Genomic DNA, 57671 nt, shown 5'->3' with positions numbered 1-57671 from the left:
CAGGATGCGAGATTTAGAGTTGGTAAAGAAGTCTACGTTAAACTCAACGGTCTTTCAATTGGTGACATATCCGGTGAATTACAATTAGGCCAGCCTTTCAACGGTAATGTAGGAAGAATTGTAGAGACTGATGTTTACAAATATTTCTTCGATTCAAACCTGCCTGCAACACCAGTTGTAGCCACCGAAAGAACTATCACACAGCTAACAACAGCTGATGTCGGAAGATGGATTAAAATTAAAGATCTTCAGTTTATCGATGGTGATGTAGGAAAACCGTATGCTTCTGGTGGAGTAACCAACAGAACTTTGGAAGACTGCGCAGGAAATAAAATTACGCTTAGAACCAGCAATTTCGCATCATTTGCGGGTGCTGAAGTTGACGGCGGTAAAGGTGATGTATATGCGATTTTAAGTTATTTCGTTAATCCTCAGAATGTAGGAGTTTATCAGCTTTGGATTCCGAAACAGGTACATGCTGATCTTGATAATCCTAGATGCGATGGTACTGTTCCTCCAGTGTACGATGCAATCTATCAGGATGGTTTCGACAGTTTAGAGAATTGGACTGCCGTGAGTGTAAGCGGAGCTCAGGCTTGGGGACTTGCCACTTTCGGAAACCCAAGACCGAGTGCGCTTATGGATGGTAACAGACAGGTAAACGAAGACTGGCTGATTTCTAAAAAGATTTCTCTGGCAGGTCAAAAAGAGGCGTTCTTCTCCTTCGAAACCGATGCACGTTTCAACGGTAACCCGTTAGAAGTTTATGTAACCGATAACTATACAGGAAACGTTGCAACCACAACTTGGGTTAAAATGAATCCAACACTTGATACTGACCTTAATGCCTTTGCAGGTTTTGTAGGTTCAGGAAGAGTAAATCTGAAAGATTTCCTTAACAAAGAAGTTGTTGTGGCATTTAAATATACTTCTGTAGTAGGAGCATCTACTACTTGGGAAGTTGATAACTTTGCTGTGAAGGGTTCTAAATAATTCGTAATAAGATTAATAAAAAGGCCGCAGAAATGCGGCCTTTTTTTGATTTCATACAGAAAGGTAACCTTTCCAGAGATAAATTCATTCGCTACCTAATTCAGCTTTAAAATATGCTTATAAAGACAGCATGATTTCTAATCTCAGGCTATAGAAGAGACCTACAAATAAATAGGATTAAATAATAAAGCTGCCTCTAATTAGAGACAGCTATTTATTTAATGTTTAAGTTTATTCACTTAAAAACTTACTTCATTCACTTCTTTTCCTCTTTGGAAATTCATGGTTTTTTGGTTGCCTTTGTAAGCGATATTAACCAAATTAATCTGTCGTGGAAAAGTGCTGAGCATAATGGTATTTTTAATCCTTAACGTGTTAACCTCACTCACACCGCCAGCTTCGAAATAAACCCAGACGGATTCACCGTTAACCTGGCTCCCTGTGAAAGTAAGCGTCTTTGCACTGCCATTCACAAATAAATCGAAATTGTTGTTCACATATTTTTTAACTTCTGCTTCAAAACCTGCTGTATTGGGGTTTATTTTAACTGCGTCAGAGATATGTTGAGTATTCATTTTCGTTGTAAACTTCAGGGTCTTGCTTCCTTCCACATAATCTACCTTTGTCATCGAGGAATAAAAATCTGCTTCCGCAAAACTTGTTATCACCATCATAGCAAAGATTCCGATAATATATAAATAATTTTTCATCTGTATAACTTGTTTCAGTATATTCTCAAATATAATGCCAATTAAAAGTTCACGTTTACGGTGTATTTATCGTAAAATGCTTTAATATGGGCCACGGCATCATCGGCAGTGTCAACCACCCGGTACAGGCTCAGATCCGCCTCAGAAATCATTCCGTTTTCCAGTAAAGTATCTTTAAACCAATCCAACAGACCTTTCCAATATTTAGAACCCACCAATACAATCGGGAACTTCCCTATTTTATTGGTCTGGATCAATGTCATCGCTTCCAGAAGTTCATCTAAAGTACCGAAACCTCCCGGCATCACAATGAATCCCTGAGAATATTTTACAAACATCACTTTTCTTACAAAGAAGTAATCGAAATCCATACTGTAACCCTTATCAATGAAAGGGTTGAAATGCTGCTCGAAAGGAAGTTCAATATTCAGACCGATGGATTTTCCGCCGCCTTTATTGGCACCTTTATTACCGGCTTCCATAATTCCGGGGCCACCTCCGGTGATAACACCGAAACCGATTTCTGTAATTTTCTCAGCAATATCAACCGCAAGTTCATAATATTCGCTCCCCGGCTGTAGCCTGGCCGAACCGAAAATAGAAACACATGGACCAATTTTGGCAAGCCTTTCATAACCGTCTACGAATTCGGCCATTATTTTGAAGACCATCCAACTGTCTTTGGTTATGGTTTCGTCCCAGGTTTTTTCTGTAAAAGAACGCTGAATTTTCTGATCAATTTCAAATTCAGTTCCTGCCGCAGCACGAGTTGTCCCTTTTCCCCTCTTTATTTTGCTCATCTTCGTCTTATTTAAAATGGTGCTCTGCTTCCAGAACAGATTCCGGCCTTCCTACATCTATGAGTTTAGCCTGATGCTCGTAACCATGTATTGTTTCTGTATGCATCAAATCCAGATATTCTTCCATAATAGAAAATTTTCCGGTACGCTTAATTTTATCAAAAATTCTCGGATTGATACAGTGTATTCCGCTAAAAGCCAATGGTTTGAATCCTTTGTTGAATTCTGCCAGCCGTTGTTCACCCGTTTCTACATTTACCCAACCGCGCAAAATCATTTCAGGATTGAAAAGAAGTTTTCGGGAGCTTTTTCTGTCGGAAACCGCTAAAGTAGCAAAATCTTTCTTTTCCTGATGGTATTTTACGAATTCTGTGATGTTTAAGTCGGTGAGAATGTCTGCATTAAGAATTAAGAAGTCATCGCCAAAATCCAGAAATTTTCTTGCAAAAACCAAGCCGCCTCCAGTTTCCAAGAGCTGATCTTTTTCATCTGATATTTCGATATGGGCACCAAAATTCTGGTTGACTTTCAGAAATTCAATGATCTGATTCCCAAAATGGTGCACATTGATTACAAAATCATTAATCCCATAACTTTGTAAATATTTGATATTTCTTTCCAACAGAGGTATGCCGTTAACCTTTGCCAAAGCTTTCGGGTGATGGTCTGTAAACGGTTTCAGCCGGGTCCCTTTGCCTGCTGCGAAGATGAGTGCCTTCATTTTTCTAGTGATTATTCAGTTGTGGCTGCTCATCATGTTGAATGGTGACTGTAGCCTGCGGATATTTTTCACGGATGAATGCTGCAGTTTTTTCAGCACAATATACCGATCGGTGCTGTCCGCCCGTGCATCCAAAATTAATCTGAAGATGCTCGAAATTTCTCCCAAGATAATTATCGATATTGATGGATACGATGTTTTTTACCAGCTCCAGGAACTTTGGCATTTCCGTTTTTGTTTCCAGAAATTCCTGCACACCTATATCGCAGCCAGTCTGTGCTTTATATTCTTCAATTCTTCCTGGATTTAAAATTCCGCGGCAGTCGAACGCAAATCCGCCCCCGTTTCCGGTTTCATCTTTGGGTATTCCTCCTTTTTTGTACGAAAAACTGTGTATATCGATCTTAAGACTCATCATGTTGTTTATTTGAACCGTTAAATTTCTTAATGGTTTCTGATTATTGATTCGATTTTATCCTTAACTGAATTTGATTTCAGCGTTTTGATTAATTTTTTCATTTCCGGATACTGTTGCATTCCGTCCCAGGAATTCGCCAGCTGTTCCAGATTTTCAATTCCTTTGTCGATGCTGGATATAAAATGCTGTTTTCTCTGGATAAGTCCGCGGAATCCGTAGGCCCCTAAAACCTGCATAAAACGGATCAGCTGAATAGGTTTTAATGAACTTTTGAGTTGTTTCACGATATGTTCATCATTCCACAGTGAAAAATAATAACCGAGAATTTCTTCTCTGAAATCATCAGGAAAATTAGCTTTAGCCTGGTAAAGAAACGAAATCACATCGTACATCAGAGGACCTTTCATTGCCGACTGGTAATCGATGAAGAAAACATCACCCTGATCATCCACCATAATGTTCCTTGCCTGAAAATCCCGGATCATTAGGCCTGTGGAACCACAGTTCTCGATTTCTGAAGTAAACTTTTTAAATTCTTTCAGCAAAGCAGCTTTGTGGTACGCAATCTCGAGTACATCCGCAATAAAACTTTTGAAATAGAACAGATCGTTGGTCACCGGTAATTCATCATAAATTTCATACTCGAAAGTTTTAGAATAATCGATTGTATTGACTGTTTGGGTTTGAAGCTGAAATAATTTTCCGATGGTTTGTTTCACTAAAGATTTCGTTCTTTCGTTCAAACCTTCCTTTTCAATAATTTCCGAGAGTGTATTTTTTCCTAAAAATTCCTGAATGTAAATTTTTCGGTCTTCAGAAATTTTAAAAATTTTGGGCGTATTGAGATTAAGTTCAGAAAAAACTTCAGAGAAATAGAAAAAACTCTCGTTTTCGGCAATATTTTCGTTTTCGGTGATGATGTATTGATGATTTGGTGTGGAACCCACGAAATTCTTTCTTGCAGAACCGCTTTGGGCTAATGAATAAAAGACCTGCGATTTTTCCCCAATAAATTCTTCGAAAAAGAGTTTTGCGTTTTCCATACTCATACTTTTACAAATATAGGAATTTAGAATTTTTGAAAAGATTATATTTGCAATATGTTCAATGATTTCAAGCCTGTTCTGAAAATCCTGCTTCGCTTCGTCATTCTGTATGTGGTGATGGTTTTGGCTTACCAGTTTTACCTGAACCAGTTCAAAAATTCAGGTCTGGATCCGGTCTCGGAATGGGTTGCGGATCAGGCAGCGTTTGTACAGAATTTTTTTGGTTATCACACTCAGATCGTGCCAGGAAAACCCGAGCAGGAAACGGATTGGTTTTACGTTAGCGGCAGATATGTTTCGCGCATGGTAGAAGGCTGTAACGCGATTTCGGTGATGGTCCTTTTTCTCGCTTTCATTTTCGCTTTTTATCAGGGAATCAGGACTTTTTTATTTGCGGGATCGGGATTTATATTTCTTCACATCATCAATGTTTTAAGGATAGCAGGACTCAATATTCTTTTGGTTGAATGGCCGCAATATTCAAAAATTGGGCACGATTATCTGTTCCCTGCGATTATTTACGGCAGCGTTGTGTTACTCTGGCTGATTTGGATTAAGTTTTTTGCGCTAAAAGATACTGAACATGAGACTTCTTAGTATTTTACTCGTCATTCTCGGAATTTTTGGATTAATTGGAGTGAGAATGGTAGAGGAATCTCTTTTCTATGATCCTTTTCTGAATTATTTTCAGACAGCAGATAAAAATGCACAGTTTCCTGATTTTGCGTGGGCGAAACTGATTATTAATTATATTTTCAGGTTTTCCCTTAATTTAATCCTGTCGGCATTTGTTGTTCATTTGGTATTCAAAAATAAAGAATGGACGATGCAGGCGGTTGTTTTAATGCTGCTGGTTTTTGCGATTACTTTTCCGATTTACCTTTACTGCATTCATACAAAATTCGAAATCGGCTATCTTTTCTCGTTCTACATGAGGAGATTCGTGATTCAGCCTTTAACTCTACTGCTCATTATTCCTTTATTTTATTACAGAAAACAGCTGTTGAAGAAGGCGAGGAATTAGGTATTCACGTCGTGTTTACCGACCTGCGAAATATTGTTTTCGTCCCACTCAATTTTCTTCACAAAAGGTCTCTGACGAACCTTACATTCGGAAAGCTGGCAGATTTCGCACGAAAAGGTCTTGCAGTCATCCAAATGGAAATTGAATTCAATCGCACGGTTGGAGTTTTCTGCAATTAATTTATAGGTTTCTTCCATTTCTTCATGAGCTTTTCTCAACTCAAAATACCACGGCAATGTTAAATGTGCATCGATATGAAGCCCGCTACCGTGCTGTTGAATTCGGGTATTATGAATGTCGATCCATTCCCGTTTCCTGTTGTCATTCATGATTTTTGCCAGTCTGGCCAGCATGTCCTGATCAGCCTCATCCATGATTCCGCTCAAAGCTTTTCTGATGATTTTGTAACCGATGAAGATGATATAACCGCCGAATATCAGCGCTACAACAGCATCGATCCAGTAAATCTTGGTAAAATACACAAGAACCAAACTTATCACCACGCCCAAAGTTGTAATCGTATCGCTTTGAAGATGTTTCCCCGAACTTTGCAGAACTAACGAATTTTGCTGGATTCCCTTTTTAACCGAAATATAGCCCATCAGATAATTAACGGCTGCCGTAGCCGCAATGATGAGCATTCCCCAATCAAGTTTTTTCGGGATATTGCCGTGGAGAAGTGAATCTACCGCCTGAATGATGATGATCACTCCGGCAAAGATGATAAGAGCACCTTCAATTCCGGAAGTAACGAATTCAACTTTTCCATGGCCGTATGGATGATCAATATCTTTAGGTTTTGCGGCGAGATAGAGAGAATAAAGTCCCATGAAACCCGCTATAATATTCACGATACTTTCCATAGCGTCGGAAAATACCGCATCAGAATTGGTAAGATGCCACGCAATTAATTTTCCGATAAAAAGAGCGATTCCTACAATGGCAACAGTTTTCTGAAATGTAAAATTAGTCTGTGATGAATTTTGAGTTTCCACTGCAATGTTCGATTAAATTAATTAATAATGTTTCAGGCATCTAATAATAAAAAAATGCTCACTTACTGTGAGCATTCAGATTAAATTAATTGATTTTTTAAGAGATATTCTGCAATCTGTACCGCGTTAGTGGCGGCGCCTTTTCGAAGGTTATCTGCCACAATCCACATGTTGAGGGTGTTGGGTTGCGAACGGTCCCGGCGGATTCTTCCGACAAAAACCTCATCTTTCCCCTCTGAATACAGCGGCATAGGATAAATTTTGTTCGATACATCATCCATCACTACAATTCCAGGTGTTTCTGATAAGATTTTACGTACTTCATCCAAATCGAATTCATTTTCGAACTCCATGTTTACACTTTCAGAATGCCCGCCCTGAACGGGAACCCGAACCGCGGTCGCTGAAAGATTAAAACTGTCATCGCCCATTATTTTCTTGGGCTCTGTCATGAGTTTTAATTCTTCTTTCGTGTAGTCGTCATCAGCAAAAACATCACACTGCGGAAGCGCATTTTTGAAGATTTCATAAGGGTAAACTTTAGCGACATCGCTCTCTCCGGCAATTTCTGCATTCAGCTGATCAACAGCATTTTTCCCGGTTCCGGTAACAGACTGATACGTTGAAACAATTACTCGTTTCAAATCATATTTAAGATTCAGAGGATGTAGAACCATCACCAACTGAATTGTTGAGCAATTGGGATTCGCAATGATTTTATCCTCTTTCGTAAGTTCAGTTGCGTTAATTTCGGGAACGACCAGTTTTTTATCCTCCATCATTCTGAAAGCAGATGAATTGTCGATTACCGTCGTTCCGGCTTCGGCAAATTTCGGGGCAAACTCGAGAGAGGTAGTGCCGCCGGCTGAAAACAGAGCGATTTCCGGCTTCATATCGATGGCGGTCTGCATTGATACGATGGCGTATTCTTTCCCTTTGAAACTGATTTTTTTTCCGACGGATTTTTCTGATGCAACAGGAATTAATTCTGTTACAGGGAAGTTTCTTTCTTCCAAAACCTTCAACATTACCTGACCTACCATTCCGGTAGCGCCTACAACTGCTATTTTCATTTTTTTATCTGATGAATGGTAATTGATAATAAATTATGCCCCGAAAAGTCGGTGCCACTGGAATGCCCAAAGCATAAATGCAAGTGCTACAAACCCCATGATCAGCCAACTCATCTTCATTGTGTCATTGGTTTTGAATTTTTTATTGAGGATGGTTAAAAGCACCGCTGCTACAATCATAGCAAAAGGGTGTTCAACATAAGTATTTCTTGCGGTAGAATCGCTCATCAGCGTTCCCGCTTCTGTAGCGGCTTTGAATCCTGGCGAGAAAAAGAACAACATGATCAGTCCGATAAGTGCCTGAAGATGGAAAAAGATCATCGTGAACAGCGTAGATTTTCTTAAAAGTTTGGAGATTTTACCTGAATATCCGAACATGGTCACAAGCAGTGCCACAACAAAAACAGCTGCCAAAAGCAGGATTAAATAAGCAAAACCACGGTGTGCCTGAAGCATGATGTTGAAATCCATAATATTTTTTTATAAGTTAACTGCAAATATAAAAAAATCCCGACGATAAAGTCGGGATTAATATCAAATCTAAAGTTGATACTCTAGGTTTCTTAGAATGAATACTTCATACCGAACATTGCAGACCAAGTTGTAAATCTTGAACTTGCCGGTCTGTTAGGAGAAGTAACTAAGTCGTTACCGCTTCTTAACATCTGGAATGTTGGATTTGGAGATAATGCTCCGGAACGGCCAAGGATTGCAGCACCGTAAGAACTTACGTTCTGATCCTGGATTCCCCAATCAGAGTTCAGCATGTTGCCAAAGTTCAGGATATCTAAAGAAAGTTGAATTTTATCTCCTTTCTGAACCATATCGCTAAACAAATTCTGAGTCAAACGGATATCAACACGGTTTAACCAAGGCATAAGGAATTCGTTTCTTGGTAAGATCTGTCCTCTGTATCCTTCCAAATCATTGTCTTTAATGAATTTGTCGAATGCTGCTCTTTGCTGATCTGCCGTGAACAGAACGGTAGTATTTGCACCACTTCCTGTAGTAATATTGGCAAAGTTCATATCAGCGGTAGAATTTGGAAGGTATAACAAGTCATTTGCGATTCCGTCTCCGTTTACATCATTCGAGTAATAATAAGAATATCTTCCCTGGTGAGCTCCTGAATAGTAAGCACCAATTGTTGTACCTGTTTGCTTAATCTCGTAAGTTACATTAGCAACAACTCTGTGTGGAACTGCGTAATTAGAGATACTTAAGAAATCCTGGTTCGGAGAATCCACTGTTGGAGAACCTAACCAAGATGAAGATGCGTTTGATCCAGAGTTAGACGAAACTTCCTCAGCTTTGGAATAGGTGTAGAACGCGGATCCTGAAAGCCCTTTCCAAGGTCTCATCTGAGCTCCGAAAGTTGCAGAAAACGCATATCCTTTGGTATCTGTATTCGTAAGAATCGTTGCACTGTTTGCTCCGATCGCAGAGTTGTACGTGTAAGATCCAGCATTTGGATAGTAAACACGGTCTGCATAAGTCATTTTTTCCGTTGATGCTTTTCTGTTCGCTCCAAACTGGAATACCGCGTTGATATCTTTAGTATAAAGAATATCCGTAGTAAGTGTTAAAGGCGAGTTTGGTACTTTATAATCAATACCTAAACTTGATCTCCATACAGACGGCATTTTGAAATCCTGATCAACAAGAGAGAAAGAAGATGGCGCACCTGCTTTTGGACTCGTGATGAAAACATTCTCAGCTCCTGCAGGAACATTGTTCAGGTGATAATAAATATCCTGTGGCTGGAAGGTAACATTGTTAATCCATCCTGCAACCTGTGCGTAAGATCCCGGTTCAATCGTATTCTGAAGTACACCTGCGTTGGTTGGCATGTTAGTTAACCAAACAAAAGGTACACGTCCCGAAAATACACCGCTTCCTCCACGGATCGTTAATGAACGGTCTCCCATTACATCATAATTGAATCCTAAACGTGGTGAAATCATTACGCGGGATTTTGGCCAGCTTCCTGATGAATATTTCGTCACGTTACCGTTTTTGTCAAGCAAATCCAGTGCGTCGATAGATGGGTTTGCAGTAAGGTCGTTAAGATAGAACGGAAGCTCTGCTCTTACCCCTACTGTAAAGTTGAATTTATCGTTAACTGCTACTCTGTCCTGTACATAAGCAGATCCTAAACCGAAGTTTACTCTTGCGTAAGTGTCCTGATTAGCATATGGATAAGTAAGACCAAACATGATTGGTGCAACTTCGTTTGCAGTACCTGTTGTAAGGAAGTCTGCTACCGAAGCGTATCGGTAGTAACCGGTTCCCATACGGGTGTATGAGTTACCAAACTTCTGCATTTCGTATGCAACACCACCTGTTAAAGTGTGTTTCCCAGCATTATAAGTCAGGTTATTTGTGATTGAGAAGTTGTCGTTAACTACATCGTTTAGGTAAGAGAAAAGCTCAGTTCCGAAACTGATATAGTTACCGCCGTTTGCAGAACCATCCCAGATATCAACAAAAGGGAAAAGAGTATCTGAAGGCGTAGATCTTAAATCCTGAATTTTCGAGTAAGTAAATAATAATTTATTCGAAAGGTTAGAATTAAAAGTAGAGTTTAATTCAGCAGTTAGTGAAGATACTTTGTTTTCGAAACCATAGTTTCCGTTTTCGAAAGTCATTGCTCTGTCACTTACACGGTTCCATGTTGAACGTGGTGAAGGTCCAGAATTTCCGTTTGCAACCTGCATCGATGTTCCGTTAAGAATGTTGTAACGGATCGCAAATTTATGCTGATCACTGATATTCCAGTCTAAACGCGCAAGAAATTTATCGCCCTGCTGTTCAGCTTCGTTTGCATATCCCTGATATCTTCCCGGATCGTAACCCCATCTGTTGATAAGGTGATTTCTTACCGCGATAAGATCAGATTCCTTAACTCTTGAAATATTGTTTGCAGGATCAGATACTCCATTCTGAGAAGCCTTCCAAAGGTTAGCTCCAGATGCGTTCGCACCGGTTGATGTTTCTCTTTCAGCACTGATAAAGAAGAACAATTTATTTTGAACGATAGGTCCACCTACTGTGAAACCATTGGTAACCTGTGCTCCCGAAACTTTTTCAATGTCATTCCCGTTAATTTTCCATCCGTTAAGTTCTTTACCATTATAATAACCGTAAAGTGATCCGTGGAATTTGTTGGTTCCTGATTTGGTAACCGCGTTAATTCCAGCTCCGGTAAAACCAGACTGTGTAACATCAAAAGGAGCGATATTTACGCTGATTTCCTGAATTGCATCCAAAGAAATTGGCTGTGAATTACCTCCCGGGATAGGGCTTGAACTTAATCCGAAACCATTGTTGAAGTTTGCACCATCAATTTGAAGGTTGTTGTAACGTGCGTCACGGCCTGCAAATGAGTTGCCGTTTGCCTGAGGAGTAAGTCTTGTAAACTCAGTGATACTTCTGTTTGCTTGCGGCAAATCCTGAATTTGCTTCTGGCCTACGTTTGTCGCAGCTCCAGTTTTGTTCACGTTGGCTCTTCCCGCACCAGTGATCAATACTTCTGCAATGTCAGTTGTTTTGGTTTCACCTACAATAGGGTTCAGCACGAAAGGCTGGCCCAATTCCAGATACAGATCCTCATACACTTGCGGAGCTTGGCCTGCATAAGTAATTTCTACTCTGTAAGGACCACCAACACGCATGTTTGGTAAGTTAAAGTTGCCTGCAGCATTTGCGTTGGCTGAGTACACAGTACCCGACGGCATGTGCGTTGCTTTAATAGTTGCGCCCGAGCTTGCCTTACCATCAGCGGTAGTTACAACTCCGGTCATGTTACTTGTGGTAACCTGTGCATGCACAGTTCCGTAGCCGCAAAATGCGATAGCAGCGATTAACACGGTCTTCTTTAAAGTGTTACTTCTCATAGATAAAATTTATACTTTTTTTAAATTTAGATGGCGCAAAAATCGTTAAAAAAATTGGAACTTTTATTACGGATGTGTTAAATTTTAAAATTTTGTTAAAAAACGCTGTATCCAACAGGGATACAGCGTCTTAAATTTTTTAAGCGGTATGTTTTTAAAATATTATTCTTTGCGTACTATGTGTAATAATTCCTATAAAACCATTAATTTGACAATTATTTTACCGCCTTCAGGCTCAGGTCGATATTTGCTGCAGAGTGAGTTAAAGCGCCAGCAGATATAAAATCTACACCTGTAGCAGCAACTTCTTTCAACATGTCGCGCGTGATTCCGCCTGAAGCTTCACTCTCGCATTTACTGCCAATCAGCTTTACTGCTTTTTTCATGGTCTGGCTATCCATATTATCCAGCATAATACGATCAGCACCTGATTCCAGAGCTTCCTCCACTTCCTGCAGGTTTCGTGTTTCAACTTCTATTTTCAGCTTCTTTTTGTTGGCTTTAATGTACTCTTTGGCCATTTTCACCGCATTCGTAATGCTGCCATTATAATCAATATGATTATCTTTCAACATTATCATATCGTACAAACCATATCTGTGATTGGTTCCGCCGCCAATAGCCACAGCCCATTTCTCACAAATCCGGAAGTTGGGAGTTGTTTTTCGGGTATCTAGCAGTTTGGTTTTGGTTCCCAATAATCTGGAGTCCCAATCGTGAGTAAGAGTCGCAATCCCGCTCATTCGCTGCATACAGTTCAAAACTAATCTTTCCGTTGAAAGAATTGACCGTGCACTTCCTGTTACATAAAAAGCGATGTCGCCGGCTTTTGCGGATTCTCCATCTTTGATTAGTACCTCGATTTTTAGATTTTTATCAAACTGCTTGAAGATGATTTCTGCCAGTTCCACTCCCGCAAGAATACAGTTTTCTTTGACTAAAAGTTTCGCTTTCTGCTCCAGATTTCCGGGAATGGTTGAAAGAGTGGAGTGGTCTCCGTCTTGAATATCTTCCTCCAGGGCAGATTTTATGAATTGTTTTAGCACTTTATCAGTTACGTACGCAGGTCTTTTCATGTTTTATTTTTTAAGGCTAATGAGCCGAATTTTAAAGTTTTATACCAAATCTTTGTTGAAAAATGCGCCTTTATTCTCCTTCATCGCGATAGAATGCTTGATGATGAGATAAGAAATATTCACCAGATTTCGAAGTTCTGAAAGTTGCGGCGACATGATAGAATAGTTGTAAAGTTCAGTTACCGCTTCATAAATTTCGCGCTGTTTCTTTTTGGCAAGCTGCAGCCTTTCGTTGCTACGGACAATACTTACAAGATCGCTCATCATTTCCTGAAGCTGGCGGCGCAGATAAGAAACTAGAACCATTTCGTCCATCATTTTCATACCTTCCTCGTTCCATTCTGGAATGGCTTTTAAATCATCAAAATTAAAATCGTTAATGTTTAAAAGTTCTACCGTTTGCAGCGCGGCATTGTGACCGAAAACCATTCCTTCCAGTAAAGAATTTGATGCTAAACGGTTTGCGCCGTGAAGACCGGAATTGGTACATTCGCCTACGGCAAAAAGATTTTTAATAGAACTTTGGCCGTTCATGTCTGTTTCTATTCCGCCCATCAGATAGTGGCAGGCCGGAACAACCGGAATCAATTGCTTGAACGGATCAATACCTTCGTTGAGGCATTTCTGATAAATATTAGGGAAATGTTCTTTGAATTTTTCCTGATCCATTTGGCGGCAATCTAAACCGACATACTCGTCTCCAGAGATTTTTAACTCATTGTCAATGGCTCTGGCAACAATGTCACGGGAGGCCAATTCTTCGCGCTCATCATATTTCTGCATGAATTTTTCTCCGTTTTTAGTCCGGAGTTTCGCACCGTCGCCGCGCACGGCTTCCGAAATCAGAAACAGCATTCCGTCTCGCTTTGAATATAGAGCAGTGGGATGAAACTGGTAATACTGCATGTTTGAAACTTTACCGCGGGCTCGGTGTACGAAGGCAATTCCGTCGCCTGTAGCAATTACGGGATTGGTGGTGTTTTTATAAACATGACCTGCTCCTCCGGTAGCCACGAGTGTTATTTTTGCGGTAATTTTCTTGATTTTCTTTTCTTTCTCATCCAAAATATAAGCGCCGTAACAGGAAATATTTTGTGTGTTGAGTTCTTTTCCGGGAACGTGATGCTGCGTGATTAAATCTACCACATAATGGTGCGCCAGCATTTCGATGTTAGGAGATTTTTTAATGGTTTCCAGAAGGGCGCGTTCTATTTCGGCGCCGGTGATATCTTTGTGATGCACAATTCGGTTCTCGGTATGTCCGCCTTCACGGCCGAGTTTGAAGTCGCCGCCTGTTTCCATATCGAAGTTCGTACCCCAATTCACCAGTTCCTGGAATCTCGCGGGACCTTCTTTGATGACCATTTCAACCACATCTCTTTTATTTTCACCATCGCCGGCTCGCATGGTATCATCAATATGTTTCTGGAAATTGTCGTTGTCAAAATCGGTTACCACGGCAAGTCCACCCTGTGCGTACTTGGTATTGCTTTCGTCTTCATCGGCCTTGGTAACGATGATGATTTTGGCTTCAGGCATTTTTTCAGAGACTTTTATCGCGTAGGAAAGCCCCGAAATTCCGGAGCCAATGACCAGTACATCGGTTTTAATCATAGATTTTTAAATGAATTTAAATAATTTCTCGTCCGGTTTCCTTACTTTTTTCATCTTCTGAAAATCATCATCCGGCGAACGGTAACCTAATGCCAACGTAACGGCGACACTTTCTTTTTGAATGTCGATACTCAGCGTTTTTTCGATCTTTTCTTTAATGAAACCTTCCATGGGACAAGAATCGACCTGCTCCAGTGCTGCCGCAAACATAAGGTTTCCTAAAACGATGTACGTCTGCTTTTCTGCCCAAAGATGAACGTTTTCATTAGTTTCGGTATAATTATCAATGTTTTTTCGGAACATTCCGAGATTTTCCACAGGAATTTCGCGTATTTCCGAGATGTGCCTGAAATAACCGTCCACGTAACTTGCCTCAATATTTTTTTTAGAAACAATTACGATTAAATGCGAGCAGGTAGAAATCTGGGAGGGATTATGAAATGAAGGAACAAGATTTTTAAGCATTTCATCAGATTCAACTACAAAAATTTTATACGGCTGAAGGCCTAGTGAGCTTGCAGAAAGTTTTCCGGCTTCCAGAATATTCCGAAGAACTTCAGGAGAAACCTTTTTCGCAGGGTCAAATTTCTTTACCGAATATCTTTTTTGAAGCGCCTGTAAGTAATCCATTTAACAAAGATAGGAAAAGTCGGAAAACAGAGGACTGAAGTGACGGTAAAGTTGAGCAGTAAAGAACAATAATTGGTGAAATTAGAAAAGACCGCCGTCCTTTTGATTTTCGAAATACGTATCTATTTCAGGGTGATCAGATTGAGCAGCTTTTACTGCGAGCTGGTCGCAGATTTCGTTTTCGGGATGGCCTGCGTGGCCTTTAATCCAATGAAAAGTGGTTTTGTGGGTTTTGAGTAGCGGAACCATGCGCTTCCATAAATCAGGATTTTTCACATTTTTAAACCCTTTTTTAATCCATCCGAAAATCCATTTCTGATTAATGGCATCAGAAACATACTTGCTGTCGGTATAAATATGGATGTCGTTTTCGGTAGATTTCAATTTTTCCAGCGCTACAATCACAGCGAGAAGTTCCATACGATTGTTCGTAGTAAGACGGAATCCTTTGGAAAACTGTTTCTGGTAGTTTTTTTCAGGTACTTTCATCACAATTCCGTAGCCGCCTTTTCCCGGATTTCCGCTGCAGGCTCCGTCGGTGAAGATTTCAATTCTAAGACTCATATTTAATATTCGAAATCGTCATCATCATCCAAATCATTCATCGAAGAGCCGGAGAGATTCTGGCTGCTCGGTAAATCGAAAGCTGCACCCGGATCGATGGTAGCTTTTATCTTTTCGAAACCGCTCGGTTCATCCTGCTGACCAAAGTTCGAAGGCTGATAACCGTAACCGCTTCCGAACAGATCGAGGTCGGCAAATTTTGCGATATTTTTGTGGAAAGACATTCTTACATCGGCAGTGGCACCATTACGGTGTTTTGCAATGATGAGTTCTGCCTGATTTTCTGTGGAAGATTCTGCGCCGTCTTCATCGTTATCCCACGTCGTAATTTTATAATATTCCGGACGGAAAATGAATGAGACAATATCTGCATCCTGCTCAATCGCTCCGGATTCCCTAAGGTCAGAAAGCATCGGCCGTTTACCCGGACGAGTTTCCACACTTCTTGAAAGCTGTGAAAGTGCGATTACAGGAACATTCAGTTCTTTTGCAATGGCTTTTAATGATCTCGAAATCGTTGCGATTTCCTGCTCGCGGTTTCCTGCGCCGCCTTTTCCGGAGTTGGCCGTCATCAGCTGAAGATAATCGACCATAATAATTCTTACCCCATGCTGCATAACGAGTCTACGGCATTTCGCTCTGAAATCGAAGACGGAAAGCGAAGGTGTTTCGTCAATAAACAAAGGTGCATTTTCAAGTTCTGATACGTTGGAAAATAGCCTTTGCCATTCTTCATCACTCATCTGTCCTTTACGTAGTTTTTCTGAGGAAATTCCGGTCTCGGAAGCAATCATTCTGGTGATCAACTGTACCGAGGCCATTTCCAGGGAAAATAAGGCCAAAGGAATTTTGTGTTCAACGGCTATATTTCTCGCCATCGAAAGCAGGAACGCGGTTTTACCCATTGCCGGACGTGCTGCAATAATAATTAAATCGGAATTCTGCCAGCCGCCGGTTTCTTTATCGATATCTCTGAATCCTGACGGAATTCCGGAGATTCCTTCTTTATCTTTTAAGGCTTTTATGGTGTCAATGGCCTGTTTTACTAACGTATTTGCAGTGTCGAAACCTTTTTTGATGGTTCCGTTGGTGATTTCAAAAAATGACTGTTCTGCTTTGTCAAGCAATTCGAAAACGTCGGTGGATTCTTTGTAAGAACTGTCGATGACGTTCGCGGAAACATTGATAAGGCTTCTTAAAATAAATTTCTCAAGAATGACCCGAACATGATATTCAATATGCGCGCTGGATGAAACCCCCATTGTTAGATCAATGATATAATGATCTCCACCTGCAAAACCGAGTTTTTCAGTTTTTTTAAGCTCCTGAATTACTGTCATTAAATCGACAGGATGGTTTCCTTCAAACAGTTTCAGGATCGCACGGAAGATTTCCTGATGTCTTGGATCGTAAAAAACTTCCGGCGTCAGTAAATCGATGGAATAATCGAGCCCTTTTTTATCGATAAGAAAAGTACCAATAACAAGTTTCTCGAAATCTACTGCATTAGGCGGCATTTTGCCATCGGAAATTGAGAGTTCTTTTGCGAAATTACCGTGAATGAGGGACGATAATGTTTCCTTCTGTGTCATGGGACAAAGATAGAATATTAATCTTTTCGGGACCGTGATTGTGCAGAAGAAAAGCTAAAAATTCAGAAAACTTTGCCCTCATCACCTTTAGGCAATGGTTTGAATCTGTTGATAAATCTGGATAACTTTTTAACAGAATTTTAATAATTCATTTTCCTGAGTTTGGGAACGGTTGTGCCTACCAATAAGGCGATTAATACCGTCATGCTTCCGCCAAAAACTACAGAGCGCACCACACCCAGCAACTTTGCTGCTACACCACTTTCGAACTGTCCCATTTCATTACTCGACATGATGAAAATTGAATTCACGCTTAAAACCCGCCCCCGTAAATGATCCGGAGTTTTCAGCTGAACTATAGTACCGCGGATGACGACAGAAATCCCATCCAGCATTCCGCTGCAGACCAGAAGGAAAAACGAAAGCCAGTACAATTCCGAAAGCCCAAATCCGATAATGCATACTCCGAAGCCTGCAACAGCAACCAGCAGTATTTTGCCCTGGTTTTTCTTTAAAGGAACAAATGCAAGGAATGCTATAATACACATGGAACCGATATCTGAGGCAGCATTCAGCAGCCCGAAACCTTCAGAGCCGACCTTAAGAATATCGGTTGCAAATACTGGAATCATCGCGACCGCGCCCCCAAAAAGTACCGCAAACATGTCGAGGCAGAGCGCTCCCAAAATTTCTTTGGTTTTGTAGATGTAGGAAATTCCTTCGCGCATACTTTGTACTACGCCGATTTCTCTTGCGGAATTTTGCGAAGGATGCCGATTGAGGGTCCAAAAGAATATCGAAGCAAAAATCATTAATCCCACAACAACCAAAATGGTCCCGGAAATATCGATCCAGTGAATCAGAAACCCGCCGAGCGCGTGACCTGCTACGGAAGCCGTAAGAAATGTTCCCTGATTAAGGGTAATTGCATTGGGTAAAGTTTCTTTTGAAACGATTTTCGGAATCATTGAAGGGATGATGGGTCCCAAAAATGCGCGGCAGAATCCGGTGAAGAATATCACCATATAAATAAAATACGAAATTTCCTCATCGCTGAAATGCAGAAGTTGATGTCCGAAAAATGCGGGAATCAACAGTAAACTGATGAGCATTACATAAGCGTAGTTACAGATGAGAAGTAGTTTTTTCTTTTCGGAATTATCGATAACGTGTCCGGCGTAAAGCGCTGTAGAAACTGCAGGAATTACTTCTGAAAGTCCAATTAACCCAATAGCGAAGGGATCCTTTGTTAATTGGTAAATCCACCAGCCCATTACCGTGGCTAACATTCTGAAAGACAAAACAAGAAAAAACCGGCCGGTCATTAAATTCCGGAATTCCGGGATTTTCAGGGTTTGAATAGGCGTGAGTGAAATCATGCTGCAAATGTAATTTTTAGCAGCAATATCTCATGGAAAATAAAGCGACTTTTTTCAGAAACAAAAATTAAAATTACCTTTGAAAAATGAACTGGATTATCCTTATTATCGGCGGTTTATTTGAAACCGGATTTGCAATGTGTCTCGGGAAAGCTCAGGAAACAACCGGAAAAGAAAGCTATTTTTGGTGGGCAGGCTTTGCGGTCTCTCTTTTTCTGAGTATGTTTTTGCTTTATAAAGCCATCTCGCTGGGCGCGCAACCCATTCCTGTAGGAACTGCGTACGCTGTATGGACCGGAATTGGAGCAGTAGGAGCGGTTTTTATGGGAATCTTTGTTTTCAATGAGCCTGTAACCTTGTGGCGCATGTTTTTTGTATTTACTTTAATTGCTTCAGTAATCGGTCTAAAGGTGGTTAGCAATTAACCCATTGCAGGGCTGATCATAAATCACGGAAGTTTTCAAAAAAATAATCCGGACAAAACTGCCCGGATCATTTATTAGTGAGGTTAAAATCTATTTCTTAATAAATTTAGTACTCAGTGTTTTACCGTTAAGAGTTGTTACATTTACGATGTAAATCCCTTTGGCCAGAGTGGAGATATTAATTTTATCACTGTTTCCTTTCAACACAATTTTTCCGTCGGCTGAGTAAATTACTGCTGATTTCAGCTTTTCGTTTTTGGTGAAAATATAAAGTTCGTCCGCAGCCTGGGTTACGGTAACATCTTTAATCGTACTGTATGATTCTGTAATTCCCAGATTGTTATCACCTTCGATGGAGAATGCCAAACCATTAAAGGTTGGATCTTCCGTTAATGTTGAAATATTAGTCCAATCCGTTGCACCTGCGCCAAATGCGTCAGAAGGATCCAATAATTTGGCAAAATCCGAATTCACAGTTCCCACGGTCCAGTTCCATCTTTCTGTAGCGGAATAGCCTGTAAGGTTAAGTTTAGGAGCAAAAACTACCCAATATTTTGTACCCGAAGCCAGTGTTGGTGCCGCACCCATTGCTTCTACGAGGTCAACATTATAAACATAATAACCGGCTGCAGGAGTAGTGATGGTAAAAGCGGTGGAAGTTTGCGTAAGATCTATTTTGGCAATATATGGATTTGCATCGCCCGGTTTACCTGAAGGTTTTCCGCCGTTATCAGTATAAATATACATCAGCATTCCTCTGTTAAGCGTAGGAAGTGTGGCGGCATTCTGAAAGCCTACAAAAGAAAATTTCTTTGCCAAAACATCACCTGTTAAGGTAAAATCGTCAGCGGCTATAACATAATTACCATTTGATAAAATATCCGAAACGATACCACTTGTTGAAGTAGGAACCTGCTCGTATAAAACGGCTGCGGGTCTTTGGGAGTTTTGTACAGGAGTTTGATTAGCGGAAACTGCACTAATACTTTGAGCACTAATAACTGTGAGTGTAAAAAGTGATGCAGCTACAACATAAAGTTTTTTCATTTTATAATTTTTGATTAAGTTGGTGAAATTATAAAAATTATGTTAAATAAGCGGCATTTATTTTGCTAAAAATGGCCGATTATTAATTCTCCGGCGGTTAGAAAAACGATTTTATTAGAAATTAAAGATGCAACATTGTATTTCGGGCTTAAAATTTAAATCCGCTTAAAAAATCCCCTATTTTTCTGTCATTTGCAAGCCTCGGGATTTTGTTTTGTCCGCCAAGTTTTCCTTCAGATCTCGCGTAATCCTGAAAGGCATTTTTTCTTAGTTTGCTAATAATGAGAGGCTGCAGAATATTTCCTGAGATTAAATCATCATAGTAGGTATTGCGTTTCCGCATCTCATCATCCAGATTCTTTCTGAAACTTTCCAGATCTGCAGGTTCTTTTTCAAACTCAATAAACCATTCGTGATAAGGCAGTCCTTCCTTTGGGTTAACCTGAGGCGCGAGATGAAATTCAGTAATCTGTGCCGTGAATTTTTCTACCGTTGCTTTCATCGCTTCTTCCACTTCAAATGCGATAACGTGTTCTCCAAAAGCAGAGGTGAAATGTTTTGTTCTTCCGGAAACCACGATCCTGTAAGGGCTTTTTGAAATAAATCTTACAACATCTCCAATCGAATATGCCCAAAGTCCTGAGTTTGTGGTTAAAATCAGCGCATAATCTTTATGCAGTTCAATGTCTTTTAAAGTGAGTCTTTTTGCTTCCGGTTTCCCGTATTCCTCCAGCGGAACGAATTCGTAAAAAATTCCGTGGTTGGTTAAAAGCAATAAGCCTTCGTTCTGATAATCATCCTGAAACGCAAAAAAACCTTCGCTCGCCGGAAATGTCTGTATCGTATCCACCGGTTTTCCCAGAAGTTCGTTCATTTTTTCGCGGTAAGGTTCAAAGTTGACGCCGCCTGTGATGATGAGCTGAAGATTAGGGAAAAGCTCGGTAATTTTCTTTCCGTTTCTTTCGATCAGTTTTTCAAAATACATGATCAGCCACGGCGGAATTCCCGAAATCAAGGTCATGTTTTGCTTTTCGGTTTCCTTTACAATTTCATCCACTTTAGTTTCCCAGTCTTCGAGGAGGTTGGTTTTTTCGCTTGGCAAACGGTTTTTCTGCAGATAATTCGGGATGTGATGGGCGACAATGCCGGAAAGTCTGCCGGTTTTTATCCCGTTGATTTCTTCCAGCTCGGGACTTCCCTGAAGGAAAATCATTTTCCCCGAAACGAAATCTGAATTGTTTTTCTGACTGATATAATGGAAGATCGCACTTTGAGCCGCAGCAAGCTGATAGGGCATTCCTTCTTTTGAGATCGGGATATATTTTGAACCCGAAGTTGTCCCCGAAGTTTTCGCGAAATATTCCGGAGTTTCGGTCCAGAGAATGTTTCGCTGGCCTTTTTTTACTTTTTCGATATAGGGTTTTAAGCCTTCGTAATCGGCAATTTTAACCTGATTCTGAAAATCCTGAACATTTTTTATGGTCTCAAACTGATGTTCTCTTCCGAACAAAGTTTTTTCAGCGGTTTTTACCAGAGAAATCAAGAGTTTATCCTGATCTTCAACAGCGTTATTTTTAAAACTTTCGGTTTGTTTTACGTGCTTTCTGGCCCAGATTAAAGCAATTTTTTTCTTTATGAAATTTAACATGAGGCAAATTTAAAAGTTTTTAGAAACAAAGTCTTAAACCTAAAGAAAAATTTAGCAATGTAGCTTTGGAGTAGTACTTTTGAATTTTTGGATCATCCATTTCTGTAAAAGTGTGCATGAAATAGAATCGCGGCCCTGCAACCAAAACAAGGCTGTTGTTTTTGGTAACGCTGTACAATGCTTTTCCGCCGAGGAAAAAGGTGTTGCCGCCTTCGGTAAATTTCTCAATCCTGTAATCTGAATAGCTTTTCAGCTGTGAAAATCCGCCGCCGATATTTCCTTCAATACTCAGTTTTTGATTCACATCATACCGGTAAAGTGCATAAATATCAAATAGGGTAAGCTGCGGACTGTGCAGATCGCCAAACACAGAAACATCTGAAACTTCGGAATAGCCTTTGTTGAATTCGATTCCCAAACCAAAATTTTTATAAAACGTCCCGGTGAAGCCTGCCCCAAATCCGGTAAAGGTCTTGGTTCCGTCCGCAACAAAATTATTGCCCAGGCCGGTGAACGTATTCCCTTTAAACTCAATAGCAAACTTATTTGTTTCCTGAGAAAAACAGATTCCGGAAATCAAGATAAAAGTGAGTAATACATTTTTCATGGCGCGAGCTGTATTTGTGGAAATTTAAAAGCGATATTTTTTGCAGGAAGAATAATAGATAAGGAGTCGTATGCGAGTCTGCACTCCGGATCATTCGACGAAAATGCAACGATTTTCCGGTTTAAAACCAATGATTTTTCCTTGGTAGTTCCAGGTCCGCCCAGTTTGAAATTTCCCGAAGCGTCAGTCTGTGTTTCGGATATTAAAATATCGTCAGCAAAAAGTTTTACCGGAATATTCGGCGTATTTGATGAACTTATTTTCCCTTCAACGTAAATTCGGGAATTGTTGATATATTCCGGTTGACAGCTGTTTGGCGACATTAAAAAAGTTAGGGGCAAAACAGTTGAAAGAATAAAGCGGTGTATCATATTATGTTTTTTGAAGTAGTTTTTCTGGACCGGAACTAAAGCTAAAAATTATACCGGTAACCCACACTTAGGCTCAAAAATGTAGAATTACTGTAATATTTGCGGATCTCGGGATTTTCATTGTAAACGTTTCCGTAGTAGAAGTTGGCTTTCAAGGCTGCAAAAACCTGCTGAGGTCCGTCTAAAGTATAAATTGCTTTGCCACCCAGATGAAAGCCCATCGCGTTGTTCTTGAGTTTTTCGCTCTTGTCCAGATATAGATTGGTAAGGCGGTAATAACTGAATCCTGCCATTTCCTCGACCATAAAATCATCCGAAATGTTTTCTCGGTGGGTTAAAAATACATCCACAACAGTCATTCTTGGCGAACCGATATTGCCGTATAAATTCCGCTCGCCATATTTCACGTTCGAGAACAGTTCACTGTAATCCAGACCAATCCCAAAATTAATCGGTGTCATTAAATTTCCGCCAAATCCGAATCCGTAGAAGGGCTGAAGATTCTTTGCGAGAGAATTGTTTCCCAATGGTTTCATCGCCAAAACCTTTACATCGATATTCGAAACTACATCCAAACCTTTTTTCTTTTGAGAGGACAGAATAGCGGACGTAAACATCATTAATAGAAGCAATATTCTCATTTCTCAAGCACGATTTCGTTAAACTTTATATAGGTAATTCCCGCCGGAACATCGATTTTGAAACCGTCGTTGGATAAGCTGAGGCCGGATTTTTCTGTATTGAAGGATTTAATTTTGTCTGTAGAAATAAGTGAAAATCCAGAATTCCCAATGGGTCCGGAAACTTTGAATTCCCCGCCGGATTCCAGCATTGTTTCTGCAACAATTATGTTGTCGCTTTTGATTCTAAAAAAAAATGTGTTGTAATTTACGGCCGCGGACACTACTTTTCCTTCTGCATAGGCGCGGGGATTTTCATTTGAGTCAGTATTGCAGCTCTGAAAAAAAAGTGCGTTAAACAATAAAACCGGAACGACACTGAGTTTTACTTTCATCAGAAAATATTTTTTTAAAAATACAAAAACTGCCTCAATAAAATTGAAGCAGTTCGCATTTTATATGAAGATAAGGTTATCTTACCGCATTTGCTGTCCAGGTTTTTCCGTCTTTGGAATAAAGAATTTTAAGGTCTTTATTATCGATTCTGATATATGAGGTCGCACTGGAGCCAACCATTACCAAGGTGTTATCACCCGTTTTTTCGAACTCAACGCCATTAAGATCTGGAATTCCATCAGAAAATCTGAAATTATACTTTGTACCGCTAGCAATTTTGGTTACAAAAACGCTACCGTTATCTTTCGAAATGGAAGTTGTGCCGTCGTTATAAGAAATACTTCCGTTGTAGGTTCCTGCAAAGAAATCGTTGTCGGCTGGATCGTCATCGCGGCTACAGGATGTAAGTAAGGTGACTGAGAATACCAGCATCAAAATACCCAGAAATCTAACTGCATTTTTGAATGTTGAATTTTTCTTTGATTTTAAGTTTGTAATTTTCATAATACTTTTTTTAAATGTTAATGTTGTGGGTTTTTTCAAACATTATGCCATCAACTCATAATTGATTTGTTTTAACTTTAATTAGCAATATTTTTCAAAATGATATGGATTTTATTTTTTAAGAGATTAAAAAATAGCTTTTCTGTAATTCGAGGTAAAATTTACATTCTCAGAAATATACCTTAAATTTGTGCATTCAGAACGGTTTCGGAATTTCCCGAAATCGTTTTTGCCGTTTGTTTTTTTACGAAACGGTTTAAATTTTAATTAAAGAATGCAGTTAAAAGCCATACACGAAACTTTTCTTCCCGATATGTTGCGAAACGAATTCGGCAGAGAAATCTTTAAGAATATAGAAACACATCAGCACATCTCTGTGAAAGGATTTGCCGGTTCGTCGCCCTCAGTTTTTGCGGCAGAATTATTTCTTACGCAAAAGAAAACCATACTGTATCTTATTGAGGATAAGGAAGAATCACTTTATGTGACTTCCGAAATGGAGGACTTATTGGGTAAGGAGAACATTCTTTATTTCCCGGCAACTCATTTGGAGCCTTACCAGATCGAGAAAACCCAGAATGCAAATCTCGTCCTTAGAACTGAAGTGCTGAACAAGTTGAACTCCGCAAAAAGACCAAAAGTAATCGTTGCCGGATTTTCAGCATTGTCGGAGAAAGTCCTGAAAAAAGAAGACTTCAAAGCGATTTCTCATCAGATTAAAGTAGGCGAAAGTTTAGACTTTGATTTTACAGAAGAATTGCTGCAGCAGTTCAATTTCAACTTAACAGATTTTGTTTCGGAGCCCGGTGAGTTTTCTGTGCGCGGAGGCATTGTAGATGTTTTTTCATACTCGAATGAAGAACCTTACCGAATTACGTTTTTCGGAAACGAGATCGAAAGCATCAAAACCTTCAACATTGAAACCCAGCTAACCAACGGAAAAGTAAATGAATTTCAGTTGGTTTCGAATATGAATTTCGCGGTTTCCGGAAATAAAGTTTCTCTGTTTGAACTTTTACCGAAAGACAGTTTCGTTGTTTCTAAAAACGCTTTTTTAGGCGTAAAGAAAAACCGAGATTTCTACGCGAAAGCCGAAGAAAGATTTGAAACGCTGAGCAAAGAAATCAGTCACAGAGCGCCGGCCGAACTCTTTTTAACAGATGAGGATTTGCTGAAGGACTATCAGAAATTCAGAAGCATTGATTTCACCTTAGAAGAATTACGGATTCCGGATAATTTCACCGTTCAGATTAATCAAACCCCGCAGCCGACTTTTCATAAAAACTTTGAACTTCTCATTGAGGATTTGGTTGAAAAACGCGATTCCGATTATGATATCTGGATTTCTTTTTCCACAGAAAAACAAAAGGAAAGACTTGAATCCATCTTTGAAGAATTGGGAAGTTTCGGTTTTGGTGAGCAGGAATTACCTTTTAAATCCTTTAAATCTGAACTGCATGAAGGGTTTCTGGATCTTGACCATAAAATATCGGTGTATACCGATCACCAGATTTTCGACCGTTATCAAAGATTCAAATCGAAGAATACTTTCGCCAAATCTGAACAGCTCACACTGAAGGATTTGATGCAGATGAAAGTGGGCGATTACATCACGCACATCGATCACGGAATTGGGAAATTCATGGGATTGGTGAAAGTGAACAACAATGGGAAAGTTCAGGAATGTTTTAAACTCGTTTACAAAAACGGAGATTTACTGTATGTAAGCATTCATTCGCTTCATAAGATCTCAAAATATAATGGCCCCGACGGTCGCGAAATCGTGTTGAGTAAACTCGGTTCTCCCGCCTGGAAATCCTTAAAACAGAAAACAAAAGCCAAAGTAAAGCAGATCGCTTTCGACTTAATAAGGTTGTATGCGCAGCGGAAAACTGCCAAAGGTTTTGCTTTCACCCCGGACACTTATCTCCAGAACGAACTCGAAGCCAGTTTTATTTACGAAGACACGCCTGATCAGGAGAAGGCGACCGTCGACGTAAAAAAAGACATGGAAAATGATACCGTGATGGATCGTCTGATCTGTGGCGACGTAGGTTTCGGGAAAACAGAAATTGCAGTAAGAGCTGCTTTCAAAGCGGCAACTGACGGGAAACAGGTTGCGATTTTGGTTCCGACAACGATTCTGGCATTTCAGCATTACCGGAGTTTTAAGGAAAGACTGAAGGACTTTCCGGTGAATATTTCCTACATGAACCGCTTCCGAACCGCGAAACAAAAAGCGGAAACGCTGAAAGGACTGGAAGACGGAAAAGTTGATATCGTCATCGGGACGCATCAGTTGGTGGGAAGTTCGGTGAAGTTCAAAGATTTAGGGCTTTTAATTATTGATGAAGAACATAAATTTGGCGTTTCAGTAAAAGATAAACTCAAAACCTTAAAGAATAACATCGATACCCTTACCTTAACCGCGACTCCAATTCCGAGAACACTGCAGTTTTCGTTAATGGCCGCGCGCGATTTGTCCGTCATTAAAACACCGCCGCCAAACCGCCAGCCGGTTGATACAAGCATTATCGGTTTCAGCGAAGAAGTGATTCGGGACGCAGTTTCTTATGAAATTCAGCGTGATGGGCAGGTGTATTTCATCAACAACAGAATCGAAAATCTTAAAGATATTGCAGGACTTATTCAAAGGTTGGTTCCCGATGCAAAAGTGATTACCGGTCACGGCCAGATGGAAGGCAAGCAGCTTGAACGTAATGTTCTGGATTTTATGGAAGGAAAATACGACGTTTTGGTTTCCACAACGATTGTAGAAAGTGGTGTGGACGTTCCGAATGCAAATACGATTTTCATCAATGATGCGCAGCGTTTCGGAATGGCAGATTTGCACCAGATGCGTGGAAGGGTTGGTCGTAGCAACAGGAAAGCATTCTGTTATCTCATTACGCCGCCGTTTGATATGATGACTTCGGATGCCAGGAAAAGACTGGAAGCAATCGAACAGTTTTCAGATCTCGGAAGCGGTTTTCAGATTGCGATGAAAGATCTGGAAATCCGCGGTGCAGGAGATTTGCTTGGCGGAGAACAGAGTGGATTCATCAATGAAATGGGCTTTGATACCTACCAGAAAATCATGCAGGAAGCGCTCGAAGAATTACAGAATGATGAAGAATTCGGCGAACTATTTGAAAATGAAGAAGACCGTAAAAAACTCTTTAAATCAACTAAAGAAGTCAATATTGATACGGATCTTGAATTGATGCTGCCAGATTCCTATGTTCAGAGTATAGAAGAAAGACTTTCGCTTTATCAGAAACTGGCCGAAGTTCAGAATAAGGAAGATCTGCAGAAATTTGAAAACGAACTGACAGACCGTTTCGGTAAATTGCCTTCTGAAGCCAGAAACCTTCTGAAATCGGTAGAATTAAAATGGATTGCCGCAGAAATTGGCTTCGATAAAATCGTCGTTAAAACCGGGATTTTCCTCGGATATTTTCCGCCAAATCCTCAGGACAAATTTTACCAGAGCGAAAAGTTCAGGCATATCATTTCCTATTTAAGTCAGAATCCGAAGGATGCTACTTTGAAGGAGAAGCATTCCGCGGACGGTAATCAGCTGATGATGCGCAAAGAAAATGTGCAGCATGTGGATGAGGTGAATGCGGTTTTAGAGAGGATTCTCTCGAAATAATAAATAAGTTAAGATCTCGAAAAAAAGTTTACTTTTGTTAAAATTAAATTCTGATGAATAAAGTCCTGCATGTTTTCTCTTTCCTGTTTGCCATCATGGTTTTGTACTCTTGTGAATCAAGCCGTGCAGAAAACGGTGATTTACTTAACGGTATTGATGGAACCGGAACTGCGCCCGGAACAGGTGGCGGGTCAAACACGGACAAAGTTTTAAAGAAAGTGACCATTGTAGACAGCGAGGGGATTTCATCGGTATTTACGTATAATTATACGGCCGGTAAACTTACCACTGCACATTTTGAAGGTGACGGTGAAAAGACAGATTACACCTTATCCTACGAGAATAATTTACTTTCTAAGCTAACTATTCTTCAAGACGACGGCAGTACTGAACTTACTACGACACTCAATTTAACGTACAATGGCGGTAAGGTTGCAATGGCCTCCGGAAATATGACGGGCGGCGGACAGGAACTCATGAGAAATGAGACCAATTTTCTTTATGATTCAACCGGTAAACTAAAAAAAGTGGACACCGTAATGCTTATGGAAGATCTGGATAATCCGGGAACATACAAGCCTGCAACCAAAATGGTGAGCGACCTGTTGTTTACCGGAAACAACCTGTCTCAATGGAAAATGACGATGACCACGATTGCCCCACCGCCAATTGTGATTCCGCCGATTGTTTTTGACATTAAATTAAGTAATTACGATAGCAATAAAAACCCTTGGGCGACGCTTCCTGTGGAATTTACCATTGCAGGCGGTCATTTTATGACAGGAACCAACGCGTTCACAGGATTATCAATGAATAATTACAAAACCGTATCGGTTACGTCTTCAGCGGGCAACGATGGCGGAACGTATGCATATACGTACGACAGTGCTGGTTACCCGACCAAAGCCGTCTCCACAGCGGGTACATTTACCTTCGAATATCAATAAAAATCAATGAAATACCTTATCGTCGGTCTCGGCAACAAAGGAGATGAATATACTGAAACCCGGCATAACGTCGGGTTTAAAGTTGCTGAAAAAATCGCCGAAACTATTGAAGCTCCGTTTAAATCTTCCAATTTTGGACTTTTGGCTGAAGGAAAATATAAAGGCAGAAAAGTCTTTATTCTTAAGCCTGATACTTACATGAATCTTTCAGGAAATGCGGTGAAATTCTGGCTTCAGAAAGAGAATATTCCTTTGGAGAATTTAATGATTATCACGGATGATCTTGCTTTGCCTTTCGGAACTTTAAGAATGAAAATGAAAGGTTCCGACGCCGGTCACAATGGATTGAAAAGCATTCAGGAACAGCTTCAGACTCAAAATTATCCACGATTGCGTTTTGGAATTTCTGCAGAATTTCCTGAAGGAAAACAGGTAGATTATGTTCTTGGAAAATGGGAAGGTGAGGAAAAAGAAAAACTTCCCGAAAGAATCGAGAAGTTTTCTAAAGCGTGTCTGTCTTTTGTTTTCGCGGGAATACAGAATACGATGACTGCTTTTAATGGGAAATAGCCATTTCGCCAGTCTGCGCTTCCATTTCAGCATTCATATTTTCGTCTAGCCATGTTACAACACCGCTTTCGACGCAATAGTTGGCACCCACAATTTTAATTTTTCCGCCTTTCTCCAGTTGATTAAGCGTAGTACTCTGCTCACGGATATCCTCCATGGTTTTCCGGATATTGCAAATGTTAAGTCTTTCCAGAAGATCGCTGTTTGACGACGAACGTTCTTCGCCTTCTTTAATCAAACCGTCAATACAGCCTTGAAAATGACCAACAAGATGGTTAAGGTTTTCCATGCCCATTCCTTCAATGCTTTGTGCGTCCAAACCGCCTTTCAGAGCGCCACATTTGGTGTGCCCGAGGACCACTACCAATTTGGAACCGGCGACATTACAGCCAAACTCCATGGAACCAAGAATATCTTTATTTACAAAGTTTCCGGCGATCCGTATGCTGAAAATATCGCCTAAACCCTGATCAAAAATCAGTTCTGCAGAAGTACGGCTGTCGATACAGCTAAGTATTACTGCAAAAGGCCACTGCCCGGCGCGGGTATCATTTACCTGCTCGAGCAGATTGCGGTTCATTTTTAGGTTCTGTACAAAGCGTTGGTTTCCTTCTTTTAGGAAATTAAGCGCTTTTTCTGGTGTTGTTGTAGATTGTGTTTCTACGGTATGTGCTTTCATTTGTTTATTTTAAAGTTGATGTTTTTCTAAGTTACATGGCTCTTCTGTGGGCAATGATAATATGTGAATCTTCGTCGTCAGCGTATTCCTGATAAGAGGTTTTGAAACCAACTAGCCTCACTTCAATATCCTCTTCTTTTGCACGGATATTGGCAAATTCCTGAATCATTTCAAGAATATCGGTCGCGATGTAGGAGGTTGATCTGGCATCAATACAGACCTGTGAGTTTGGTTTGATGTTTTTAAGCGTTTTTTTAATGGCTGCTTTGTTTAGAAAAGATACCTCTTCCGCAAGTTTTATGTTGATTTCATCAGCATCGTCAAGCTCTTCGCGGCTCAGGTAGTAAGCCCGTTTCATATTTCCCTGGAGGATATAGAAAACCGAAATCAATAATCCAATTCCCACACCCTTCAGTAAATCAAGCGAAACTACGGCGACTACTGTCGCGATGAAAGGGATAAACTGGTATTTTCCTTTATGCCAGAAATGCATCACCGTTGCAGGTTTCGCCAGTTTGTAACCTACCAGAAGTAAAACCGCGGCCAAAGTAGCGAGTGGAATCATATTCAGAATAAACGGAATCGTAAGAACGCAAATCAGCAATAGCCCGCCATGAATAACGGTAGATAGTTTAGAAGTTGCTCCGGCATTCGCATTGGCAGAACTTCTTACCACCACTGATGTCATGGGCAAACCGCCAATCGCTGAAGAAATTAAATTCCCTATTCCCTGTGCCCGAAGCTCTAAGTTGGTGTCTGTAATTCTCCTGCGCGTATCCAAACGGTCGGAAGCTTCAATACACAGTAATGTTTCAATGGACGCCACAATAGCGATCGTTGCGCCCACAATCCAAACTTTTGGATTCAAGAATCCCTGCAGATCCGGGAAAACAAGCATGTTTTTAAAATCTGACGCACTTTGCGGAACGGGAAGTGAAACCAAATGTTCTGAGCCGATCGCAAGTGAACTTCCGGAAAGGATGAAAATATAATTCAGCAGAATTCCTGCACCTACTGCCACTAGCGCTCCGGGAATCATTTTGAGTTTTTTCAGCGCTGGAAATTTATCCCAGGCCAAAAGAATAGTGATGGAGACCAACGTAACGATTACTGCACCAGGATGAATTCCCGCGGCCAATTCGCTAAAATAATTTGGGTTAAAACCATTGGCGAAAAGCGTCTGGTTTCCTTCAAAATCTTTATCAAAACCCAATGCATGAGGGATCTGCGTTAAGATGATGATGATCCCAATCCCTGCCAGCATTCCTTCAATAACGTTGGTGGGAAAATAATTTGAGATACTTCCGGCTCTTATAAACCCTAAAATTAGCTGAATAATTCCGGCAATAATTCCGGCACAAAGGAAAAGTTCGAATGCACCTAAATCGGTAATAGCAGTAAGTACAATAGCGGTTAATCCCGCTGCGGGTCCGCTGACCGATATATTCGAATTACTGAGGTAACCGACAACCAAACCGCCGATAATTCCTGCAATAATCCCGGAAAGCGGTGGTGCGCCGGAGGCTAATGCAATCCCTAAACATAGTGGAAGTGCTACTAAAAATACGACGAGTCCTGAAGGGAAATTTTCTTTAATCCCTCCGTATATAGAAAGTGTTTTTTTCATTTTTTTGAAAAATTGTGCTGTCTTTTGGCCACAGCTGTCCGTTTGGAATTTCGCACAGGAAATATCCCGACACAGTTTGTGACTACAGCGATTGAAATTTAATTTTTGTTGCAGAACGGTTTGCCAGCACTTAAAAAAGTGTGGAATGTTCATTAAAAGCGATAAAAATTAAACTTCGGGAGGCGGGGAAAATATCGTAAGAAAAGGAGAGAGGTGTACAGAATCATCTGCACATATAAATGAATTTGCTGAGAAATCTCTTTCAAAAAACTTCAGGAAGTCATGAACACTAAGTGTTTCCGGAATGGTTTTTTCGTTGATTACCAGCGGTGAGTGTTGGGTTTCTTCTTCGGAAATAATCATATTAGTCGCCGGCAAATCCCAATTGAAAAACGTGGCAATAGTTGGTAATGCCATGAAATTCAAAAAGACCGTCAATGTTATGATGCTCCAAAGTTTCATATTGATCAGATGAGGTTTTTATTTTTTTTGCGACTCATTACCCATTCTGAGTTGGTTAAATTGTAAATCTTCTGAATGTCTTTCAGAATACTTTCAAAATCAATTTCCAGATCGATGATCTTTCCTGTTTTCAGATCGAAAACCCAGCCGTGAACAATTGGATATTCATCGACCAAATACTGTTCCTGAACTACAGCCATTTTAATAACGTTGATGCACTGTTCCTGAACGTTGAGTTCTACAAGGCGGTCGTAACGTTTCTGATCGTCTTCAATTGCATCCAATTCAGCCTGATGCAGTCTGTAAACATCCCGTATATTTCTGAGCCATGGGTTCATCAGGCCAAGATCCTGAGGCGTCATCGCTGCTTTTACACCGCCACATCCATAGTGCCCGCAAACGATGATGTGTTTCACTTTCAGGTGTTCAACGGCGTACTGAATCACAGCTGTAGCGCTCATGTCCAGCGTGTTTACAACGTTTGCAACGTTTCGGGTTACAAATACTTCTCCTGGTTTTAAACCCATCATTTCCTCGGCGGAAACACGGCTGTCTGAACATCCAATATAAAGATAATCAGGAGTTTGTGATGCAGATAGGGTTTTGAAAAAGTCTTTGTCTTCAGCGAGTTTTGACTCCACCCATTTTTTATTGTTGTCGAAAATAACTTCGTACGATTTTTTCATAAAATAACTGTTTAGCGTTTAATTATATTATTTCGCATAAGTTGTTCTCTAATTCAATAGACTAAATCAATAATGCAAAAATAGATGTTAAGAATTAAAAAAACCAGTATTTAACAAAAATTTAATATTAAATTTTGTGATTAATATAGCCTTGTGTTGCATTTAGGTTTGTGGTGATTTGTGCGGGATTTCCGATTACGACTGAATTTTCAGGAACATCGAAGTTTACATAAGCGTTGGGAGCGATCAGCACATTATTACCGATTTTGATGTTTCCCACGATTACAGCGTTCGGTCCTATCCAAACTTCATCACCGATTTCCGGAACTCCTTCAGTTTTTCCACGGTTCGCCTGAGCGATCGTTACGCCCTGCGCAATGTTGCAGTTTCTGCCGATTTTAGCTTTCGGATTGATGACGAGGGCGCCCCAGTGTCCAAGATAAAAGCCCTCGCCAATCTGTGTTTCGGGATAAATTTGGAAACCATATTTGATCTGGTGATGACGCAAAACCAATCTCCAGAACGCCCCTAAAAAAGATTTTTTTCTGTACTGCTGGCATTTCCTCAAAATATAGATAAAATGAAGATTGGGGTTAATGCATTTTGCCCAGATTTCGGGAGAAGACAGCATTTTTCCGCTCTCACGGTAAAAATCTTTCTGTATGGTGGTATAATTGGGCATATCGCAAAGTTAAGTGAAAATTGCTTTAAAGTTCATCAATTATATGCGTGATTTTCTGTACTGAATTTTCAAGGTTGAAGGGCATTGTGTAAGTTTCTAATGCTTTAGTGTAACCTTCAAAACTTTCAGGTTGGTTGAGTGCTTTTTTCATTCCTGTATAAATTCCCTCTTGAGAATTTTCTACGATTAAACCTAGTTTTCCCTCTGCAAGCATTTCTTTCACGCCCGAAACATCGGTCGCAATAATGGGTTTCTTAAGTGCAATAGCTTCAAATAAAACAGTCGGGAATCCTTCATATCTGGAACCTAAAATATAAAAATCAGCTTCTTTAAAATACGGATACGGATTATCTGTAAATCCCAGCATGGTGGCGGTTTGATCAAGCCCAAGTTCCGTTTTTAGGGTTTTTATATTTTCAAAATCGTATCCGTCTCCGATGATCAGCAGGTGATGATGAAGCCCTTCGTTTAAGAGTTTTTGATGCACTTTTAAAAGTCTGTCGAAGCCCTTTTGGGGAAAAACGGTTCCTACTGAAACGAAAGTTTTAAGAGTTTTATTGAATGAATAAGTGGTTGCCTGAGCAGTTGATTTACGCAGGATTTCATTGGTATCTAAAGGGTTGTAAATTCTTACTATTCTGTCTTTCTCCGATTGACTTACTGCTATGTTTTCGAAATCGTGCTGAATTTTATCTGAAATCACCATGATTTTATCGAAACCAAAAAACTTTCGGAGTTCTTCATCATTATAGTTTTTAAATTCAGTCTTTTTAAGGTCATTATGAATCCAGATGATTTTTTTGGATGATTTTATAGGAGAAGATAAAATCTCATCGCGCATCCCGTGAATTGCCGCAAATTCGATATCGTATTGATTTCCTTTCAGGATTTTTGAATAAAGGATTTCGGGAAATCTCTTCAATAGTGACTGATAAATGACCCGGAAGGCTTTTACAGGAATGTCCTGAATCCGGTTTGTGGTAATCATTTCGCCGCGGTTTAGATAGAAAACATTGATCCAGTTAGGAACCTCGGATAAATATTTCCCCGAGTACAAATTCAGTAAAAGATCGATTTCATACTTGTCGGGCGGCAGATTTTTCAGAAAAGTGACCAGAACTTTTTCGGCTCCGCCATGCCGCAGCGACCCGATCCGGATAAGGATTTTCTTTTTGCCCTTTTCACTTTTCATATATTATTTTACAGGTTTGTAATGATGAGGCAGATTTTTTTTAATATACGCTTCAAGCCTAGGACGGTCTTGTTCAAGTTCCCGTGGATACATTACATTATTCGCCAAAAGTTTGTCGCCATATTCTTCCAGTGTACAGATGTATTTGGCCGGAACGCCCGCGAACACCGTTCCGGCAGGCATTGAAGTTGTTAAAATTGATCCTGCACCTAAAAGACAATTATCCTTCATTTCAACTCCGGGCATAATAATGGTGTCTGCGCCGATTAGGCAGCGTTTGCCGATTTTAATCCGCCCAAAAGTCCTCACATCTTTATATTTTTCGAAAAAATGCAGTGCGTTTTGCCCGCCGTCGTGATTTACAAATCTAACGTTGTTAGAGAAAGTTGTTTCGTCTCCGATTTCGATAAGAAAGGGTTCTGTTCCGAACTGTGGTACCTCTACAAAACGTACATTTTTACCTACTTTAAGTCCTTTTGCCAGACATATTTTTAGATAAATCTGCTGAATGAAATATTGGTAGGATGTATGAATTTTGAGAATGATTCTGTACAGAAAAATCATGTTTATTTTTTTACTAAATTAAGGATGATTTCTTCAATTGCCATAAAAATTTTGTTGTTATCGAACTTAGCGCTGATGTTTTTCAGATTATCATTAATGCTTTTGATAAGCTCAGCGTTGGTTAAAAACACTTTCATTGCCTCAAAAATTTCTTCAGTTCTGTAATTGATCAGATAACCTGTTTCGAAGTGTTCCAGCATTGTAGCCACATCGCCGGTGTCTGTTGCGATGGTGGGTTTCTGTAGAATTAAAGCTTCCGCCAAAACCAGCGGCCAGGCTTCGGATTCGGAAGGCATGATAAAGAAATCTGCATTTTTGATGTAGGGATACGGATTCATTTTGTTGCCTGCGAGAACAAAAGTTTTTTCAACCCCAAGTTTTTTCTGTTGTGCTAAAAGATTTGTGAGTTCCTCGCCGTCACCAATTACCATTACAGAATGCTGAAAACCCTCTTTCAGAAGCTGATGATGCGCATCCATAAGTTTATGGTAGCCTTTCCTGGTATGAAGCCTGCCGACCGAAACAAAAACAGGTTTAGATGGCAAGTCGGCAATATTTTCTTGACTCTTTTCCCGGATTTCCTCTATCGGAATAGCATTGATAATTACACTTTCCGGTGGGTATGCGAGTTTTGGATAAATGTCGTGCATGATCGTCCGGATTTTCTCTGAACAGTAAATCATGTGATCGAACTGAGGAAACTGCTCCAGAATTTTAGGGACCAAAGGCTGCAGTTTCGGCAGATTGATCTCTGAATGAAACCAGCCTATTTTTTTTGATTTTTTATTGGTAGAATTTAAAACTGCCGAGAAATCATTGTAGGTCATCGCTATTTCAACATCAAATTCATCCTTCAGGATTTCTTTATCGATAACTTCCGGATGTTTATTGAATTTCTTAAGTTTTATTTTCCTTTTAAAAAGCTGAATTTTTGCCAGCAGCGTGTTTGTAGAAAAGTCCTCTTTTCCTTTTGTCAGAAATACTTTGCGTACATTTGCGGGGAATTCGTTCCGAAGTTCACCCTGGTTGAGATTAAGGAGAACGGTCATCTCAAATTTTTCCGGATCCAGATTGTTTAGAACACTCAGCATCACTTTCTCAACACCGCCCATTTCCATGGACCTGTGGCGGAAGAGGATTTTAATTTTTTGCTCAGGTATCATTTATACAAAATTTTGAAGAATGATTTTGAGTTTTTTAATCAGCCGGAACGGAATATTATTCTGGTAATTCAGCAGATCGAAGATTTCCTGAGATTGTGCGTAATTTTCAGGGACGTTTTTCCCGTTGATTTCGGTGATTCCTCTTCTTTTAAAAGCTTCAAAAATAACTTTTGCGAAATTCTTTTTAGCTTTTACTTTTGAAGTGTGCTGCGAAATTCCTTTTGCGTGCCGCCGGTAAAAATACAGGTTTTGAGGAATAAAAGTGACGTCACCTCTTTCCAGAACTTTCAAGTATAAATCCTGGTCAACCGCAGATTTTAAGGTGGGATCTATCCCCACAGTTTCATCGTAAGCCGCTTTTTTAAACGTGAAAAAATGATGAATCTGTATCGGTAGATTAAAGAAAAAACGGTCGTTAAGAATTTTATTTATCTTCTTGAAATCACTTACGGGGTTAAGTTTGGGGTCGCAGAATGTTATTTTCGAATAAGTTGCTACAATATTTTTTTCGTGGTATTCCTTCACTGAAAACTCTAATGCCTGTTCTTGAAGCGCATCGTCAGGATCCAGAAAGCCACAGATTTTACCAGTTGCTAATTCCAGGGCTCTCCGCTTGGTGTAACCACATCCCTGATTGCTTTCGTTAGTAAAAATTTTAAATCTTGAGTCTCCCTGAATTAGATTTCCGATGAGTTCTAACGAATTATCCGTAGAGCAGTCATCCACAATAATGGCTTCCCAATCAGAATAGGTTTGCGAAATGACAGAATAATAACAGTCTGAAAAAAATCTGCCGTTGTTGTAGTTGGCAATAAGGATCGAAAATTTCATGAAGAAGTACTAAATAAATTTAAGGTAGAAAAACCAATTGATTCCCAAAGATAGGAGTTTTATCTGCAGGCTAATTATAAAAAGCAGCCAAAATTCTCTTCCTGATTCTGTAAAAATAGGAGTTCTGATATTTGAGCAAATCAAAAATCTCCTGAGCATTGGTATAGATCTCGGGAATTTTTTTGCCATGTATTTTTTTCAGACCGCGCCGCTGCATCGCATTCCAAATCACTAATCCCCACAACTCGTAAGATTTTTTTTTGTTGTCGTTTTGGGAGATTCCGCCGGCATGCGTGCGGTAAAGATAATTCGTATCGCTGATGAACTTTACATTACCTTTTTCGTACATCTTAAGATAGAGATCCTGATCTTCGGAAATTCGTAATTCCGGATTTATTTTCTCGGTCTGAAAATAAACATCTCTCCGGAAACATACAAAATGATTGATAACGATAGGACAGTTAAAAAAATAAGGATTATTATTTACAACCTGTTTTGCGGATTGAAAGGGTGCTAAAGGATGAAGATCTTTATCGCACTTCATAAAACGCGAATAAGTAAGAACAGTTTTTTTGTGTTTACTGAAAATCCCTACTGATTTTTCGATGGCGGTGGGGAGAATCGTGTCATCTGGATCTACAAAACCACAAATATCACCGGTAGCCAGTTTAATGAGTTTTGATTTGATGACACCTACGCCCGCATTTTCAGCATTTTCGTAAATCCGGAAACGGGAATCATCTCCAATCAATTCCCGGATGACCTGCAGGGAATTGTCTGTGGATTTATCATCAAGAATAATCACTTCCCAATTATCGTAAGATTGTGAAACGATAGACTGGTAGCAGTCACGGAAAAATTCCCCGTTGTTATAGTTGGCGACAAGGACAGAAAATTTCATGATCTCGTAGGTATTAAATTAGCATCCTCAATAATCCTTTCATCTACAAATATAACCGTTTTCTGCATGTTTGGGATTTTTACTTATTTTTGTTGAATAATAAACATAAGTGAGCGAATTAAAACGAGTTGCCAAAACCCTTGTAGGCTATATAAAACGCCCGGATCTGTATCCTGAACTGGGCCGGAAAATCATAAAAAATATATTCAACAGAAAAAGTGCTTTTCGCGGAAAAGCGCGTACCACAGAATGGGCACAGTCACTTGCGGTAAATCAGGAAACTGCAATAGGGCAGCTTTTCGGTATTAAATTCGAAAACTTTCAAAACCTATTCTCAGAAGAGTTGCATGATGCTTCGAAGAGGGAAAAAGAGTGCCCAATCAAAATGGGAGGAGCCGGCGCTCTGGAGCTTATTTATTATGCCTGCGAATTTACCAATGCTGAAAGTGTTGTAGAAACGGGCGTAGCTTACGGTTGGTCTTCATTAGCAGCATTGCTTTCTTTACAGAAAAGAAACGGCACACTTTATAGCTCGGATATGCCATATCTGAGTCAGGATGGGGACCGTTATGTAGGTGCTGTCGTTCCGGACCGATTAAAGAAATACTGGAAGCTTTTCCGTCATGCTGACAAAGAATCTATACCTAAGATTTTCGGTGAAATGAACCGGGCAGATGTTATTCACTATGATTCCGACAAAAGTTATGAGGGGAGAACCTGGGCTTACAGGGAAATGTATCAACATCTGAGAAAGGGCGGTGTATTTATCAGCGATGATATCGGCGATAACGCTGCGTTTCAGGATTTCTGTACACGCAATACGATTTCACCCACTGTTGTAGAATTTGAAGGGAAATATGTAGGTGTTTTTGTAAAAAATTAAATTGAGAAAAGGTTATTCCTGAAATTAATATTATAGAGTCCTGAGCGGATACTTCTGTAATCCGTGATCAGATACCTCAAAATCATCATCCATTTTTTTAACGGTGAAGCGTTTGCAATTTCCCAACTTCTGTGCATCCGCTTTATATGTAGCTTGATGTCCGTAGGCATTGTGGGTTCATTTTGAGCCCAACTGTTCACTTCGCGCCAGAGTAAAACTCGTGTTGAAGCCGGATTTATTTTCTTTGAATCAACCTGTGTAATTCTGTTGTTTTCGTGAACACCGCGCACCGCCACTGCCTGATCCAGAATACCTGAATACAAGTCTAAATAATAGGAAATCCTGAACAGAAATTCTGTGTCCTGATGCAACCTCAGGTGAGTTTTCATCATGGGGCTGACCTTATCGAGCGAAGATGTTCTTAGAGTTAACGTGTCAATACTGAAAAGTCCGAAACTGCCGTTCATTCCCAATTGTCCGCGGAATACATCTTTTGGCGGATGTTTTTTGTAAACCGTAGTAAGCCGGTCACCATAGATCTTATGATGCTGTTCTTTGGCTTTTTTAGTGTAATAATGCACGCCCAAAGCCCCGTAAACACCATCAACATCTTGGTTTATAAAAAGTTCTTTTTCTGCATCAAAACGGTTCGGGAGATAATAATCGTCAGCATCCAGAAACGCAATAAAATCTCCTGTCGCTTTTGCCAATCCTAAATTTCGGCTGGCTCCGGCGCCATGATTTCCCTTGTCAGGATGCTGGAAAAGTTTAACGCGTTCATGTTTTTCCGCTAATTTTTCACATACCTCCAAAGCATTGTCCGGCGATTGGTCTTCCACCAGAATTATTTCGAAAACTTCGTCAAGCTGCAAAGCAGATTCCACGGCTTGGGAAACGTACTTTTCAGCATTGTATACAGGAATAATGACGGAAATTTTCATAATACTTTATCTGTTCAGGTAGGTAAAACGGTATCTGGTTTTCAGAATTTTTGGGTCTTTAAGTGTTGCTGCGAAAATATTAAAATATTTCGTCACGCCTTTATTTAAAGACAGTTCAAATGATTTTTTTGTCAAAAAGAGATGGTCTTTATATTCCTTTTTAATGTTTTTGTCCTCAGCCCATTCGTATACAGAATTCCACAACAGCATCTGTCTCTGATTGTATTTGTCTGAATATCTTTTTATTTTGGTTATCCGGTTGTCATCATGAACGCCCCGAACTGCTATTGCTTCGGTGATATTTCCTGATTTCAAGTAACAATGCCAGGCAAGTTTAATGATGAAATCGGTGTCCTGATGAACACGGAGAGTTTCATTGAACTTGAGATTATTTTTTCTGATGCTTTCGCTTCTCACAGTCAAACCGTTGAGGTGAAAAAAACTGCCGAAAGTTTTGTCGAGACCGAGTAAACCGTAGAAAACATCCTTTCCTTCCGCCGGATAATTTACTGTAGTAAGGTCAGTATTTTTAAATTTTTCCTGAAATTCAGTCCTGCCTTTTTCAGTGAGAAAAGCCGTTCCAATCGCACCGAAAACACCTTCGATGTTAGCAGTGCTAAAAAGTTTTTTTTCAGCATCAAACCTGTTTGGAAGATAATAATCGTCTGCATCTAAAAACGCGACAAAGTCTCCTGATGCTCTTTGCAGTCCGAGATTCCGCGATGCGCCCGCACCGTGGTTCCCCTTGTCAGGATGCTGAAAAAGTTTCACCTTATCAAATAACGACGACAGTTCCATGCAAACTTCTAAGGAATGATCTGTGGAGCCGTCTTCAATCAGAATGATCTCTTTTACACCGTTCAATTCCACTGCAGATTCCACCGCTTTTCTTAGAAAAGATGCAGCATTGTAAACCGGCATGATGACAGAAATATTCAGCATATAGAATGACTAGAGGTATGTTTTGTAATTATCTGCCCAAAGTGCCAGCTGAAGCAGATTCCAGTGTTTTTTGTCTTTATTCAGGAATTTCTGAGCGGCGTTAAAATCAATAAAATCAAATATTTTCTGCGTGTTATCTTTCAGCAATACATCTGACAGTTCAATTAGTCCCTGTTCTTCAAACCAACGCTCAACGGAAGATCCGAAGCCCTGTTTATTTCTGTTTCTGATGTTTTCGGTCCAGTAATTCTGCATCGATTCCCGCAGGATTATTTTATCGTTTTTCCCGTCGAGTTTTAAATTTTCAGGCAATTGAATACAGAATTCAGCAAAATCTTTATCAAGAAACGGCGTCCGAACTTCCAGCGAGTTGGCCATCGCCATTCTGTCGGATTTTACGAGCATATTTCCGGGCACATATTTTTCCAGATCTACACGCATTATATCGTTGAGAGAATCAGGGTTAGCTTTGAAACTGTACTGCTGCCGGTAGTTTGAACTGATTCCCAGCGACGCCATTTCTTTCGGTGTAAAAAAGTTTCGGACTTTATTCTGATGGAAATCCAGAATATTTTTATTCCTGATATTTTCCTTGGTAATGTATGATGTTTCGCGGAATCTCCCGAACTGTTTGAGGCCAAATTTCGCGAGAATGTTATTGTAACTGAAATGATTTTTGAGTTGGTGTTCCACCCCATAAAAACTGTAACCACCGAAAAGTTCGTCGCCCACGTCGCCCGCTAAGACTACCTTTAAATGCCGGGCGGCCGCTTCGCAAATTTTGTATTGTGGACTGTAGCTCATATCGGCAAAAGGTTCATCGAAAAAAGGTGAAATTTTGGTGATTTCTGCGGCGATATTACCCCTGTTTTCATAAATTTCGATGTGATTCGTCCTGTATTTTTTTGCAATTTCATCTGCAAATTTCAGTTCACTGCTTTCTCCGGAGTAACCGAAACTTATTGTAGTCTGTGTAGATTTAAATTCATTCACCATTGCTACAATTGTAGAAGAATCCAAACCTCCGCTCAGGAAACTTCCGACTTCTACATCAGCAATCAACTGTTTTTGTACGGCATTTTTAAGTAACAAAGTAAATTCTTCTTTAGCTTCCGACAGAGAAATGGAAATGTCATTCTTAGGAATACTGTAATACCTTTCAACGGTAATTTTTCCCGCGCGTAAAAGCAGAGAGTGTGCCGGCGGAAGTGTCTGAATATTTCTATAAATACTTTGATGAGCGTTAACGTAACCGTACTGAAGATAATGATAAAGCGCCTCCTGGCTAAGTTCCGGTTTTACTAATCCGGAAGCGAGAATGGCTTTAATTTCTGATGCAAATATAAACTCGCCGTTTTTTCCGAGGGTGTAATAAAACGGTTTTTCCCCGAAACGGTCTCGTGCGCAGAAGAGTTCCTGTTTTTCTTCATTCCAAATTGCCAAAGCGAACATTCCGGGAAGTTCAGCAAGCAGTTCTTTTCCTTGTTGCTGATACATTGCCAGAATCACCTCGGTGTCGGAGGTCCCGCGATAAGCATAATCTATATATTTTTTCTTCAGTTCCTGATAGCCGTAAATTTCACCATTAAGAACGATGCATTCATTCTTAGAGTCAGAAAACATGGGCTGTTTTCCGTTTTCAGAAAGATCGATAATTGAAAGTCTACGGTGTCCCAATGCGGCATTTCCGTAAAATTCATGATGTGCAGCATCCGGACCGCGGTGCGCTATGGCATCAGTCATCTGCTGAATTTCTTCAGTATAGTTTCTGGCGTTTGGGGCGATGATTCCAGCGATTCCGCACATAGGCTTATCTTTTTACAGCGTATTTAAAGATTTTTAGAGTTTGTAAAAATAAGTTATAATAATCCTTATTAATCAAAAATCTCTCAAGCATTGCTTTATAGAGCTTTTTATTGAATAAAGGATTAGGAAATTCTTTAAGATAAAAATATTTAGTAATCAGTTCATCCAAATCTTTGCTAACCTGAACATTGGCTCTTGAGTCATTGTTAACCGTTTTAATGTTCTTAAAAATGTCTATTGAAGTTTTCAGTTTTTTCTCGATTTCAAGCGAACTGTAAACCCCTCCTTCATGAAGCCGATATAATCCCACTACCTTATTAAATGCCCTACCATTGCCAAATTGGAGCAAATGGTAAAAGTAATAAAGATCGCGATAATTGGAATAAACATCAATCCATTTTAGGTCAAGAAACTCACGACGAATGAGATAGGTAAACGTTTGTGTAGGTCTTGCACTGAAAAAACTCTCTTGTGTGTAATCTACAAAATCTTTATTTCCGAAAATATAGTCTTTGCCATCCTTTGTAATTTCGCCAGTATCTTGATGCAAGAGCAGGTTACGTGCTGTAGTCATTACAAAATCAGGGTTATTTTCCAAAAAACAAACCTGAAACTGCAGTTTGTTTTCATCAGTCCAGTAATCATCACCTTCGCAATAGGCCAAGTATTTTCCGGATGCTTTTTGAAATGCAAATCTTTGATTTTCAACAAATCCTATATTTAGGTTATGGCGGTAATACTTTATTTGGTAAGGATATCTTTCAGCATAAGGTCTGATAACATCCTCAGAATGATCCGTTGAAGCATCATCGCAAATAATGAGCTCTAAATCAAAATCTGTTTTCTGCATCAGCACACCTTCAATTGCTTCTTTCAGAAAAGGAGCATGATTGTAGGTGAGCATAATTACTGAAATCTTGGGATTTGTCAATTGTTAAAATATCTAAGTTTAATGTATAATTTATGCAGTTTATCCAATAGACTTACTTTCTCCTTTAAAAATAACGGTTTATAATCGTCTTCAGGATTAAAATATCTTTTCCCTATCTGTAATGATTCAGGTTTTTTTCTTCTCTTCTTCTTATGAAAGGCTATAATTCCGTCGTAAAATGTTATAGAGTAATTGCTATATGTAAAATCATCTGGTTTTAATAAAAAAGTCTTTGAATAGAAAGCATTTTGTTTATCGATATGGTGCTTAGCGAATTCAATAAATGTAGACTTTTTTTTGTATCCACCGCCATATTCTGACCAGTAAGAAGTACAGACATCCTCACACAAATATATTCCATCCTCTTTTATTTTCTTATAAAGGTGCTTAAATGTAAGAATCTGCTGCTCCATCATATGACCGCCGTCATCAATTATGATATCTATTTCTGGAAGTGTTTCAACCAAAGTTTTCAGAAAGTCTTCATCAGTTTGAGACCCGATAAAAACTGTTACGTTTTTATCTTCAAATTGCCTGCAGTTCGCGTTTATGTCAACACCGAAATATTTCATATCGTTGCCAAAATAATTTTGCCACATCTGAATGCTTCCACCCTGAAATAAACCAATTTCTAAAATATTAATTTTTTTTCCTTTGAAACGTGAAAAAAGATCTTCGTAGATTTCAAAGTAATGGGTCCATTTGTGTATCAGCCGATCTTGATTGTTGTAAAAATAATGCTCTAAATTCATTCTTTCGGGTTGTTTTTTAATGCAAAATAGCGGTATCTGGTTTTTAATAATTTTGGATTAAACGGAAGTAATTGTAGGAAAAGAAGGTATTTTTTTAATCCTGAATTTGCGGCTAATTTAAAGGAAAGATACTTATACCTAAATACTTCAACTATGTCCGGAGGCATTTCCTTTTTAGTTTTACTCCAATGGTAAAGTGCTTGGTAAAGTACCGTATTATGTTGAAAAAATACTGAAGTGTGGTTTTTTATTTTTGTAATACTATTGTTTTCATGAGCAGTTCGTACAGCTATAGGTTGATCTATTATTCCGGTTTTAAGATTTTTTTCATAAGCAAGTTTAATAGTAAAATCTTTGTCTTCACCGATAGCCATGTTTTCGCTTAGACGTCTTTTAGGATTTTCAAGTGCTGTTTTTCTCACTGTTAGTCCAATCATCGAAAAAAAAGTTCCGAAGTTCTTGTTTTTTTCGACCAAGCCATAGTAAACCTTTCTACCTTCAGCATGATAATTGACAGTGGTAAGACCTTGATTTCCGAATTTACTAAGGTATTCCGCTTTACCTCGTTCGCTGACAAATTCAGTGGAAATCGCGCCAAAAACTCCATCAATTTTTTGGTCTTTGAAAATTTCACGCTCAGCATCAAATCTGTTGGGAAGCCAATAATCATCAGCATCCAAAAAAGTGATGAACTCTTTGGTGGCGTTATCGATCCCTAAATTACGGGAGGCAGAAACTCCGCGGTTTTGGTTGTCAGGATGGGTAAACACTTTTATCTGCGGATGTTTTTGTGCTAAAGAAGTGCATATTTCCAGTGACCGGTCTTTTGATCCATCATCAATCAACAGTACTTCCTGAACTTCCTGGAATTGAAGGACCGATGCTACCGCTTTTTCGATATATTTTTCGGCATTATACACGGGAATTATTACACTGATATTCGTCATTTCCGCAAAATTAACCTTTTAAATATTTGAGGAAAGCGTTTAAGGTTGTGGAATAATGTTTTCCACTTCATTATTTTCGGAGTATGCTCCGCAGGAATACCGAATTCCTTGAAATTTATCTTTGAAAGTCCTTTTGTTTTCAGGGTGCTGTTCATCAGATTATGCGTATGAATCAACTGAATAAAAAGTGGTTTATTGTCGTAGCCAATGACATTGTCGTATTTGCGGAAATTGTTGTGCCGTTCGTTCATAATTGTTTTGAAACTGCTTATATTTTCAACAAGACTCACAAAAGGATTTGCAATTGCGTAATATTCATTTACCAAAACCTGGTTTTTGTTTATAATGCTCATCTGCAGGCCCCGCCTTAAATCAATAACCAAATTGTGAACCGGTTTAAAAAGTGACTGAATCTTATCCACAAATTCTTCATGCAATAAATCGTCATTATCGATATCTGTACTTATAACAAACTTTTGATCTTTCTGAAAATGTTTTTCAAAAACAGTAGTAATTCCCAAATTTATTTCGGCACCATCCTGTACAAAGACGGGTTTGAAATTCGGAAAATCGTTTTGAAGATGGTTTATTATCTGCCGGTATTTGGTTTTGGTATTTACATCAAAAAAAACCAGCCAGACAAAATTTTTGTTTTTTTGATTTTTAAATGAGGGGAACGTGTATTTCTGAAATAAATCAAACCTGTGTTCATGCCACTCATCTGTCAGTGGTGCATACCCTGATCTGGTCTGGGACCAGTTTTCGGTAGGCACGTTAAAGCGGGTGGTGATGATGTGTATAAACTGTAACATCTGATGGTTAAGAATTTTATAATCTTAGGGATTTTTTTGTATCTGTTAATGAAGTTTCAATATTATTCGTATGTATGTAAAAGGAAGTTTAAAAAGTTTACGAAATTTTTTTAGATGCCAATAATATTTAACTAAATTAAGTTTTAAATCTGAAAAGTGATGATGAAAGGCAAAACTTATCTGCTGATTAATTTTATCTAATATAAATTCTTTTGGCAGAAGATGATGATATTTATTGATAAAATAGGTGTCAAAAATAATGGCGTTCCGCTGTTTTTCAAGAAAGAGTTGACTGGAACCGGAAATGCTTTCTGAACTTATCCGTACTTCGACCTGGGCATCGGCAATAAAATATACCGGCGTATTGCCGGCGATCTCAAATACCGCTAGGTCATCTGTTCCCCATGCCAAAGGTAAATGTTTAAATTTCACCTTTTCGTAAGCGGATTTTCGGAATATGTGTTCGGAAAGGCTGGAGCGCTGTCCTTTAATGTATTTTTCTTTCCAGTTGTCCAGCGCCAGAAGAAGTTTTGGCTGAGCGGTATATTCCTTAAATGGTTTTCCGTACTCATCAATCCAACGTTGCGAGAATTTAATGACGTTGCTTTTGTTCTGTTCAACTTCATCCAGGTTTGTATAAAACTCCGCTACAAAATTCTCGCTAATGACATCGTCATCGCCTAAAATTTGAAACCATTCACTAATTTCGCTATCCTGAATGCATCTTTCCCATTGTTTTACGAGGTTTTGGGAGCCAAGATTTTCTGTATATTCTTTATAATTAAACGCTGTAGTTTTCAGTGTTTCCTTAATGAGATTTTCGGGATTTTCGGGACTAGCATCATTACCGATAAACAGTTTGAAATTTTTGCAGGTTTGCCGTTCTAAAGACCGCAAAGTTTCTTTAAAAAAAGAGATTTTATAATATGGAATTATTATGGTGAGCAAATCCTATTTTTTATTAAGTACGGCGATAATATAACCGGCATCCAATTCTTCCACTTTTAAGTCATGCGCTGCTTTTATGCCTTCAAAAAACTTGGGGTCAGATTTTGTGATTCTTTTTCCCAATCGGTTCTTTATTCTGTTTGTAAGCGTATATTCAGGGTAGTTTCCTTCAATTACTGCATTCTGAATGAATGTATCTTTCAGAATGAAATGTTCCTGGAGTAATTTTGTAAAGTCACTGTAGCTCCATTCAATTTCATGATATGGGTTATGATTTGGTTTTATTGTAGTTTTCTTTGAGATTGGTGTTGAAATTATAAATGTCCCGTCTTCCGCCAGGTTTTGGTTAATATTTTTCAGAAATAATATATAATCGTCAAGATGTTCAACCGTTTCATAACTGATGATGACATCGAAAGGAGTTGCACTGGAAAATTTGGTAGCGTCGTCTACAAAACGGTTCACCAGGTGATGGGCATACCGAAAATTTCCATAACGAACAGCATCTGCATCCAAATCTACTCCTGTAACCTTTAAAGCTTTTCCCTGATCTGCAATTAAAAAAGAGCCATATCCGCTTCCACATGCAATGTCTAAAACATTTTTGTTATTTACGAACTGCAATGCGAATCGGTACCGTTCAATGTGCTCCATTTCGTACTTAGGGTGCAGGAATCCCTTAACCCATCTTTCAGCTTCGCCTTTCAGTACTAAATCCGCAAGTGTCTTTAATTCATATTTTGTACAGAATAATTCTTCTTCAATTTCATTCATATTTTTTCCAATTTTGGTTGACGATAAAATACCCTTGCGAATAATCGGGCGATTCTTTTCTGTAAGAATCTATAACTCTCATTTTTAAGCCTTTATCGTAGTAATCAAATGTTTCCTGATTGTTTCCTAAAAAGATTTCTACGATGTAATCTCCTGCCTTCAAAGGAAAATTATTTATTGTACAGATAATTCTGTTTTCTCCGGGGTTTAACTGAAACGATCTGTCTTGATGTTGAGAAAAGGGTGTCATTAATCTGTTGTTGTAACTGTCATTAATACCGATTCCTATTTTTACATTATCCTGTTTGCTTTCTGCTTCAATAACGAATTCTAAGACGGCGTCTTCGCCAGATATAATATTGGAATTTGTATCTGATATCTGATAACTGAGAAAATCTTTTAAGAATATTTTTTTGTCATAATTAGGAGATACCTGCTCGGATGTTATTAAATCCTGGCTGTACAAATTAATAATATTACTTACAGGACCCTGTTCAATTAATTCGCCTTTTTTTAATAAAATACCAGTATTACATAATTTGCTAATGCTGCTCATATTATGACTCACAAACAGCACCGTTCTTCCTTCGCCTTTACTTACATCGCCCATTTTGCCAAGGCATTTTTTCTGGAATTCAGCATCACCTACTGCTAAAACTTCGTCTACAATAAGGATTTCGGATTCAAGATGAGCGGCAACTGCAAATGCAAGGCGAACATACATTCCGGAGGAATATCGTTTGACCGGCGTGTCAATATATCTTTCCACGCCTGAGAAATCGACGATTTCATCAAATTTACGGTTGATTTCTTTACGGGTCATTCCCAGAATAGCACCATTTAAGAAGATGTTTTCTCTCCCCGTCATTTCCGGATGAAAACCGGTACCAACTTCGAGTAATGAAGCGATACGGCCGTTGGTATAAATTTTTCCGGTGGTAGGTTTGGTGACTTTGCTTAAAAGTTTCAGCAGGGTCGATTTGCCGGCACCATTTCTGCCGATTATTCCTACAGCGTCGCCCTGTTCTATTTCAAAATTAATGTCGCGGAGCGACCAGACATATTCGGAGTTTCCTCTCGAGCTCCTGTCGTTCGCTTCGCCGATCTTCAGATAAGGATCTTCCTTGCCGCGGATCTGCGCCCAGAAACGGTTCAGGTCATGCGAGAGCGTGCCCGTTCCTACCTGTCCCAGGCGGTATTGTTTAGAAATATTTTCTGCTTTTAGTGCGAGCATGTTTTTAAGGTTGAAACTTACGTTGAGGTTTGAAATTATACAGTGTCCATAAAACTCTTTTCCACTTTGTTAAAGACTAAAGTGCCTATTGCGAGTAAAACGAAGATGATGGAAGAGCTTATTAATAAAAGCATCGGTGAGAAATCACCCGAGCCTAACCAGCCATATTTGAAGCATTCGAAAATTCCGGTAAGCGGATTATACATCGCGATTTTTTTCCATATTCCGGAAAGTGATGACAGGGGATAAATTACCGGTGTTGCGTACATAAAAAGACTTACCCCGAAGCCTAAAAGCATCTGTAAATCCCGGTATTTTGTGGTAAGCGACGATATCAGCATCCCGGCACCCATCGCGAAAGAGGCCATTAATAGGATGAGGAAGGGAGTAGCCAATAACCATAGATTAGGATTGATATCGCCCTGAATCATATAATAAACCCAAACCAAAAGAAAAAGGATAAACTGCACGCCAAAACGCATCAGATTAGAAATAACGATGGTGATCGGCATTACCAGCCGCGGAAAGTATACTTTTCCGAAAATCGAAGCATTTGTCGTAAAAACGGATGAAGCGCTTGTTAATGAGGTCGAAAAATAATTCCACAGCGTTACTCCGGAAAGATAAAACAGAATTTGTGGCAAACCATCTGTAGACAACCCTGCAATTTTACCGAAGACAACAACGAAAACAATCGTTGTTAAAACAGGGTTGATAAAAAACCAGACCGGACCCAAAATCGTCTGCTTGAACGAAGAAACGAAATCCCGCTTCACAAACATGTAAACCAAATCCTTGTACCGCCAGACTTCCGCCAGTTTCAGGTCGAAAAGTGAATGCTTAGCCTCAATGGTTTCGGTCCATTGCTGTTGGGGTTCGCTCATTTGTGAAAGAATAAATTTTTATCAAAAATAAGGTAAATTATTGAAATTTCCTGACATCAGTACGGCTCAGAAGAAGTGAAGTGAGAAATAATGGAATATACAGCCGTATTTCGTAAAGTATTCCGGAGTAAAAACACATTAAAATGTAAGGAATTGAAAGAAGATGGAAAAGAATAATGTTTTTGATGCATTTTCTGTCTTTCGCTACCAATAAAGTAAAAACAAAAAATACGAGCCAAAAAAGAAGACCTAAAATATTCTTTGGTTCAGATAAATTCTGTACCAGCAGATTACCGTCGTTAGTAGAAAAACTTTCGTTCATGAATCTCATTCCAAGATAAGCTGTAAGGAAGGCAAAGGCTAAAACAGCAACCGGAACGAGCGTTTCTTTTCTAAGGCCAAACTTTGAAAACAGTAAAGTTGAGGCCAGTGAAAGTGAAAGTGCCGAAGATTCTCTGTTTAAAGTCGAAACCAGCATAATGATTGCCAAAACAATTAATTTCTGAGGTGAATTCGTATTTAAATAGACAATGAAAACATAGTAAAACAGCAACAGAAAAAAATAGCTCGAAATGTCGTAGGGAACGATGACAAACTGCGATAAAGCAACCGTTAGAATCGCTACAGTAATTAGTAAAAGTTTTTCTGAGTAAGTTGCCACGAAGTTTTTAGTTTCAGTAATTAAAACCATCACTGCGACTGTTAAAACCAGGAAAAATGTATTCAGCAAAAAGAAGGAGAGATACATTTTAGGTTCTGCAGCTGCGTCGAAAAATTTCAGTTTTAAAATCGAATAATCTATGTTGAATGTCGACAGGAACTCGTAAATCCACACCAAGAAATAACCGCTTAAGATGCGGTATTGATAGATTCCCGAACTGAACTGTTGCTGGAAATCTGTGTAATTTAAAATCTTCGAAGAATAAATATTTCCAAAAGAAAAATAAACAAAGCTGTTGACCGTGAAAGCCAGCAGCGTCGTAAAAAAAAGTTTGGATAATAAATTTAGTTTCAAATTTAGTGTTTTGTCTTGATGATTTATTCTACTGTTTTCCTGCCGATGGATTTGTAGTAGAAACCTGAATCTTCAACCTGTTCCAGCGCAAACATATTCCGGCCGTCGAAAATGGCTTTATGATTCATTTTTTCAGCCATCAGACTGAAGTTCGGGTTCTTGAATTCACTCCATTCGGTTGCGATCAAAAGGCAATCCGCATTTTCCAGCGCCGAATACATGTCTTTTGCATAAGAGATTTTGTCGCCCAGTATTTTTCTCACATTTTCCTCAGCAATTACATCGTAAGCATTTATTGACGCACCTTTTTCGAGTAAAATTTTAATATTGTCCAAAGAAGAAGCTTCGCGGATATCATCAGTGTTTGCTTTAAAAGCCAATCCCCACAGCGCAATTTTCTTTCCCTGAAGGTTTCCTTCAAAATATTTTTCAATTTCCGAAACCAGAATTACTTTCTGTGCCTGGTTTACATTTTCTGTAGCTTCAAGAATTTGGAAATCAAAATTTTCTTTTTTTCCTGATTTAATTAATGCTTTCACATCTTTTGGAAAACAGCTTCCGCCGTAACCGATTCCCGGGAAAAGGAAACGATGACCGATTCTGTCATCAGAACCCATTCCGAGACGCACTTTGTCAACATCTGCGCCAACTTTTTCGCAATAATTTGCGATTTCATTCATGAAAGTGATTTTCACGGCGAGAAAAGAATTCGCTGCATATTTGGTGAGTTCCGAAGATTTCTCATCCATAAAAATAATGGGAATTCCAGTATTCGTAAAAGGCTGGTAGATTTTAGCCATAATTTCTCTGGCTCTCTCCGATTCGCTTCCAACAACCACTCTTGCGGGATTCATAGAATCTTCAACAGCAAAACCTTCACGCAAAAATTCCGGATTAGAAACAACGTCGAAAGGAATATCAGTTTTAGCAGCAATGGTTTCCCGAACGGTATCGGCAGTTCCTACCGGAACCGTCGATTTGTTTACGATTACTTTGTATTCCGTCATCATATCGCCGATATTATTGGCAACATTCAATACATAGGAAAGGTCAGCAGAGCCATCTTCGCCGGGTGGAGTTGGAAGCGCCAGATAAATTACTTCACTTTGATCCAAAGCTTCCTTTAAATCTGTGGTGAAGAATAACCGCTGTGCCTGAATGTTTCTCAGAAACATTTCTTCAAGCCCGGGTTCATAGATCGGGACGATGCCCTTTTTCATGGTTTCAACTTTTTCAGCATCAATATCCACACAGAAAACATTGTTTCCCAATTCCGCCAAAGTTGTTCCTGTAACCAGACCTACATAACCGGTCCCTACAATCGTTATATTCAAAATACTTGTTTTTAAACTACTGCAAATATAAATAATTTACTGCTTGTTGCCTGATTATGAATAAGTGATTCTTAAAGGAGTTTTGCAGTATTATCAAAAATGTGTATATTTGCATCGGATTTACGGATAAACATGAAAAGGCCTTCGCAAGAATGCCTTTTTTCGTAACTCAAATTAAGGATATGGAATTTAGAAAGAAGATAGAAGAACTGCTGAGCGGTTTTCTGGAAGAAAGAAAAGATTTGTTTCTGGTCGATTTGAAATTTTCGGCGGCAGATGATATTACTGTAATTCTTGATGGAGATCGGGGAGTTACACTACAGGATTGTCTTGATGCAAGCCGTGCAATTGAATTTAATGTAGACCGCGAAGAACATGATTTTTCTCTGCAGGTGATGAGCGCGGGATTAAGCGAGCCTTTAACCACACCACGACAGTACAGAAAAAATATTGGCCGAGAACTCGATCTTTTAATGACGGATTCCACCAAAATCGAAGGTGAACTTGCAAAAGTGGAAGAGGACAAAATCACACTTGTCTTAAGATACCGTAAACCGAAAGACATCGGGAAAGGAAAAGTAGATGTGGTTGAAGAGAAAGAAATTCCGTACACCGAGATTAAAAAAGCACTTGTAACAATAAAATTTTAATAACAAAAAGGTGAAGAATCGGCTCCGCGCCCTGCATTCATTATATATCACTTATACATATGGACGGTTTAGCATTAATTGAAGCATTTGGCGATTTCAAAGAAGAAAAAAGCATCAGCAAGATTGATCTGATGGCGATTATCGAAGACTCGCTTAAGACTTTATTAAGAAAGAGATTTGATTCCGATGATCATTTCGACGTTATCGTAAACCCTGACAAAGGGGATTTCCAGATATTTTTGAATAAAACCATCGTTGAGGATGATATGTCTGAAGATGATGATTTAGAAATCGAAATCTCAGAGGCAAAGAAAATTGACCCTACTTTTGAGGTGGGTGAAGATTTTACTGTTGAAATTCCGATTGAAAAATTGGGAAGAAGAAGTATCCTTACGCTGAAGCAGATTTTATCTACCAAACTCCAGGAGCATAACAATGCTGTTTTGTATGAGGAATTTAAGGATAAGATTGGCGAAATTGTTGTAGGTGAAGTTCACCACATCCGTCACAAGCACGTAATTCTGCTTGATGATGAAGATAACGAATTTATTTTGCCAAAAGAAAACCAGATTCCTTCCGATTTCTTTAAAAAAGGTGAAAGCATTCGGGCAATCGTAGAAAGCGTTGATTTCAAAGGATCAAAACCTCAGATCATTGTTTCCAGAACAGCTCCTAAATTTTTAGAGAAATTGCTTGAGCTTGAAATTCCTGAAATCCAGGACGGAACAATCATTCTTAAAAAAGTAGTGAGAATTCCGGGTGAAAAAGCGAAGATTGCAGTAGATGCCTATGATGACAGAATTGATCCGGTAGGAGCTTGTGTTGGGGTTAAAGGATCCAGAATTCATGGTGTAGTACGTGAACTGAAAAATGAAAATATTGATGTGATTCAGTGGTCTAAAAACCCTGAAATCATGGTAAAAAGAGCCTTAGGAAATATCACCATTAATAAAATTGATATTAATCCGGAAACCATGTATGCAATGGTTTACACACCTGTGGAAGAAATTTCAAGAGTAATCGGAAAACAGGGACAGAACATCAGGCTGGCATCTTGGTTAAGCGGCTACGAGATTGATGTGTACAGAGAATCCAGCGAAGATGACGATGTAGAACTGAAAGAATTCGCAGGTTCAGATGCCGGAGATATCGAGCAGTGGATCATTGACGAATTCCAGAAAGTTGGTCTTACCACCGCAAAAAGTATTTTAGATAAAGATACTGAAGCGCTTCTGAAAATGGTTGACCTGGAAGAAGAGACGATTGAAGAAGTAAAACAGATTTTGAAGGAGGAGTTTGAAGACTAATCCCTGAAAATACCCAGAGTAATGTTAAAATAAGTAACTTTACCGAAAATTAAAACAAAAGTATAAATTATACATGCCCAAAATTAGATTAAACAAAGCGGTTAAGGAATTTAATATTTCGATGACAAGACTGGTAGAATTTCTTCAGTCCAAAGGAATCGAAGTAGAAAGCAATCCGAACGCTCAATTGGAAGAATCGGCATATTCTGCATTAGAAGCTGAGTTCGCAAAAGACGGTGAACAGAGAAAAGCTTCTCATGAGGTAGTGATGATTAAAGTTCCGGAAGAAAAACTGGAAATTGAACCTTCAAAACCTGAGGTAATAAGAGCCAAAACAAGTCTGAGACCCGAAACAAAAGTTTTGGGTAAGATTGATTTGGAGCCTAAGAAGCCTGAAGTTCCGGCAGCAAAAGAACCGGAACCGGAAGTTAAGGAAGAGCCAGTTGTACTGCATACCCCTGCTGCCGAAAAACAGGAATTTAAGGTTTTAGATAAAATCGACCTTTCGCAGATTGAAGGCAATAAGCCTAAATCTTCTAAAAAAGATCAGCCTGCAAAAGAAGAGGAGAAGCCTGTGGCAAAAGCTGAAGAAACTCCTGCTCCAAAGGTTGAAACTCCCGCTCCTGCTGTAGAAAAATCTCCTGCACCTGCGGAAGAGGTTCCCGCTACAGAAGAAGCCCAGTCCGATAAAATTGAAACAGTTTATCAGAAGCTGGAAGGGGTGAAGATTTTAAAGCAAACCGTAGACCTTTCCCAGTTCAATAAACCAAAACCTCAGGGAGGAGCCAACAGTGCGGCTGCGAAGAAGAAAAGAAAACGTATTGAAAAACCTAATGCACCGGGCACAGGAACAACCGGACAGGGTGGAACCCAGCAGGGTAACCGTCCCCCAGGTCAGGGGGGCAACCGTCCGCCAGGACAGGGGAATAACCGTCCGGGTCAGGGTGGCAACAGACCGGGCTATCAAGGTGGCGGAAACGCCGGAAAAGGTGGCAGCCGAAGAGGTGCGCCTACGATGCCTGTTGAGTTAACAGATGAGCAGGTAAAAAATCAGATTAAAGAAACTTTAGAAAAACTGACCAGCAAAGGCGGTAAAAATAAAGGAGCTAAATACAGAAAAGAGAAAAGAGTTTACAGAAGAGAGCAGGACGAACTTCAGCAGGAAATGGATGCTGCCGACAGAACGCTGAAGGTTACGGAATTTATTACCGTAGGCGAATTGGCGAGCTTAATGAACGTAAGCCCTACAGAAGTAATTTCTGCATGTTTCTCTTTAGGCGTTATGGTAACAATGAATCAGCGTTTAGAAGCTGATACTTTATTACTCGTAGCGGACGAATTTGGATATAAAATTGAATTTTCTGATGCTGATCTTGAAGAATCAGCGATCGAGGAAGATACCGATACAGCAGAAGATTTATTACCGCGTGCACCAATCGTTACCGTAATGGGGCACGTTGACCACGGTAAAACTTCCTTACTCGATTATATCAGAAAAACCAACGTAATTGCCGGTGAATCCGGAGGTATTACCCAGCACATTGGTGCTTATAACGTGAAACTCGAAAACGGTCAGCGAATTACATTCCTTGATACACCGGGTCACGAAGCGTTTACCGCCATGAGAGCCAGGGGAGCACAGATTACCGATATCGCAATTATTGTAATTGCAGCGGATGATGATGTGATGCCTCAGACGAAAGAAGCGATTTCCCACGCACAGGCAGCGGGAGTTCCGATGATTATCGCATTAAACAAAGTGGACAAACCGAACTCGAATCCTGATAATATCCGCCAGCAGCTTTCTGCAATGAATGTTCTGGTAGAAGAGTGGGGAGGTAATGTTCAGTGTCAGGAAGTTTCTGCGAAATTCGGTAATAATATGGATGCTTTGCTGGAAAAAGTATTGCTTCAGGCAGAAATGTTGGAATTAAAAGCCAATCCTAACAAAAATGCTCAGGGTGTTGTGATCGAGGCTTCTTTGGATAAAGGAAGAGGATACATTTCTACAATCCTTGTTCAGAGCGGAACTCTTAAAGTAGGAGATTACATTCTTGCCGGAAAAAATCACGGTAAAGTGAAAGCAATGCTTGACGAAAGAGGGAAACCAATGGAGACTGCCGGTCCTTCAATTCCTGTTACCATTCTTGGTCTTGACGGCGCGCCTACTGCTGGAGACAAATTCAGAGTTTTTGAAGATGAAAGAGAGGCGAAAACAATCGCTACCAAACGTGAGCAGTTACAGAGAGAGCAATCGATCAGAACTAAAAAACACCTTACGCTGGATGAACTGGGCAGACGTATTGCTCTTGGAGATTTCAAAGAACTTAACATTATCCTTAAAGGTGACGTGGACGGTTCCGTGGAGGCGCTTTCAGATCAGTTACAAAGACTTTCAACCGAAGAGATCAGCATCAATATCATTCATAAAGGAGTTGGTCAGATTACCGAATCCGATGTGCTTCTGGCAGCCGCATCCGATGCGATTATGATTGGATTTAACGTAAGAGCTGGTGTCAATGCAAAAGATCTTGCAGACAAAGAAGAAATCGAGATCAGAACTTACTCAATTATCTATAAGGCAATCGATGAAGTGAAAGAAGCGATGGAAGGAATGCTTTCTCCGGAAATTCAGGAGCAGGTGATCGGTAACGTAGAAATACGTGAAACCTTTAAGATTACCAAAGTCGGTACTATTGCAGGCTGTATGGTTCTTACCGGAAAAGTGACCCGAAATTCAAAAATCCGATTACTGCGTGACGGTATCGTGAAGTTTGACGGAGAGCTTGAAAGTTTGAAGCGTTTCAAGGACGACGTAAAAGAAGTTACGAAAGGATATGAATGTGGACTGAACATTAAAGGATATAACGATATTGAAGTTGGTGATATTCTGGAAGTATATGAAGAAGTGGCGGTTAAGAAAAAATTGAAGTAACCATCAAGTTATATAATAAAGCCTGCTGAAAAGCAGGCTTTTTTTATGCTTGAAATGGTTTATTGTTAAATTTTAAAAAAAAATTGAATTATGCATTTTTTATGTTTTTATCGATATCGATGAAGTATGTAAAATTTTAGAACGTAATCATTAAAACCAGCTCATTGCATCTTTTAAAACCTTATGGATACAACATTTTTCTATTTTTTAGAATGCCTTTACAGGTTTGCTAATGTTAATTAAAATTAACATATTTGCGCTAATAATATTAAAAAAGTGTTAATATGAATGTAAAGTTTAAAGTGCTAGGAGCAGGAGTCCTTTTCTTTTTAGGAGGAGGTTTTGCATTAGCTCAAACTGATTCAACAAGGGTAGCTGAAGTTGATGAAGTAGTAATCGTTGGATATACTGCTGTAAAGAAAGAAGATTACACAGGATCCGTTTCTAAAGTGGGTAGCGAGAACATTT

Annotated in this window: 57 protein-coding genes (2 of these 57 running past the window's edge); 12 read left to right on the top strand and 45 right to left on the bottom strand. The window is 39.5% G+C overall.

Going from position 1 to position 57671, the window contains the following annotated elements; translation table 11 throughout:
* On the top strand, window positions 1-993 hold the end of the coding sequence (locus KTV93_RS05970) for a DUF5689 domain-containing protein (RefSeq protein WP_218250389.1). The gene continues 1095 nt to the left of window position 1, outside the view; the window shows 993 of its 2088 coding nt (coding positions 1096-2088); its start codon lies off the left edge, out of view; it ends in the stop codon at window positions 991-993.
* Between the two features lie 239 nt (window positions 994-1232).
* Here KTV93_RS05970 and KTV93_RS05965 read toward each other — a convergent pair whose 3' ends face one another.
* Genes KTV93_RS05965 through KTV93_RS05945 form a run of 5 tightly spaced genes read right to left on the bottom strand, consistent with a single transcriptional unit; the run spans window position 1233 to window position 4691 of the window.
* Window positions 1233-1703 (bottom strand): DUF6702 family protein, encoded by a 471-nt coding sequence (locus tag KTV93_RS05965; RefSeq protein ID WP_218250388.1) that lies wholly within the window; start codon window positions 1701-1703, stop codon window positions 1233-1235.
* Between the two features lie 41 nt (window positions 1704-1744).
* Entirely contained in the window at window positions 1745-2503 is a 759-nt protein-coding gene (locus tag KTV93_RS05960) for an LOG family protein (RefSeq protein WP_218250387.1), read from the bottom strand.
* A gap of 7 nt (window positions 2504-2510) precedes the next feature.
* The gene (locus KTV93_RS05955; protein ID WP_218250386.1) at window positions 2511-3224 is read right to left on the bottom strand and encodes a nucleotidyltransferase family protein; all 714 of its coding nucleotides are present in this window, start codon (window positions 3222-3224) and stop codon (window positions 2511-2513) included.
* Between the two features lie 4 nt (window positions 3225-3228).
* Complete coding sequence (locus KTV93_RS05950) at window positions 3229-3642, bottom strand: RapZ C-terminal domain-containing protein (RefSeq protein WP_218250385.1); 414 nt, start codon at window positions 3640-3642, stop codon at window positions 3229-3231.
* 26 nt (window positions 3643-3668) lie between these two features.
* On the bottom strand, window positions 3669-4691 hold the full coding sequence (locus KTV93_RS05945) for a phosphotransferase (protein ID WP_218250384.1): 1023 nt from the start codon (window positions 4689-4691) through the stop codon (window positions 3669-3671).
* 51 nt (window positions 4692-4742) lie between these two features.
* On the opposite strand from KTV93_RS05945, the gene xrtF reads away from it, so the two are divergent.
* Together xrtF and KTV93_RS05935 are read left to right on the top strand one after the other, a co-directional pair.
* Window positions 4743-5285, top strand: a complete 543-nt coding sequence (xrtF, locus tag KTV93_RS05940) for an exosortase family protein XrtF (protein WP_218250383.1) — start codon at window positions 4743-4745, stop codon at window positions 5283-5285.
* On the top strand, window positions 5272-5712 hold the full coding sequence (locus KTV93_RS05935; RefSeq protein WP_218250382.1) for an exosortase F system-associated membrane protein: 441 nt from the start codon (window positions 5272-5274) through the stop codon (window positions 5710-5712). Before xrtF ends, KTV93_RS05935 begins: the two co-directional genes overlap by 14 nt.
* Here the strand turns inward: KTV93_RS05935 and KTV93_RS05930 are convergent.
* The 10 genes from KTV93_RS05930 to KTV93_RS05885 all read right to left on the bottom strand — a co-directional run bounded on the left by KTV93_RS05930 (window position 5709) and on the right by KTV93_RS05885 (window position 18531).
* Window positions 5709-6713, bottom strand: coding sequence for a cation diffusion facilitator family transporter (locus KTV93_RS05930; RefSeq protein WP_425256099.1), 1005 nt, complete (start codon window positions 6711-6713; stop codon window positions 5709-5711). The two genes, KTV93_RS05935 and KTV93_RS05930, sit on opposite strands and share 4 nt — an antisense overlap.
* Window positions 6714-6787: 74 nt before the next feature.
* Complete coding sequence (locus KTV93_RS05925; RefSeq protein ID WP_218250380.1) at window positions 6788-7780, bottom strand: aspartate-semialdehyde dehydrogenase; 993 nt, start codon at window positions 7778-7780, stop codon at window positions 6788-6790.
* 33 nt (window positions 7781-7813) lie between these two features.
* Entirely contained in the window at window positions 7814-8251 is a 438-nt protein-coding gene (locus KTV93_RS05920; protein WP_218250379.1) for a hypothetical protein, read from the bottom strand.
* Between the two features lie 92 nt (window positions 8252-8343).
* Entirely contained in the window at window positions 8344-11676 is a 3333-nt protein-coding gene (locus KTV93_RS05915) for a TonB-dependent receptor (RefSeq protein WP_218250378.1), read from the bottom strand.
* Window positions 11677-11891: 215 nt separating this feature from the next.
* Window positions 11892-12752, bottom strand: a complete 861-nt coding sequence (gene nadC, locus KTV93_RS05910; RefSeq protein WP_218250377.1) for a carboxylating nicotinate-nucleotide diphosphorylase — start codon at window positions 12750-12752, stop codon at window positions 11892-11894.
* Between the two features lie 39 nt (window positions 12753-12791).
* Window positions 12792-14366 (bottom strand): L-aspartate oxidase, encoded by a 1575-nt coding sequence (gene nadB / locus KTV93_RS05905; RefSeq protein WP_218250376.1) that lies wholly within the window; start codon window positions 14364-14366, stop codon window positions 12792-12794.
* A gap of 6 nt (window positions 14367-14372) precedes the next feature.
* Complete coding sequence (locus tag KTV93_RS05900) at window positions 14373-14996, bottom strand: NAD(P)H-dependent oxidoreductase (RefSeq protein ID WP_218250375.1); 624 nt, start codon at window positions 14994-14996, stop codon at window positions 14373-14375.
* Window positions 14997-15077: 81 nt separating this feature from the next.
* On the bottom strand, window positions 15078-15560 hold the full coding sequence (rnhA, locus tag KTV93_RS05895) for a ribonuclease HI (RefSeq protein ID WP_218250374.1): 483 nt from the start codon (window positions 15558-15560) through the stop codon (window positions 15078-15080).
* Window positions 15561-15562: 2 nt separating this feature from the next.
* A complete protein-coding gene (dnaB, locus tag KTV93_RS05890) occupies window positions 15563-17152 on the bottom strand; it encodes a replicative DNA helicase (protein WP_218250373.1) in 1590 nt (529 codons plus the stop codon).
* Between the two features lie 140 nt (window positions 17153-17292).
* Window positions 17293-18531 carry an MFS transporter gene (locus KTV93_RS05885; RefSeq protein ID WP_218250372.1) on the bottom strand — a complete coding sequence of 413 codons (1239 nt, stop codon included), beginning with the start codon at window positions 18529-18531 and terminating at the stop codon, window positions 17293-17295.
* Window positions 18532-18617: 86 nt separating this feature from the next.
* On the opposite strand from KTV93_RS05885, the gene KTV93_RS05880 reads away from it, so the two are divergent.
* Window positions 18618-18956: a DMT family transporter gene (locus KTV93_RS05880; RefSeq protein WP_218250371.1), complete on the top strand. Its 339-nt coding sequence runs from the start codon at window positions 18618-18620 to the stop codon at window positions 18954-18956.
* A gap of 90 nt (window positions 18957-19046) precedes the next feature.
* Here KTV93_RS05880 and KTV93_RS05875 read toward each other — a convergent pair whose 3' ends face one another.
* The 7 genes from KTV93_RS05875 to KTV93_RS05845 form a co-directional block, all read right to left on the bottom strand.
* On the bottom strand, window positions 19047-20003 hold the full coding sequence (locus tag KTV93_RS05875; RefSeq protein WP_218250370.1) for a T9SS type A sorting domain-containing protein: 957 nt from the start codon (window positions 20001-20003) through the stop codon (window positions 19047-19049).
* Between the two features lie 148 nt (window positions 20004-20151).
* The gene (locus KTV93_RS05870) at window positions 20152-21651 is read right to left on the bottom strand and encodes a GH3 auxin-responsive promoter family protein (RefSeq protein WP_218250369.1); all 1500 of its coding nucleotides are present in this window, start codon (window positions 21649-21651) and stop codon (window positions 20152-20154) included.
* Window positions 21652-21670: 19 nt separating this feature from the next.
* A complete protein-coding gene (locus KTV93_RS05865) occupies window positions 21671-22258 on the bottom strand; it encodes a porin family protein (protein WP_218250368.1) in 588 nt (195 codons plus the stop codon).
* Entirely contained in the window at window positions 22255-22629 is a 375-nt protein-coding gene (locus KTV93_RS05860; RefSeq protein WP_218250367.1) for a transthyretin-like family protein, read from the bottom strand. Before KTV93_RS05860 ends, KTV93_RS05865 begins: the two co-directional genes overlap by 4 nt.
* A gap of 41 nt (window positions 22630-22670) precedes the next feature.
* Entirely contained in the window at window positions 22671-23249 is a 579-nt protein-coding gene (locus KTV93_RS05855; RefSeq protein WP_218250366.1) for a hypothetical protein, read from the bottom strand.
* 17 nt (window positions 23250-23266) lie between these two features.
* A complete protein-coding gene (locus tag KTV93_RS05850) occupies window positions 23267-23644 on the bottom strand; it encodes a hypothetical protein (protein WP_218250365.1) in 378 nt (125 codons plus the stop codon).
* 76 nt (window positions 23645-23720) lie between these two features.
* Window positions 23721-24149 (bottom strand): hypothetical protein, encoded by a 429-nt coding sequence (locus KTV93_RS05845; protein ID WP_218250364.1) that lies wholly within the window; start codon window positions 24147-24149, stop codon window positions 23721-23723.
* 274 nt (window positions 24150-24423) lie between these two features.
* Between KTV93_RS05845 and mfd the strand changes: the two genes are divergently transcribed.
* The 3 genes from mfd to pth are packed head-to-tail and all read left to right on the top strand — an operon-like array spanning window position 24424 to window position 29321.
* Complete coding sequence (gene mfd / locus KTV93_RS05840) at window positions 24424-27804, top strand: transcription-repair coupling factor (RefSeq protein ID WP_218250363.1); 3381 nt, start codon at window positions 24424-24426, stop codon at window positions 27802-27804.
* A gap of 53 nt (window positions 27805-27857) precedes the next feature.
* Window positions 27858-28751, top strand: a complete 894-nt coding sequence (locus KTV93_RS05835; RefSeq protein ID WP_218250362.1) for a hypothetical protein — start codon at window positions 27858-27860, stop codon at window positions 28749-28751.
* Window positions 28752-28757: 6 nt separating this feature from the next.
* Window positions 28758-29321, top strand: a complete 564-nt coding sequence (pth, locus tag KTV93_RS05830) for an aminoacyl-tRNA hydrolase (protein WP_218250361.1) — start codon at window positions 28758-28760, stop codon at window positions 29319-29321.
* Here pth and KTV93_RS05825 read toward each other — a convergent pair.
* From KTV93_RS05825 to KTV93_RS05780, 10 genes are all read right to left on the bottom strand, one after another.
* A complete protein-coding gene (locus tag KTV93_RS05825) occupies window positions 29308-30000 on the bottom strand; it encodes a carbonic anhydrase (protein WP_218250360.1) in 693 nt (230 codons plus the stop codon). The genes pth and KTV93_RS05825 overlap by 14 nt on opposite strands.
* Window positions 30001-30031: 31 nt before the next feature.
* Window positions 30032-31627 (bottom strand): SulP family inorganic anion transporter, encoded by a 1596-nt coding sequence (locus KTV93_RS05820; protein ID WP_218250359.1) that lies wholly within the window; start codon window positions 31625-31627, stop codon window positions 30032-30034.
* Window positions 31628-31795: 168 nt separating this feature from the next.
* On the bottom strand, window positions 31796-32044 hold the full coding sequence (locus KTV93_RS05815) for a hypothetical protein (RefSeq protein ID WP_230259214.1): 249 nt from the start codon (window positions 32042-32044) through the stop codon (window positions 31796-31798).
* Between the two features lie 50 nt (window positions 32045-32094).
* Window positions 32095-32775 (bottom strand): carbonic anhydrase, encoded by a 681-nt coding sequence (locus KTV93_RS05810; RefSeq protein ID WP_218250357.1) that lies wholly within the window; start codon window positions 32773-32775, stop codon window positions 32095-32097.
* A 127-nt stretch (window positions 32776-32902) separates the two neighbouring features.
* Window positions 32903-33457, bottom strand: coding sequence for a serine acetyltransferase (locus tag KTV93_RS05805; protein ID WP_218250356.1), 555 nt, complete (start codon window positions 33455-33457; stop codon window positions 32903-32905).
* A 25-nt stretch (window positions 33458-33482) separates the two neighbouring features.
* Window positions 33483-34649, bottom strand: a complete 1167-nt coding sequence (locus KTV93_RS05800; protein WP_218250355.1) for a glycosyltransferase — start codon at window positions 34647-34649, stop codon at window positions 33483-33485.
* Between the two features lie 3 nt (window positions 34650-34652).
* The gene (locus KTV93_RS05795) at window positions 34653-35213 is read right to left on the bottom strand and encodes an acyltransferase (protein ID WP_218250354.1); all 561 of its coding nucleotides are present in this window, start codon (window positions 35211-35213) and stop codon (window positions 34653-34655) included.
* Between the two features lie 2 nt (window positions 35214-35215).
* Window positions 35216-36376 (bottom strand): glycosyltransferase, encoded by a 1161-nt coding sequence (locus KTV93_RS05790; RefSeq protein WP_218250353.1) that lies wholly within the window; start codon window positions 36374-36376, stop codon window positions 35216-35218.
* Window positions 36377-37207, bottom strand: coding sequence for a glycosyltransferase family 2 protein (locus tag KTV93_RS05785; protein WP_218250352.1), 831 nt, complete (start codon window positions 37205-37207; stop codon window positions 36377-36379).
* Window positions 37208-37277: 70 nt separating this feature from the next.
* A complete protein-coding gene (locus KTV93_RS05780; RefSeq protein ID WP_218250351.1) occupies window positions 37278-38108 on the bottom strand; it encodes a glycosyltransferase family 2 protein in 831 nt (276 codons plus the stop codon).
* A 109-nt stretch (window positions 38109-38217) separates the two neighbouring features.
* Between KTV93_RS05780 and KTV93_RS05775 the strand changes: the two genes are divergently transcribed.
* The gene (locus KTV93_RS05775) at window positions 38218-38991 is read left to right on the top strand and encodes a class I SAM-dependent methyltransferase (protein ID WP_218250350.1); all 774 of its coding nucleotides are present in this window, start codon (window positions 38218-38220) and stop codon (window positions 38989-38991) included.
* Here the strand turns inward: KTV93_RS05775 and KTV93_RS05770 are convergent.
* The 13 genes from KTV93_RS05770 to KTV93_RS05710 are packed head-to-tail and all read right to left on the bottom strand — an operon-like array spanning window position 38988 to window position 52311.
* A complete protein-coding gene (locus tag KTV93_RS05770; protein WP_218250349.1) occupies window positions 38988-39932 on the bottom strand; it encodes a glycosyltransferase family 2 protein in 945 nt (314 codons plus the stop codon). The two genes, KTV93_RS05775 and KTV93_RS05770, sit on opposite strands and share 4 nt — an antisense overlap.
* A gap of 6 nt (window positions 39933-39938) precedes the next feature.
* Complete coding sequence (locus KTV93_RS05765) at window positions 39939-40874, bottom strand: glycosyltransferase family 2 protein (protein ID WP_218250348.1); 936 nt, start codon at window positions 40872-40874, stop codon at window positions 39939-39941.
* Window positions 40875-40883: 9 nt separating this feature from the next.
* A complete protein-coding gene (asnB, locus tag KTV93_RS05760; protein ID WP_218250347.1) occupies window positions 40884-42680 on the bottom strand; it encodes an asparagine synthase (glutamine-hydrolyzing) in 1797 nt (598 codons plus the stop codon).
* A 4-nt stretch (window positions 42681-42684) separates the two neighbouring features.
* Window positions 42685-43584, bottom strand: coding sequence for a glycosyltransferase family 2 protein (locus tag KTV93_RS05755; protein WP_218250346.1), 900 nt, complete (start codon window positions 43582-43584; stop codon window positions 42685-42687).
* A gap of 23 nt (window positions 43585-43607) precedes the next feature.
* Window positions 43608-44363 carry a class I SAM-dependent methyltransferase gene (locus tag KTV93_RS05750; RefSeq protein ID WP_218250345.1) on the bottom strand — a complete coding sequence of 252 codons (756 nt, stop codon included), beginning with the start codon at window positions 44361-44363 and terminating at the stop codon, window positions 43608-43610.
* On the bottom strand, window positions 44360-45310 hold the full coding sequence (locus KTV93_RS05745) for a glycosyltransferase family 2 protein (protein WP_218250344.1): 951 nt from the start codon (window positions 45308-45310) through the stop codon (window positions 44360-44362). Before KTV93_RS05745 ends, KTV93_RS05750 begins: the two co-directional genes overlap by 4 nt.
* Complete coding sequence (locus KTV93_RS05740) at window positions 45307-46122, bottom strand: glycosyltransferase (RefSeq protein ID WP_218250343.1); 816 nt, start codon at window positions 46120-46122, stop codon at window positions 45307-45309. Before KTV93_RS05740 ends, KTV93_RS05745 begins: the two co-directional genes overlap by 4 nt.
* Window positions 46123-46167: 45 nt before the next feature.
* Window positions 46168-47070, bottom strand: coding sequence for a glycosyltransferase family 2 protein (locus tag KTV93_RS05735; RefSeq protein ID WP_218250342.1), 903 nt, complete (start codon window positions 47068-47070; stop codon window positions 46168-46170).
* A 3-nt stretch (window positions 47071-47073) separates the two neighbouring features.
* Entirely contained in the window at window positions 47074-47844 is a 771-nt protein-coding gene (locus tag KTV93_RS05730; RefSeq protein ID WP_218250500.1) for a class I SAM-dependent methyltransferase, read from the bottom strand.
* Window positions 47837-49078 (bottom strand): ABC transporter ATP-binding protein, encoded by a 1242-nt coding sequence (locus KTV93_RS05725; protein ID WP_218250341.1) that lies wholly within the window; start codon window positions 49076-49078, stop codon window positions 47837-47839. The genes KTV93_RS05730 and KTV93_RS05725 overlap by 8 nt, the downstream gene beginning before the upstream one ends.
* Window positions 49079-49113: 35 nt before the next feature.
* Window positions 49114-49962 carry an ABC transporter permease gene (locus KTV93_RS05720; RefSeq protein WP_218250340.1) on the bottom strand — a complete coding sequence of 283 codons (849 nt, stop codon included), beginning with the start codon at window positions 49960-49962 and terminating at the stop codon, window positions 49114-49116.
* Between the two features lie 37 nt (window positions 49963-49999).
* Complete coding sequence (locus KTV93_RS05715; RefSeq protein ID WP_218250339.1) at window positions 50000-50977, bottom strand: hypothetical protein; 978 nt, start codon at window positions 50975-50977, stop codon at window positions 50000-50002.
* A 23-nt stretch (window positions 50978-51000) separates the two neighbouring features.
* Entirely contained in the window at window positions 51001-52311 is a 1311-nt protein-coding gene (locus KTV93_RS05710) for a UDP-glucose dehydrogenase family protein (RefSeq protein ID WP_218250338.1), read from the bottom strand.
* A 182-nt stretch (window positions 52312-52493) separates the two neighbouring features.
* On the opposite strand from KTV93_RS05710, the gene rimP reads away from it, so the two are divergent.
* The 4 genes from rimP to KTV93_RS05690 form a co-directional block, all read left to right on the top strand.
* The gene (rimP, locus tag KTV93_RS05705; RefSeq protein WP_218250337.1) at window positions 52494-52961 is read left to right on the top strand and encodes a ribosome assembly cofactor RimP; all 468 of its coding nucleotides are present in this window, start codon (window positions 52494-52496) and stop codon (window positions 52959-52961) included.
* Window positions 52962-53020: 59 nt separating this feature from the next.
* A complete protein-coding gene (gene nusA, locus KTV93_RS05700; protein WP_218250336.1) occupies window positions 53021-54268 on the top strand; it encodes a transcription termination factor NusA in 1248 nt (415 codons plus the stop codon).
* A gap of 73 nt (window positions 54269-54341) precedes the next feature.
* A complete protein-coding gene (infB, locus tag KTV93_RS05695; RefSeq protein ID WP_218250335.1) occupies window positions 54342-57203 on the top strand; it encodes a translation initiation factor IF-2 in 2862 nt (953 codons plus the stop codon).
* Between the two features lie 284 nt (window positions 57204-57487).
* Window positions 57488-57671: the 5' portion of a SusC/RagA family TonB-linked outer membrane protein gene (locus KTV93_RS05690; RefSeq protein WP_218250334.1), read on the top strand. It continues 2822 nt past the right edge of the window; 184 of the gene's 3006 nt are visible here — the first part of the coding sequence; the start codon lies at window positions 57488-57490; its stop codon lies off the right edge, out of view.

It is taken from the genome of Kaistella faecalis (assembly GCF_019195395.1).
Lineage (GTDB): Bacteria > Bacteroidota > Bacteroidia > Flavobacteriales > Weeksellaceae > Kaistella > Kaistella faecalis.
The sequence above is the reverse complement of the archived record's forward strand: the minus strand, read 5'-3'. Positions and strand labels throughout refer to the sequence as shown.

Bases quoted from the DNA above. Each gene is read 5' to 3' on its own strand.
- KTV93_RS05945 (WP_218250384.1), bottom strand. From the start codon at position 4,691: ATGAGTATGGAAAACGCAAAACTCTTTTTCGAAGAATTTATTGGGGAA.
- KTV93_RS05850 (WP_218250365.1), bottom strand. From the start codon at position 23,644: ATGAAAGTAAAACTCAGTGTCGTTCCGGTTTTATTGTTTAACGCACTT.
- KTV93_RS05900 (WP_218250375.1), bottom strand. From the start codon at position 14,996: ATGGATTACTTACAGGCGCTTCAAAAAAGATATTCGGTAAAGAAATTT.
- KTV93_RS05770 (WP_218250349.1), bottom strand. From the start codon at position 39,932: ATGAAAATTTCCGTCATTATTCCTGTATACAATGCTGAAAAGTACGTT.
- asnB (WP_218250347.1), bottom strand. From the start codon at position 42,680: ATGTGCGGAATCGCTGGAATCATCGCCCCAAACGCCAGAAACTATACT.
- KTV93_RS05835 (WP_218250362.1), top strand. From the start codon at position 27,858: ATGAATAAAGTCCTGCATGTTTTCTCTTTCCTGTTTGCCATCATGGTT.
- KTV93_RS05935 (WP_218250382.1), top strand. From the start codon at position 5,272: ATGAGACTTCTTAGTATTTTACTCGTCATTCTCGGAATTTTTGGATTA.
- mfd (WP_218250363.1), top strand. From the start codon at position 24,424: ATGCAGTTAAAAGCCATACACGAAACTTTTCTTCCCGATATGTTGCGA.
- pth (WP_218250361.1), top strand. From the start codon at position 28,758: ATGAAATACCTTATCGTCGGTCTCGGCAACAAAGGAGATGAATATACT.
- KTV93_RS05740 (WP_218250343.1), bottom strand. From the start codon at position 46,122: ATGTTACAGTTTATACACATCATCACCACCCGCTTTAACGTGCCTACC.
- KTV93_RS05800 (WP_218250355.1), bottom strand. From the start codon at position 34,649: ATGAAAAGTGAAAAGGGCAAAAAGAAAATCCTTATCCGGATCGGGTCG.
- KTV93_RS05960 (WP_218250387.1), bottom strand. From the start codon at position 2,503: ATGAGCAAAATAAAGAGGGGAAAAGGGACAACTCGTGCTGCGGCAGGA.
- KTV93_RS05955 (WP_218250386.1), bottom strand. From the start codon at position 3,224: ATGAAGGCACTCATCTTCGCAGCAGGCAAAGGGACCCGGCTGAAACCG.
- KTV93_RS05860 (WP_218250367.1), bottom strand. From the start codon at position 22,629: ATGATACACCGCTTTATTCTTTCAACTGTTTTGCCCCTAACTTTTTTA.
- nadC (WP_218250377.1), bottom strand. From the start codon at position 12,752: ATGAAAAGACCTGCGTACGTAACTGATAAAGTGCTAAAACAATTCATA.
- KTV93_RS05730 (WP_218250500.1), bottom strand. From the start codon at position 47,844: ATGAATGAAATTGAAGAAGAATTATTCTGTACAAAATATGAATTAAAG.
- KTV93_RS05785 (WP_218250352.1), bottom strand. From the start codon at position 37,207: ATGAAATTTTCGATCCTTATTGCCAACTACAACAACGGCAGATTTTTT.
- KTV93_RS05875 (WP_218250370.1), bottom strand. From the start codon at position 20,003: ATGAAAAAACTTTATGTTGTAGCTGCATCACTTTTTACACTCACAGTT.
- KTV93_RS05885 (WP_218250372.1), bottom strand. From the start codon at position 18,531: ATGATTTCACTCACGCCTATTCAAACCCTGAAAATCCCGGAATTCCGG.
- KTV93_RS05950 (WP_218250385.1), bottom strand. From the start codon at position 3,642: ATGATGAGTCTTAAGATCGATATACACAGTTTTTCGTACAAAAAAGGA.
- KTV93_RS05825 (WP_218250360.1), bottom strand. From the start codon at position 30,000: ATGAAAGCACATACCGTAGAAACACAATCTACAACAACACCAGAAAAA.
- KTV93_RS05745 (WP_218250344.1), bottom strand. From the start codon at position 45,310: ATGACGAATATCAGTGTAATAATTCCCGTGTATAATGCCGAAAAATAT.
- KTV93_RS05925 (WP_218250380.1), bottom strand. From the start codon at position 7,780: ATGAAAATAGCAGTTGTAGGCGCTACCGGAATGGTAGGTCAGGTAATG.
- dnaB (WP_218250373.1), bottom strand. From the start codon at position 17,152: ATGACACAGAAGGAAACATTATCGTCCCTCATTCACGGTAATTTCGCA.
- KTV93_RS05755 (WP_218250346.1), bottom strand. From the start codon at position 43,584: ATGCTCACCTACAATCATGCTCCTTTTCTGAAAGAAGCAATTGAAGGT.
- rimP (WP_218250337.1), top strand. From the start codon at position 52,494: ATGGAATTTAGAAAGAAGATAGAAGAACTGCTGAGCGGTTTTCTGGAA.
- nusA (WP_218250336.1), top strand. From the start codon at position 53,021: ATGGACGGTTTAGCATTAATTGAAGCATTTGGCGATTTCAAAGAAGAA.
- nadB (WP_218250376.1), bottom strand. From the start codon at position 14,366: ATGATTAAAACCGATGTACTGGTCATTGGCTCCGGAATTTCGGGGCTT.
- infB (WP_218250335.1), top strand. From the start codon at position 54,342: ATGCCCAAAATTAGATTAAACAAAGCGGTTAAGGAATTTAATATTTCG.
- KTV93_RS05845 (WP_218250364.1), bottom strand. From the start codon at position 24,149: ATGAAAATTACAAACTTAAAATCAAAGAAAAATTCAACATTCAAAAAT.
- xrtF (WP_218250383.1), top strand. From the start codon at position 4,743: ATGTTCAATGATTTCAAGCCTGTTCTGAAAATCCTGCTTCGCTTCGTC.
- KTV93_RS05855 (WP_218250366.1), bottom strand. From the start codon at position 23,249: ATGATGTTTACGTCCGCTATTCTGTCCTCTCAAAAGAAAAAAGGTTTG.
- KTV93_RS05880 (WP_218250371.1), top strand. From the start codon at position 18,618: ATGAACTGGATTATCCTTATTATCGGCGGTTTATTTGAAACCGGATTT.
- KTV93_RS05915 (WP_218250378.1), bottom strand. From the start codon at position 11,676: ATGAGAAGTAACACTTTAAAGAAGACCGTGTTAATCGCTGCTATCGCA.
- KTV93_RS05720 (WP_218250340.1), bottom strand. From the start codon at position 49,962: ATGAGCGAACCCCAACAGCAATGGACCGAAACCATTGAGGCTAAGCAT.
- KTV93_RS05810 (WP_218250357.1), bottom strand. From the start codon at position 32,775: ATGAAAAAATCGTACGAAGTTATTTTCGACAACAATAAAAAATGGGTG.
- KTV93_RS05965 (WP_218250388.1), bottom strand. From the start codon at position 1,703: ATGAAAAATTATTTATATATTATCGGAATCTTTGCTATGATGGTGATA.
- KTV93_RS05750 (WP_218250345.1), bottom strand. From the start codon at position 44,363: ATGAATTTAGAGCATTATTTTTACAACAATCAAGATCGGCTGATACAC.
- KTV93_RS05870 (WP_218250369.1), bottom strand. From the start codon at position 21,651: ATGTTAAATTTCATAAAGAAAAAAATTGCTTTAATCTGGGCCAGAAAG.
- KTV93_RS05790 (WP_218250353.1), bottom strand. From the start codon at position 36,376: ATGATACCTGAGCAAAAAATTAAAATCCTCTTCCGCCACAGGTCCATG.
- KTV93_RS05820 (WP_218250359.1), bottom strand. From the start codon at position 31,627: ATGAAAAAAACACTTTCTATATACGGAGGGATTAAAGAAAATTTCCCT.
- KTV93_RS05920 (WP_218250379.1), bottom strand. From the start codon at position 8,251: ATGGATTTCAACATCATGCTTCAGGCACACCGTGGTTTTGCTTATTTA.
- KTV93_RS05795 (WP_218250354.1), bottom strand. From the start codon at position 35,213: ATGATTTTTCTGTACAGAATCATTCTCAAAATTCATACATCCTACCAA.
- KTV93_RS05815 (WP_230259214.1), bottom strand. From the start codon at position 32,044: ATGGCATTACCAACTATTGCCACGTTTTTCAATTGGGATTTGCCGGCG.
- KTV93_RS05765 (WP_218250348.1), bottom strand. From the start codon at position 40,874: ATGCTGAATATTTCTGTCATCATGCCGGTTTACAATGCTGCATCTTTT.
- KTV93_RS05780 (WP_218250351.1), bottom strand. From the start codon at position 38,108: ATGAAATTTTCTGTCCTTGTCGCCAACTATAACAACGGGGAATTTTTC.
- KTV93_RS05805 (WP_218250356.1), bottom strand. From the start codon at position 33,457: ATGCCCAATTATACCACCATACAGAAAGATTTTTACCGTGAGAGCGGA.
- rnhA (WP_218250374.1), bottom strand. From the start codon at position 15,560: ATGAGTCTTAGAATTGAAATCTTCACCGACGGAGCCTGCAGCGGAAAT.
- KTV93_RS05865 (WP_218250368.1), bottom strand. From the start codon at position 22,258: ATGAAAAATGTATTACTCACTTTTATCTTGATTTCCGGAATCTGTTTT.
- KTV93_RS05725 (WP_218250341.1), bottom strand. From the start codon at position 49,078: ATGCTCGCACTAAAAGCAGAAAATATTTCTAAACAATACCGCCTGGGA.